The following is a 56,103-nucleotide window of genomic DNA, read 5'->3' as shown; positions in this document are numbered from 1 at the left end:
ACAAGCGGCGACTCCAAATGAAGCTGTAACTCCGCCAGTTTCACAACCTGCCCCAATTGATGAGTCGCTTGTTAACTTAAAAGTTGAAGAGTTTAATGCAAAAGCCAATATCAACACGATTCAGACTGCTGATGAAGTGCTCGGCACATTAATAGATATTAAAGTTTAAAAACTTATGAATATCGTCACTCCGTTTCCTTCGATTAATATCAACACGGCGAACGTGCACACCGAAAGTGCTCGCCGTGATAATCAGTTACGTGAAGTGATCCCGCCACCTGCCGCTACCAAGCCGAGTAACGCAGAAAATAAAACCCTGAATGATGGCGACAAAACTAAGCAGCCGGGTTCTGAGGCGGGTACGTATGATGCAAAAGGGCGTCTGGCTGAAGACAAGGTGATTGAAGAACGTAAGCAAGGTGGTGAGCAAGAAGAGCCTGAACAATCAGAGCAAGAACAACAAGAAGCTAAACAAGAGCAGCAAAAAGAGCAAAAGGTTGCCCAGCAAGAGCAGCAAGATGCTGAGCAAATTAAAGAGCTAAAAGCCCGCGATACCGAAGTACGTATTCATGAGCAAGCTCATGCATCAGTGGGGGGGCAATATGCGGGCTCACCAAGCTATGAATATCAACGCGGTCCTGATGGTACGAACTATGCTGTGGGCGGCGAGGTGCAAATTGATGTTGCTGTAATTGAAGGCGACCCAAAAGCCACAATTGAAAAAATGCAGACGGTGCGTGCTGCAGCACTTGCACCACAAGAGCCTTCGAGTGCTGATCGTTCAATTGCCGCAGATGCCACGCAAAAGCTGATGGCAGCGCAAGCTGAGCTCGCCAGTCAATCAGCCGATGGCGATGTTGATTCAGGTAAATCGACCTTCAAAATAAACAGTGAGTATGGTGAAGATAGCGCTACTCAAACTAGCGAAACCAAAACAGCAAAGCGTGACGTTGAAGTAGATGAGCGCGCTGCACGTATTGCTAATTTTTATCAAGCAGCGACCTCGCCAACTAATCAAAATCAGTTCTCTGCTTTTATTTAAGTTTCTAAAATAAAAAACCGCGTAAGTTTACACTTACGCGGTTTTTTTCGACTTATGCCTACAGCCTATTATTTTTTCACTTTTGCATTGGCAAATGCATCAGCAAAGGCATTACCCATGGCAACATTGCCAAATTCGCGTTTTTGTTTAGGTGCACTTTTCGCTTTCGCAGCTGGCTTAGGTTTGCTAGCTGATGCGGCTTTATTGCTGGTATCAACATCATCGTCTAAACGCATGGTAAAGCTAATACGTTTACGGGCAGCATCTACTTCAACTACTTTTACTTTTACAATATCGCCCGCTTTAACCACTTCACGTGGATCAGAGATAAACTTGTTAGTAATCGCAGAAATATGCACTAAACCGTCTTGGTGTACACCCACATCAACAAAGGCACCAAAGTTAGCAACGTTAGACACTACACCTTCTAAAATCATACCCGGTTTTAGGTCATTAATGGTTTCAACACCGGCTTTAAATTCAGCTGTTTTAAACTCAGGGCGCGGGTCGCGGCCCGGTTTATCAAGTTCTTTGATAATGTCGGTAACCGTTGGTAAACCAAACTTTTCGTCTGTGTAGTCGTTCGCAACGAGCTTGTTTAGGATGTCAGAGTTACCAATTAGGCTGTTAACATCTAAGCTGTTCTTCTCGCAGATACGCTTAACAACTGGGTAGGCTTCAGGGTGAACTGACGAGTTATCAAGAGGATCTGAGCCTGTGCTGATACGTAAGAAACCGGCAGCTTGTTCAAAGGCTTTAGGCCCTAAACGTTCAACTTTTTTAAGTTCAGAACGTTTGCTAAATGAGCCATTCGCATCACGGTAGCTAACGATATTTTGTGCTAACGTTTTGTTTAAGCCAGATACGCGAGTAAGTAATGGCACCGACGCCATATTTAAGTCTACACCCACTGAGTTTACACAGTCTTCAACCACAGATGTTAGCGTTTGACCAAGTTGGCTTTGCGATACATCGTGCTGATATTGACCTACACCGATTGATTTAGGTTCAATTTTTACCAGCTCAGCAAGTGGGTCTTGTAAGCGGCGCGCGATAGACACAGCACCACGTAGTGAAACATCAAGGTTAGGGAATTCATTGGCGGCAAACTCAGACGCTGAATAAACAGAAGCGCCTGCTTCACTGACCATAATTTTATTTAGCTTAAGCTCACTGTTCGCTTTAATCAGCTCTGCAACTAACTTGTCAGATTCACGTGAAGCCGTACCATTACCAATAGCGATTAGCTCAACTTTATGTTGGCGGCATAATTGCTCAAGAGTACGAAGTGATTTATCCCAATGATTTTGTGGTGCGTGCGGGAAAATCGTTTGTGTTGTTAACAGCTTGCCTGTGCTATCGACAACGGCAATTTTACAACCAGTACGCAGGCCAGGATCGAGACCTAACGTAGTACGTGGACCTGCAGGAGCGGCCATTAATAAATCTTTTAAGTTTTTAGCAAAAACGTCAATTGCGCCGGTTTCTGCTTTTTCGCGCATTGCACCTAAAAATTCATTCTCAAGGTGAAGGCTTAACTTAATTTTCCATGCCCATTGCACTACGCCCATTAACCAACTACTTGCAGCAGAATTGCTAACATCTAAGCGATAATGATCGGCAATCATTTGTGCACACACTTGCGCCGGATTTTCTGCGCCAGGCTCTGGGTTGATACTAAGTTGTAAGACGCCTTCATTACGCGCACGCAGCATAGCAAGTGCACGGTGTGATGGTACTTTTTTAAGTGGTTCTTGATGCTCAAAGTAGTCGCGGTACTTTACGCCTTCATTTTCTTGACCAGCGATTACAGTACTTTCAATCTGACCATGTTGTGCGATATGACTACGGAATTTAGCAAGTAGTTTGGCGTCTTCTGCAAAACGCTCCATTAAGATAAATTTAGCGCCATCTAACACCGCTTTATTATCTGCAAAGCCTGCATCGGCATTAATGTAGTCACTTGCTTGTTGTTCAGGGTCGAGGCTAGGGTTGTTAAATAGCGCATCGGCAAGCGGCTCAATACCCGCTTCAATGGCAATTTGTCCTTTTGTACGGCGCTTAGGTTTGAAAGGCAGATATAAATCTTCAAGCTCAGTTTTACTGTCAGCGTTATTAATATCAGCACTTAGCTCAGCAGTTAACTTGCCTTGCTCTTCGATAGTATTAAGGATAAAGCTGCGGCGCTCTTCTAATTCACGTAAATACGATAAACGCTGCTCAAGTAAACGTAATTGCGTGTCATCTAAGCCACCAGTTACTTCTTTACGATAACGGGCGATAAAAGGAACTGTGGCACCTTCATCAAGTAATTTGATTGCAGCAACAACTTGTGGTTGCTGGGCACTTAGCTCAGTTGCTAAGCGTGCAGAGATATTGCTCATGCATAACCCTTTTTAAAAATAGAAAATCAGTAAAACTGAAGATTAATTGCCTGAATAATATCACAATAAGAAGGCCTTAAAAGCACTGCTTTTAAGGCCTGCAAAAATAGTCTTACACAACGCGGGTTTTAACGCTTAGTGCGGGTGATCAACCTGCTGTAATACTTCGCTGAAGCCATTAGCAATTGGGTTGATATTAACAGGAATATGTAATTTTTTAGCAATTTCACGGGCTGAAATCAAACCACAAATTTCATGTTCAGCACTGGTTACTAAAAGGAACATCATACCTTGGTGTTCCATAGTTTGCAGTGCATCGCCAATGCATGCATAGCTAATACTTTGTAAGCTTACACCAGCTAAGCTGCTAAGTGGTGTCATTACATGCTGCAAAGTAACTTCATTGCGATGTAAATTGAGGCGCTGAGCAAGAATCATGATTTTAGAGCTTTGTAAGTCAGCACTTGAAGTAATACCAATAAGCTTTTCGTCATTATCTACGACTAAAATAAAGTCAGAACAACGACTGCTGGTTTGTTTAAGTGCATCGACAATACTCAAATCATGATGTGCTCGCACAGGGTCTTTGCTTGTAAAGCTATTTAATACTTTTAGCGCAGGAGAAGTTAAGTCGAGGGTTGGTTCAACTTCGTTTACAGTATTAGATAAAGCACCATTAGAAATGTCTTGAAGACGTAATTCTTTGAATTTATTCATTTTGATCACCATACATTTTAATAAAACTGAAATAGAAAATTTGAGTTAATTAAAAAGCAGGTGGTCCTCGCTGGTGCGCGCTATAAACAGACACCTTATTACAAGGGGGAACATACGAAACAACAGGTGCATCTTGCAGTGGTTGGGCTACATTAGTGATGAACGCAGGAGTATGTTTATCGAGGTCGGTATCTAAGTTAGCAGGGTCCGCACTATCACACGCAATAAAATGAGCAGTTGGCGTAACACTGTCTGAGTGGCTTTCTATATCACTGCCGTAAGATATCAAACTCACACTAATTAATAGTGCGAATACAATGGCATTACTCATTATGCGTTGTATTGCGTTTGACATACTTACTACCTTCTAAAACTCAAGTAATGATTTATCTTGAGTACCTTTAGTTATAGATCACATTTTTAGACTAAACAATCACTAATTAACGCTTTCTGAATTTTCAGGGAAAATTAGTTTGCATCAGGATAAGTTATCTCGTTGATATACCATTCTTTTGCGCCTTCAGGCGTGATCACCGAAAAATCATCATCTACCTGTTTGCCAAGGAGCGCTCGAGCCATAGGTGCATCAATCGAAATGTAATCTTTGCGCTCGTAAATTTCGTCGGGGCCGACAATGCGAAAACGCTTTGTATCGCCTTGTTCATTCTCAATTTCGACCCAAGCACCAAAAAACACTTTACCTGCTTGTTGCGGGTTGTAGTCAACAATTTTAAGATCTGGCATGCGTTTACGAAGATAGCGCACACGTCGATCTATCTGTCGTAAAACACGCTTATTAAACTGATAATCTGCGTTTTCAGAACGGTCGCCCAAGCTTGCTGCCCAAGTCACAATTTTGGTAATTTCAGGGCGCTTTTCATGCCATAAGTAGTCATGTTCTTGTTGTAATTGCTGATACCCTTCTCGGGTTATTAAATTTGTCTTTGCCATTTTATTCAGCCTAAAAAGAAAACCAGCCGCAAAGTATACCCTTTGTCGAGTCGGATTTTGAAATGTTCAGTAACAATCTAAGCGCGTAATTCGTTTTTTATTCTTAACTTTTTCATTTATATTAATAAGTAACATATTACAAAAAGAATGAAAGTTATGGGACACGAAACGACAAAAGTATTGGTTGTTGATGACGATATGCGCTTACGAAGTTTGCTAGAGCGTTACCTTGTAGAACAAGGCTTTATTGTTCGCTCAGCAGCAAATTCAGAGCAGATGGATCGCTTATTAGAGCGCGAAAACTTCCATTTGATAGTATTAGATTTAATGTTGCCAGGTGAAGATGGGTTATTAATTTGCCGTCGTTTACGTCAAAAAGAAAATGACATTCCAATTGTAATGCTTACAGCCAAAGGCGATGAAGTTGACCGTATAATCGGTTTAGAGCTTGGTGCTGATGATTACATTCCTAAACCATTCAACCCACGTGAACTGTTGGCGCGTATTAAAGCAATTTTACGTCGTCGTGCGAAAGAAGTGCCGGGTGCGCCTGCTGCCGAAGAAAACGAAATTAGCTTTGGTGACTTCACACTAAACCTTGCGACCCGCGAAATGAGCCATGGTGATAAAACAATGTCGTTAACCAGTGGTGAGTTTGCGGTATTAAAAGCGTTAGTGACTCATCCTCGTGAACCGCTTAGTCGCGATAAACTGATGAACTTAGCGCGCGGCCGAGATTACAGTGCGCTTGAGCGCAGTATCGATGTGCAGGTTTCACGCTTACGCCGGATGATCGAAGTGGATGCCGCGAATCCACGTTATATACAAACAGTATGGGGCTTAGGCTACGTATTTGTGCCAGACGGTGAAAAATAACAGTAATGGGCATGTTTCCACGTAGTGCGTTTGGACAAACGGTATTTTTGGTTGCAGCCCTGCTGTTAATCAATCAAATTGTCTCTTATATTACGGTCAGTTTTTATGTTGTTAAACCAACTATAGAACAAGTAAACCTGATCCTATCTAAACAGGTGAAAACCGTGTTTATTGAATGGGAAGAAGGGGTTGAGGTTAGCAAGGAAGCTTCTGATAAGTTTTTTGAGATCACCGGCATCGAGGTCATGACCCAGCGCCAAGCAATGAGTCAGGGTTTGGCTGAAACTCGTGAGTACTCAATGCTATCGCGAAGCATGTCGAAAGAGCTCAATGGTTCTGCTCGGGTACGTATTAGCCAAACCGACCCACTTGTTTATTGGGTTGAAGCTCCACAAGCACCGGGTTATTGGGTACGCGTGCCGCTCACCGGCCTGCAAGAAAACAACCTAAAATTCTTAACCTTTTATTTATCGAGTATTGGCTTTTTAAGTGTACTCGGTGGGTGGTTGTTTGCCCGCCATCTAAATAGACCTTTAAAGGCACTGCAACAAGCCGCTGTTAAAGTAGGGGTGGGTGACTTTTCTACCAAGCTAGAAGAGCAAGGCTCTACAGAAGTTATTGAAGTAACCCGTGCGTTTAACCAAATGTCGCGTGGTATTGCTGCCCTTGAGAATGACCGTCGGTTATTAATGGCAGGTGTTTCTCATGACTTGCGTACGCCGCTTACACGTATTCGCCTTGCCACCGAAATGATGTCGGACGATGAAGATTACCTGCGTGAAGGGATCATTCATGATATTGAAGACATGAATGCCATTATCGACCAATTCATTGAATATTTACGCCACCACAAACGTGAAGAACTTGAGCTAGAAGATTTAAACGCGATTGTTTCAGAAGTTGTCGAAGCTGAACAAAAACATCACCGCACTATTACCTTTAAAGAGAATCCGAGCTTAAGTGAAGTGCCAGTGAGTATGGTGGCAATAAAGCGTGTTGTTACTAATATGATTGAAAACGCAATTCGCTATTCAGATGGTGATATAGAGGTTGAAACCCGCGTGAGCAGTAATAAAAAGTTTGCTATGGTCGTGGTTAACGATCACGGCCCGGGGATCCCTGAAAGCGAACTTGAAACTGTATTTGAACCGTTTAAACAAGGTGATGCCGCTCGCGGTAGCGAAGGCAGTGGCTTAGGGCTTGCGATAATTAAACGTATTGTCGATATGCATGGCGGCCGAGTACAACTACTTAATCGCCCAGAAGGTGGCCTCAGCGCGCAAATCTATTTGCCGTTTTAAAAGTATTTAGCTGTAAGCCTTAAGCTATAAGTTTCAAGCAGCCCGAGTGGGCTGCTTTTTTATGGGTGGAGATTTACAGAGCAGTTAGTTACTTATAATTTAAGTTGCCACAGTTATGAGTTATCAATAAAACTAGTTTTAAAGTGCTTTCTTGCTTTAAAGGGGGCTGAAGCAATAATGAAATTTAAAGAAAATAACAAGATAACTATTAAGATAGTTAGCCAGTTTAAAGCCATCTGAATGAGAGTCGGTGGTTCATAAAAGCCAAAATGCATGAACTCGGCAATTAAAATTTTATTTTTATAAATTAAGCTGTTACAAAAATTGCCAAGTGCAAAAAAAGATACACTAACAAGAAATAGCATAGCAGTTATAGTTGCCACTTTGAGCTTTAAAATATTTACCTTTATATATTTCGTTAAAAAATATAGAAATACTAAAAACGCAATACTGCTTACAAAGAGCGTGGCACCCAGCCCCAGAGTTAGTAGATTTGAAACCACCCATACTGGCTTTACAGTTATTGGCAAATCATTCGGATTTATGTCGTCAGTCACTAAAAAGATGTAAATAGACATATAACTTAAAATACTGATTACAGTGATCGGAATATGCCAAAGTAATTCACGCTTTTCTTTTTTACGAGCTGTTTTATGTGCGGTATTTCTCTGTGCAAGTCTTTCTAAAGGATCCATTCTTTACTTACTTGAGTAATCATTCAAAAAATTTACCTTTGAGGAAGGTGATTTGCAAGTAACCATAGCCATTACTAGTGCTCCTATTTCTAAATACAATAAAAAGCGCGACATCAAATGCCGCGCTCTTTTTTACTTGAAGCTTAAAACTTTCAGCTTTTAGCTTAGATTGCTTTAAAACGAATCGCTGTGCCGCCGCTGGTGGCAAGCTTTAACGTTAGCTTATCATCAGCAGTCACTATGCGTTTTTCTACTTTTAAGTCGTAAGGGTTATTTACCCATTCAGCTTTGTCACCGTCGCGGTAGATTTGCGCTTCAAACTTTTTACCTTTATCTAAGAAGTCTAACTTCACTTCTAAAGTGCGGGCTTTTTCGTCTGTAACAGCACCTAGATACCAGTCGTTACCTGAGTATTGATCACGCTTGCGTTCTTTACGTGCAAATACAACGAAATCGCCAACTTCACCTTGTAGTGCAATACTTTGTTGCCAATCAGTTGGTACATCCTGAATAAACTGGAATGCATCTGGCTTCGCTAAATAATTACGTGGTAAATCTGCCGCCATTTGAATTGGGCTGTACATTACAACGTATAGCGCTAATTGCTTCGCTAGGGTTGTTTGTGGGCGGTTGGTATCAGCACCTAAACCGTTAAAGCCCATATCAAAAATACCTGGCGTAAAGTCCATTGGGCCTGCAAGCATACGCGTGAAAGCTAGCATTGGAATATGCTCTGGTGGATTCGGCGGTGTACCCCATGCGTTAAACTCTTGACCACGGGCACCTTCACGAGCAATCCAGTTCGGGTATGTACGACGTAGGCCGGTATCTTTCACAGGCTCATGCGTGTTGATACTAATTTTATGTTTTGCAGCAAGTTTTACGTTGTGTAGGTATTCATTAACCATGAACTGACCATCGTGCCACTCTTTGCGTACAATACCATTTTCATCGATACGCTTGATGTTACCACCGTCGGCGACATAACCTGTTTTAACTTGGCTTACATTTGATTTTTCGTATAACGCAAATGCATCTTCCATTTGGTTACGGTAGTTAGTCACGTTACCCGACGTTTCGTGGTGACCGATTAATTGTACGCCTTTTTCTTTGCCGTAACGTGTCAGCTCTTCAATATCAAAGTCGTCATAAGGTTGTGTAAAGCTAAAAACGTCACCGTTATAGAACCAGTCGCCATCCCAGCCAATATTCCAGCCTTCGACTAGCACGCCATCGAAGCCATATTTAGCAGCGAAGTCCATGTAATATTTCGTGTTTGCAGTGGTTGCACCATGAATTTTACCGCTACCCCAAGTATTTTCATTGATGTGCATACCCCACCAAATACCTACGTATTTACCCGGTTTAACCCAAGATACATCACCCAGCTTATTTGGCTCATTTAGGTTTAAGATGATATCTGAGTTGATTAAATCAACGGCTTCATCACCAATTTGAATTGTACGCCAAGGAGTATTAAATGCGCCGTGCTTTTTAACCGCTACACCGTCTGACCAAGGTGTTAAATCGGCTTGGAAGGTACCATCACGACGTTGATTTAACACCATGCCTGCATAATCAACAAGGGCAGCTTCGTGAATACTAATATGCACACCCTCTTTATTTTTTATAGTAAATGGTGTGTGCACAAGTGCTGCTTTATGAAGTGGAGTGGTGTTATAAACATACTCATAACGGTTCCAACCACGAGCTGGTATCCACCATGCAGTTGCATCTGATGAGTCTGTAATAGCAAACTCTGTAAGTTCTTTAGTGATTTCTACATCATCATAGCCAGCTTGTTTTGGTAATTCGTATCGAAAACCTACACCATCATTAAAAGCGCGAAAACGTACCGTAAACGTGCCACCTTGTGGTTGTGGTTTTTTAAAAGTAACAGCGACTTCGTTATGGTTATCAACTACTGTTTGGCGCTCACCCCAAGGTTGCTCCCAGCTGCTTTTTACCGAATCAGTGGTTTGGCTGCTAATTTTGTAACCTTCGCTCATTGCTGGTTGTTGTTTAAAAACAAGGCCTAACGAAGAGTTAGCAATGACTTGTTTACCTGCAAAGCTGATTTCGTAGCTAGGTGTGTGTTGCTCATCTGAGATAGTTACTTTGATCTGCCCATCAGGTGAACTGACGGTTGTGGTTTGTGCTAGGCAAGTACCTGAAAAGGCTGCTAACATTAAGGCAGTTAATCGCATTATTGTTCCTTGGCGGCTTATGGTTATGGATTGTTGTCACGTATTCTCATACATCCTTAAAGCATAAAGTGACTTGCCGGTTAATACGAGAGATCTGCATACGTATTCAACAAAGTGAACGCTGCGATATCAGCCCTGCACCTAAAAAGGTTAAGCAAAATGATAAGAATAACCCTGTTGCTACTATTGTTTAGTCAAAGTTTATTGGCACAGCAAATACAGATAGTTGATAAGCAGAATCAGCCAGTCAAGAATGCCGTGGTTTGGCTCAAAGGTTCAAAACAGCTTGCTGTTGCTGATAGTCACTATACCATGAGCCAAAAAGAACGTGCCTTTGTGCCTCATGTGCTGGCAGTGCCACAAGGGGCAAATGTTGAATTTCCTAACCTTGATTCAATCATGCACCACGTTTATTCATTTTCTAAAACAAAGCAATTTGAGTTAAAGCTTTACCACGATAAACCCGAAAAACCGATTAACTTTGCACAATCGGGGGTTGTTGAGCTTGGCTGTAACATTCATGACTGGATGCTGGGTTACATTGTGGTCGTCGATGGTGGGATTTATGGGCAAACAGATGATCAAGGTATGGTTGAATTAAGCTTACCTGAAAGTAAGTTTACTTTGGCTGTTTGGCATGACCGCTTTAATGATATCAGTACACCAGAAACTATCGAGATAACGAACAATGCAAAGTCGGTGAGCTATCAGTTAAAGCAAAACTTATTACCAAAATTAGAACTAAGCAGTGACGAGTTTGATGATTATGAATAAATGGCAAGCCTTGCTATTGGCGAGTGTTTTTGGGTTGCCTGCAGTGGTATATGCTGAGCATGATGGTCTGGTAACTGTTTCGGCTGTGCGTGGTGACCAACTAGCTAGCTATCAGCGTAAAGGAATTGGCTTATACCGTTATGACCAAGAGCATGATGGTGTTGTGATATCCCAAGCTATGCTGAGTAGTCGTTTTGAGTTAAATAGCGATTGGTCTGCGCACACAGTACTTAACGCTCACCCTGATCCAGAACTAACAGTTGGTTTAACTCAGGCTTATTTGCAATATCAGCCTCTTACAGCTAGTCGTTATAAATGGACAGTGAAAGGAGGTGGCTTTTATCCCAAAATGTCGCTTGAGAACCCGCAAAATGGCTGGATGTCACCTTATAACTACACTAATTCTGCGATTAATACTTGGATTGGCGAAGAAGTGCGGGCCTTTGGTTTAGAGGCAAACATCAAGCGCCCAGGTAGGCAATTTAGAAGTAATCATAGTTTTGAAGGCTTTGCTGCGGTTTTTAAAGGCAACGATCCTGCTGGGACGTTGCTGTCATGGCGTGGCTTTGCTATGCATGACAGGCAGACTACGTTCAATGAACAAATTGATTTTGCTGTTCCACGTTCATTTGAATGGTCGCAGCTAGATAAGCAAGCCGAGCACGTGGAGCCTTTCGAAGAAGTCGATGGGCGCTTTGGCTATTACGTTGGCGCTCATTGGGATTATCAAAAAAAATCACAATTACGTGTCTATTATTATGACAACAATGGCGATCCAGGTGCTTTGAATACCCGTACTGGTCAATATGCGTGGGATACACGTTTTTTAAGCGCGGCATGGTTGTATAAGTTTAATAAGCAAACACGCATTATTGTACAGCTCCTTGATGGTAAAACTGCGATGGGTACAAATCGTGGGGTAGACAATGATTTTTATAGCCATTTTGTTTTATTAAGCCACAAGTTAGACCAGCATCGTCTCACAATTAGGTATGATTATTTCAAGGTTAGCGATCATGATGATTGGCAATTTGATCCTAACCAAAGTCGTGGAGAAGCTTTAACCGCAAGTTGGCGTTATCAACTGTCAACCAAGTGGCAAGTAGGTGCTGAATATTCAGTGCTGAGCAGTGACGCTCAAAACAGACCCGGTATGGGATTTAATGAGCATAACTCGCAGCAGCAATTTCAGCTTTCAGCGAGTTGGCACTTTTAATTTCATACAGTTTTATATTTTTCAGCTAAGATTCAATAAGCATGCTGGTTTCGATTTTTAATTAGGAAAATGTATGAATTTACAAAGCATTCGCGTTAAAAGTTCCCTACCGATTATTTTGTTAGGCATTGCCATTCTTATTCTAATTGCAGGCTACACTTATCTTATCAGTTTGCAAAAACAAGCTGTTGACGCGCAATCAGAACGATTTTTGAATGCGATTTCGGTCGTTGTTAATGCTGATAGAGATATTTACCAAGCAAAGGTTGCCGAGCTTACTCTTGTTACAAGCAGTAACACAGATAAAACTTATCTAAATGAACATCAAGAAAATGCCGAGCAAGTTAAAGAGCGCTTTGGGCAATACTTGTCTTACATGTCACCTTACACCGAGGTAGTCGACCGGTTTAGTCATTTTGATAGCGCATTTGATTCATGGTATTCGGCATCAAAAAACTTTATCAATGACCCACAAAACAGTGAAAAAAAGCAGATTGCTGAACAAACATTTTCAGCACTGAGGGATATTTTAGATAAAGCAGGCGAAGCAGCAGATAAAACATCAAAATCTGAAACTGAGAAGTTAATGGATGGTGTTATCAGCTTTAAAGTTAAACTAATGATAATGATCGCTATCGTTTTACTTGTCGCTGGTTGGTTTAGCTATTATGTACCTCGACAACTCACGAAGCAGATTAACTTTGTGACAGAGCGAATTAATGAGATTGCGTCGGGAGATGGTGATTTAACAGGCCGTATCAATGTAAAAACACAAGACGAGTTTGCAGAACTTGCGACGGCTTTTAACGGGTTTTTAGATAACCTACAACAACTTATCAAAGACATACTTGGACAGGCTAAAGAGCTGCATAATTTAGGTCGTGACCTTGATAATTTTGCTAATCAGAACCATCAAATAAATCAAAAGCTTAGCCAAGCATCTGAATCAATAGTTAGTGCAGTACATGAAATGAGCGTTGCAAGTCGTGAGGTTGCAGGTGTGGCACAAAACTCATCCCATGAAGCTGACAACTCACAGCAACTGGCTAAACAAGGCTTGGCTGCGGTTGATAACTCGAGTCGAAAAATTGTTGCCTTGTCAGATAATATGGAACATGCCAGCCAACGTTCCACTGAACTGCAACAAAGCTCAGACAACATTGCTAAAGTGCTTGAAGTTATTCGCGCTATAGCTGAGCAAACTAACTTACTTGCACTCAATGCTGCAATTGAAGCTGCGCGAGCTGGTGAGCAAGGGCGAGGTTTTGCGGTGGTTGCAGATGAGGTTCGTACCCTAGCAACTCGGACCCAAGAAAGCACTAATGATATTCAAACTATGGTTGAGCAATTTGCAGCCAGTGTTGAGCAATCCTTACAGGCGATTAATAGTGGTAAGCGTTTTGCTGATGAAGCAGTAGAATCGTTTACCCAAACTAACGATATACTTAACTCGATGCAAGAATCATCGGTCAAAGTAAATGATATGGCGATGCAAACAGCACAAGCAACTGAAGAGCAAACTGCTGTGGCAGATGAAATTAGTCAAAACCTGTCTGATCTAAACGATCAAACCCAACATGGAGGCGGGTTAGCGAGTTCAACACAAGAGGTCGCTAACCGTATGAATCAGCTTACTGACGAACTGAATCAGTTAGTTAATAGATTTAAGGTTTAATACAACAAAAAAGGGCTCAATGAGCCCTTTTTTCATTTAGTCAAAACGCTTACTTTTTCTCGAAAGCACGTTTCATATAATTAGGTGTGGCTAATGCACCGTGGTGAATACCTGCATTATAGTATTCAGTGCTTTGCGCAAGTTTATTGGCATCATCTTCACGAAAACCAGCGAACGCTTCTGACTTACGAGCAAGCGTTACAGACCATAAACCACTTGGATAAATTGGTTGTGGGAAAGGCAGCGTTTGTAAGTCAACAAAGCCCACTTCAGTCATTGCATCACGCATTTCAACTAAAAGTGGCATGTGCATAAGTGGCGATTCACTTTGCTGAATTAAGATGCCACCCGGGCGAAGTGCAGTTAAACAGCTGGTATAGAAAGCGTGGTTAAATAAACCTTCGCCTGGGCCAACTGGATCTGTACCATCAACAATTACTACATCGATTGATTCTGGCGCTGCTTCGCGCATGTACTTGATGCCGTCATCAAACATCACTGTAGCACGCGGATCTTGATTTGATTCACACAGCTCAGGGAAGTATTTAAGTGACATTTGTGTCACGACTTCGTCGATATCAATTTGCGTTACGTTTTCAACACTTGGGTGTTTTAATACTTCGCGTAAAGTACCGCAGTCACCACCACCAATGATCACAACATTTTTTGGATTTGGGTGTGCAAGCAATGCCGGATGGCTGATCATCTCGTGGTAAAAAAAGTTTTCACGGCTACTTACCATAGTACAACCGTCAATAATCATCAGATTACCGAAGTCAGTTGTTTCGTACATTTCTACTTTTTGAAATGGCGATTGCTGTTCATCAAGCTTCTTAGTAATGCGTAATGAAAAGGCACTACCATCACGGTCACTAATTTCAGTGAACCAGTTATTTTGATCTAAATTAGCCATCTTGCTTATACACTTTTGGTTAATGGTAAAAAAGGGGTGCAATTCTGCCAGTGCTTGGCTAATTGCTCAATCAAATTTTAATCAGTATAGCGAATATTTTTTATCACTTTGGCATACAGCGCAATTTTTGTTAGCGTGGTCAGCCCTAGCGTATTAAAATGTGCGTTTATATTTAATGAATTTACAGAAGACATTGCCATGACTTGGGGTTTAGATAAAGCACGCGAAACATACAATGTTGCTCACTGGAGTGACGGTTACTTTGACATTAACGCACAAGGTGAGCTGGTGGCTTACCCAGATGGCGATCAAACTAAAGCCGCGGTGTCTTTATCTGAACTGACTGAGCAATTTAAAAAGCAAGGTCTTACCCTACCTGTTTTAGTGCGTTTTACCGATATCTTACAAAATCGCGTTGAAACGCTGACTAGCGCATTTACCAAAGCACGAAATGCCCGTGAATACCAAGGTAGTTATACCTGTGTTTATCCAATTAAAGTTAATCAACAGCGTTCTGTGGTCAGTAAACTACTTGCTCACCCAAGTGGTTTAGTGGGCCTTGAAGCCGGCTCAAAACCTGAGCTGATGGCTATTTTAGGTGTAGCACAAGAGCCAATTACCATCGTTTGTAATGGTTATAAAGACAGTGAGTTTTTACGCTTAGCCTGTATTGGCCAAGGTATGGGTCATAAGGTTCATATTGTTGTAGAAAAACTTTCTGAGCTAACTACTCTATTGGCAGAAATTGATGATCTAGGCATCGAGCCATCAATTGGGATTCGTATTCGCTTAAACTCGGTTGGTAAGGGGAAATGGCAGAATACCGGTGGCGAAAAAGGTAAGTTTGGTTTAACAGCAGGGCAAGTGCTATCTGCGGTTGAGCTGCTTAAATCGCGCAATAAACTTCATTTAATGCAACTAGTGCATTTCCACATCGGCTCGCAAATTGCCAATATCCGCGATATTCATCGCGCACTGCGTGAATGTGCTCGTCACTTTGCAGAGTTAACACAGTTAGGCGTACCACTTAATACCGTGGATGTCGGTGGCGGTTTAGGTGTTGATTACGAAGGCTCTGGGTCACGTAGTTCGTGTTCAATGAACTACAGTGTTGAAGAATATGCGCGTAATGTAGTTAATGCGTTTGCTGAAGTGTGTCAGCAACATGACCTTAAACACCCTGCCATTATTACCGAGTCAGGCCGAGCGTTAACAGCGCACCACGCGGTATTAATTACAGATGTTATTGATGTTGAGCGTGCGCCAAACCATGCAAATCCAACGGCGCCAGAGGCAGGCAGTGTATTGGTACTAGATGAAATGTGGCAGTGTTTACAGCGTTTAACACCGCGTATGGCGTTGGAAATTTATCATGATGCAATGCATCTATTCAGTGAAGCCCATGACCAATATGTGCATGGCCTACTCACTATGCTTGAGTGGGCGAAGCTCGAGCAGTTGTATTTCACAATTTTACATCGTGTTCGTGCATCACTTAGTGAGAATGCCCGTTCACATCGAGAAGTGTTAGACGATTTAAACGAGAAACTTGCCGATAAGCTCTTCGTTAACTTCTCATTATTTCAGTCACTCCCCGATGTCTGGGGGATTGGGCAGTTATTCCCTGTCATGCCAGTTGAAAACTTGCATCAGCCATTAACACAGCGCGCCATTATTCAAGACATTACCTGTGACTCAGATGGGCAAATTCGTGATTATGTCGAAGGCACAGGCATAGAGAGCAGCTTACCTATTCCTGAGTACAAGCAAGGTCAGCAATACCATATTGCAATGTTTTTAGTGGGTGCGTATCAAGAGATTTTAGGTGATTTACATAACCTGTTCGGCGATACAGATTCAGTGCATGTTGAGCTTACAGAAGCAGGCTATCAACTGACTAATGCCATTAAAGGTGACAGTGTTAAGGACGTATTAAAGTTTGTTGATTATGATAGCGAGATTCTTGCTGAAAACTTTGCAAAACGGGTCAACTCACTGGCAATTGATGAGCAATCTAAGGCACAATATTTATCAGAACTAAATGCAGGCCTTGCTGGCTATACGTATTTTGAAGATTAAGCGTTAAAGGAATAAGTAGTAATGTCGATGATCCGTTGTGTGTTCAGTTTTTTATTTTACACCCTCAATACCCTTTTTTGGTTTGTGCCTATTTTTATTTGTGGCCTCATAAAGCTTATTCCAATCAAGCCATTGCAAAAATTAATGAGTTGGATTGCTAAGCAATGCGCCACTATGTGGGTGAGTTGCAACAGCATCAACCAAAACATATTTGCTTCATATAATCTGAACGTGACAGGTCTTGAGCAGTTAAAAGCGAAAGACTGGTACTTGGTGATCGCGAATCATCAAAGCTGGGTCGATATCGTTGTTATGCAACGTCTGTTTAATCGCCGTATTCCGTTTTTAAACTTTTTCTTGAAAAAAGAGCTGATATACGTTCCTTTCTTGGGTCTTGCATGGTGGGCGTTGGATTTCCCATTCATGACTCGTACGAGTAAAGCCCAGTTAAAGAAAAACCCTAAATTGCGTGGCAAAGACTTAGAAACCACGCGCAAAGCCTGTGAAAAGTTTAAAGAAATGCCAGTGAGTATTGTTAACTTTGTTGAAGGTACGCGTTTTACTGAGCAAAAGCATTTTCGCCAAAATAGTCCTTTTGAGCACCTATTAAAGCCGAAAGCGGGCGGGGTTGCGTTTGTTATGCAAGCAATGGGTGAACAAATTTCCAAAGTAGTGAATGTAACCATTCATTACCCTGGTGGTATTCCTAGCTTTGTGGACTTTGCTAGTGGTCGAGTAAAGCAAGTCGATGTGCGAGTAGAAGTGATGGAAGTGAGTCCAAATTTGATTGGGGATTATACGGGCGATGCAGAGTTTAGAGTTAACTTTCAAGCTGAGCTAAATCGAATTTGGGAAGAAAAAAATCAACAGTTAGCCGAATTAGAAGCTAAAACGCAGTAGTATTGCTAACGCAGTCGAGAGCACACATATGTTAAAGAAATTTTTACCAAATTGGTTAACAGGCGTTCTAGTTAGTATTGTCTTGTTTGCTAATGTGATTATTTGGGGCACGCTGGTGCTGCTGCTTGGTGTGCTTAAGTTACTACTGCCATTTAAGGTGGTTAGCGATATTCTTCATTTAGCTTATCGCGGTTGGTGTAAAGGTAACCGCTTTGCCTTGTGGTTAGGTTGCCCAGTAATTGAAATTGATATTAAAGGTAAAGTTACTACAGATGGTTGGTACTTACTTATCTCTAATCATATGAGCTGGCTAGACATTGTTGTTCTGAGTGCAATCGATGTTTTACCCGCGCCAAAGTTTTTCTTAAAAGATGAGCTGAAGTATGTGCCATTCATTGGCACTGGCGCATGGGCTATGGGTATGCCTTTTATGAAGCGGGTGAGCAAAGCGCAACTGGCAAAAAATCCTAAGCTGAAAGGGCTTGATGTTGAGCGCACCAAACGTAGCTGTCGTGATTTTCGTAATCACCCAACAACAATCATTAACTTTGTTGAAGGCACGCGCTTTACAAGTCAAAAGCACAGTAAGCAAAATAGTCCGTTTACTTACCTTTTAAAGCCCAAAGCAGGCGGTATAGCATTTGCTCTTGAGGTGTTAGGTGAGCAATTTGATGCATTATTAAATACCTCGATTATTTATCAGGGGGAGGGCGACCATATTTGCCGTAACCTTATGCGTGGCCGTTTAAACGTGATTAAAGTTGAAGTGCAAGTGCAAGCAATTAGCGCAGAGATGATTGGTGATTATCAGCATGACCGTGCATTTAGAACGGCTTTCCAACAACATATTAATGAGTTGTGGTTACAAAAAGATGCTCAGCTACTAACTTATCACCAAGCTCAGCAAGCTGAGTACCTTGCTACCATCAATAAGGAGATTGAAGCGCCATGAAGCAAACTCACCTACAAGAGTTGGTGATGCCTTGGTTTGAATCAATGCCAGACGCGGCGCTAATAAGTGCATTAACCGCTACAGCTATCGGTGTTGGCTCATTACTAATAATTTACATGTTTACCCGTCGCTTATTATTGCCGGGTATTCAAAAGGTTGTTACACGCCTGTCTCCTGAGCGTATTGGTGCGCTCACACCTATGCTCAATAAGTTAAACCGTCGTTTTGCAGGGATATTGTGCTGTGTACTTTATTTAGCGACCTTCGATTATGTTTATCCAGTTCATGATGTCGCTGCATTAGTACTTAAAACGGTGGGTCAAATTGCACTGATCATTTACGGTGGCTTCATTTTAAGTAGTGTGGTGAGCATTGCTGGTGGTATTTATAACCAGCTTGATTTTGCGCGCGATATTCCGATTCAGGGCTTGATCCAAGTTGTAAAACTTATCACCTTTATGGTTTGCGCCATTCTCATTGTGAGCATTTTGCTAGAGAAGTCGCCAACTTATATTTTGTCTGGCTTTGGTGCGATAGCGGCGGTGACCTTACTCGTATTTAAAGATACCATTTTGGGTTTTGTCGCCAGTATTCAAATTGCGGCAAATCGACTAGTAACTTACGGTGATTGGATCCAAGTGGATAGCTATGGCGCAGACGGTGAAGTTATCGACCTTGGTTTAAATACAGTAAAAGTGCGTAACTGGGATAACACGATTACAACCATTCCAACTTACATGTTAGTTGCAGGGTCATTTAAAAACTGGCGTGGTATGCAAGAGTCAGGTGGTCGTCGTATCAAGCGTTCTTTAAACATTGATATGAATAGTATTCGTTTGGTGGATGATGCTTTTCGAGAGCAAATTGATGATGCAATTCCTTTGCATGACTACATACGAGTAGCAAATTTACCTAACCCAGTAACAAATCTTGGCTTATTTAGACGTTATGCTGAAGGTTACTTAAAGCAACATGAAAAAATTAATCGTGATTTAACTTTAATGGTGCGAGAGCTGCAACCAATAAATCATGGTTTACCTATTGAGTTTTATTGCTTTAGTGAGGATAAGCGCTGGATTTCATACGAGCACTTGCAAGCAGAGATCATGGATCATCTACTTGCTGTACTGCCTATTTTTGGGCTTAGACCTTATCAAAGTGTTACGGGTCAGTTGAGCACAAGCGAAGCCCAAACTGGCTTAAAGCCTAGTATCAAGGTAGCTAATCCTCCACGTGAGAAAGCTTAAAGCTGACCAATCAATAAGCTAATCGTAATAAAGCCTAACAAAAGCCACCAAATAGGTGGCTTTGCCATTCTTAGCCATGTAAATGCTGCAATGACTAAAGCTACTTGCCATAGATTTTGCACTGCCGATTGCCAAATCGGTGAATAAAGAGCAGCGGCTAAAAACCCCACTACAGCGGCATTTAGCGCTGCGATACTGCCTGCAAAGCGTGGCTTATCTGCTAACTGTAACCAGCTTTTCATAAAGGCTAACATCAACAAAAAACCCGGTAAGAAAATCAGGATGGTCGCGACAATAGCACCTACAAGTGGAATGCTTGGTGTAACTTGTGCTCCCAAATAAGTAGCGATAGTAAACATCGGTCCAGGTATGGCTTGGGCACTGGCATAAGCCGATAAAAACTGCTCAGTTTCAAGGCTCGGTACACCAGCTTGTAAAATAGGTAACACAACGTGACCGCCACCAAAGACCATAGCGCCAGTTTGATAAAATGGGGCAAACAAAGAAAGCCATTCACCGAAAGGTAAAAAACTAATTAATAACAAGATGGCAAATAAGCCAAGTGGTAACCAAGCAATTTTCACTGATTTTTGCTCTTGGCTTTCAGGTAATTTAAGTTGTGGATAGCACCAACCTATAGCCGCTGCTGCAATAAGTACTAAAATTTGGCTCGATAATTGTGAGAAAATAATCAATACAACAGTACTTAGCACTGCTATAAGTTTATGTAAGTGGTTTTTGCAAAAGCTCATTGCCATGCTATAGGTTGCATCGGCAACAATCACTACTGCAAAGAGTTTTAGCCCAGCAATTACTGCAAAGTATATATCACCAAATTGATGAGCGCTTAGAGCCAGAAAAAACATGATTAAAAATGAGGGTAGGGTAAACCCAATAAAAGCGCACAGGCCACCCAATACCCCTCCTTTTTCAACCCCCATCGCAAAGCTAACTTGACTCGAACCTGGGCCCGGTAATGCTTGGCTAAGACTAATCAGTTGGGCATAGCGTTCAGCAGAAAGCCATTTTAAATTATCAACAAAGTGGCGTTTGAAGTAACCAAGGTGTGCTGCAGGGCCACCAAAGCTCATACAGCCTAATAAAAAGAATTGCTTAAATATGATGAATAACATTGATTTGCCATCAGTAATTTTTTTCAATTATGACAAAATTGTATGACATTTTTGTGGTTTTTATGACACAAGGCCGTCTACAATATACAGAACCAGTGAACGTAGTCATGAGTATCACTATGAAACACTACATTGCAAGTTTGTTGTTATTTTTTTTCAGTGGCTTAGTATCTGCGAACTCTTATGAGAAAGTGTTGGTGGCTGTTGATCATGCGCCCCCTTATGGCATGATTTCTGATGATGGTAAAGTGAGTGGCGCAATTGTTGATATTATGCGTGAAATGCAACCTAGCTTACCAATTAAGTTTGAGTATGTTGCTTGCCCATTTTCTCGTTGTTTAAAGATGCTTGAGCAAAATGAGCTGGATGTGATGGGCGGCCTTATTCGCACAGAAGCGCGCGAACAAAAAATGCAGTTTCTTACCCCGCCGTATATGATGCTGTCGTCTTCTTTCGTGTTTTATGCAAAAGCTGATAGCGAGCTTAAAATAAACAATTATCAAGACCTAGTAGGTAAGCGCATTGCGGTAATGCGAGGTGCTGCGCATTTTCCCCGCTTCGACGCTGATAAAACTCTCACTAAAATCGAGGCTTTAAGCGAACATAATGCTTTTGAGATGTTATTAAAAAATCGTGTTGATTTAGTGATTGCTGTTGAAGAGACTGCAGATCATGCCTCCGTTTTTTTGCAGCGACCTTCACAAGAAATTGTAAAAATGCCTTATCGCTATAAAGATGTTATTTATGGTCACATTGCCCTAAGTAAACAGTTTGCAAGCTCGAGTTTAGCCGAAAAAATTCAAGAGCGCCTCAATACCTTAGTCCTCAATGGCCGTTTAACAGAATTGATCAAAAGTTATAACTTACCTCCGGTTACTGCTGTAGCAATCGATAAGTAACCCATTCTTCATAGTTTGTTCATAGACGTTCATTCATAATTGTTAACAATTCAATTTGAATAATTGCCATGGAGAGACACATGACTTTTACAAAATCAGTTTTAACAGTGGGCGTATTAGCCGTTTTATTGACAGGTTGTGAGACAACAAATACAGGTAAAGGCGCTGCGATTGGTGCTGCTACAGGTGCCGTTCTAGGTAAAGCAACTGGCGACCACGATGATAAACGTATCTTCATTGGTGCGGCTATTGGTGCATTAGCAGGTGCAGCCGTTGGCGATTATATGGATAAGCAAGAAGAAGCATTTCGCGATGAGCTAGCAGGCTCAGGTGTTGAAGTGGTTCGTGAAGGCGACAATATTCGTCTAGTGATGCCATCAAATATTACTTTTGCAACTGACCAATCTTATATTTCGTCGGGCTTTCATAGCACCTTAGATGCGATTGCTAAGGTGATGAATAAATACGAAAAAACCTACTTAAGCGTAGAAGGTCATACCGACAGCACAGGTAAAGATAGCTACAATATGACGTTATCTCAACAACGTGCGCAAAGCGTAAAAGATTACTTAGTGAATCATCAGATTATGTCTGCGCGTATCAGCACACGAGGCTATGGTGAAACACGCCCTGTGGCAAGCAATGACTCAGCAAATGGCCGAGCTTTAAACCGCCGCGTAGAAATTCAGATCGTACCGAATACACAAGGTTAGATTTTATATCTAGATTTGTGGTCAGGTTTGATATGCCCTTTCAAACCTGACATTTCCCTTCTTAATCTCGATTAAACTGTAATTCGCACAATTGTTTATACAATGGGTTAGTCTCAAACAATTGCTGATGCGTACCCGTTGCAATAATTTCTCCTTTATCCATCACGACAATCACATCGGCGTGTTTAACCGTTGCCAAACGATGGGCAATGATCAGTGTTGTTCTGTCTTTCATTAGATGCTCAAGGGCAGCTTGTACATGAAACTCACTTTGTGCGTCGAGTGCACTGGTTGCTTCATCAAGCAATAAAATTGCAGGGTCTTTTAATATTGCGCGGGCCAGAACTATGCGTTGTTTTTGCCCACCTGAAAGCCTAACACCTTGCTCCCCTAAAAAGCTGTGGTAACCATCTGGTAGTTGACTAATAAACTCATCGGCATGGGCATATTTGGCCGCCGCATATACTTGCTCGTCGCTGGCGCTTGGGTTGCCATAACGTATGTTATGCATTACGTCTGAGCTAAATAAAATTGGGTTTTGTGCCACCATCCCCATTTGCTGGCGTAAGCAATCAAGAGAGAGTGCTTTTATGTTTATTCCTGCCAGCGAAATACTCCCTGAACTTGGGTCGTAAAAGCGCTGCAGTAACTCAAACAACGTTGTTTTACCAGCCCCCGATGGGCCAACGATAGCAAGAGTTTGACCTTGTTTTACTTGTAAATTCAGCGTATTTAAAGCGGCTTTATCTGGCCTTGAAGGGTAATGAAAAGATACCTCATTAAACTCGATAGCAGGGTGATTAAGTTTGTTTGCTTCAAGTTGTGCATCATGATTTGTATCCGGACTTTTGATCATGCTTTCAACGGCAAGTAGCTCTAATAGCCGTGCTGCTGCACCTGCGGCTCTTTGCAGCTCACCATACACTTCGGCAACGGTTGCTACAGACATCGCCACCATAATCGCATAGAACACGAAAGCACCTAGCTCACCACCTGTCATAGTGCCAGCTAATACGTCACTGCCACCAACCCAAAGCATCACGCTAATAGCACTAAAGGTCAGAAATATCACCGCTGCAATCAAAAACGAGCGCTGTTTGATTCGGCTCTTCGCTACTTGAAACGCCTTGTTGGTCTCTTCGCTAAATGCTGCTTTTTCACGTTCTTCATGGCTATAACTTTGCACTACTTTAATATTTTGAATGATCTCACCAGCATAGGTGCTGATATCGGCAATGGCATCTTGGCTTGAGCTTGCTAGTTTTCTTACTTTTCGGCCAAAAATCATCATCGGCACTAATACTACTGGTACGCAGGCAACAACGACAAGGGTCAGCTTTAAGTTAGTAATTAGTAACATAGCCAAGCCACCAATCAGCATTAAACTACTACGTAGTGCCATTGAAAAAGAGGAACCAATGATAGATTGCAATAAGGTGGTGTCGGTGGTCAGGCGCGACATCAGCTCGCCACTACGGTTTTCTTCAAAGTAGCTCGGGTGTAATGTAACGATGCGATCAAACACGGCTTTACGGATATCGTTACTGACTCGCTCACCAATCCACGACATTAAATAAAAGCGACAAAAAGTACCTACAGCTAATAAGCTTATTAAACCAATCAACACCATTACTGCTTGTTGAAGCTGAGCTTGTGAGCCTGCAATAAAGCCATGGTCGATAACAAATTTAACGCCTTGTCCGAGTGATAAGTTAACAGCGGCCGTAAGCAGCAAGGCGCCAAGGGCCGTAAACACCATCCATTTATAGGGTTTTATAAAAGCTAAAATCGGTAACAGGCTGCTAAATGCGGCCTTTTCTTTATTGGTAGACATGCTAGATTCTTGTTGATGAATAGGGTATAGATATGGTTATCAATGCTCTAAAAATCAACAGTTATTAAGGGATTAGTATGGAATCTACAACGATCAGTGGTCAATTCACCGTAAAGTTAAACCCAATTGGCGGCTATGCCACAGGGCAAGATGGCGTAAATTTGGGACGCATGTCGATTGATAAACAGTTTTCAGGTCCATTAGAAGCAACAAGCCAAGGCGAAATGCTCAGTGCCATGACTGCAACTCAGGGCAGTGCAGGTTATGTAGCGATAGAGCAAGTTGTTGGTAGCTTAGAAGGTAAGCAAGGCAGTTTTGTGCTACAACATTTTGGCACCATGGATAAAGGGGCTGACCGATTGATTTTAGAAGTGGTACCAGACTCAGGCGTAGGTGAACTTGAAGGTATTTCTGGTAAAATGGCAATTCGAATTGAATCGGGTATTCATCATTATGACTTTGAATACCAACTGACGGACTAACATGCAAAAAGTTGTAGAGTTTAAAAAGAAACGCTTTTTTGGCGGCATCGATATTGATGCATTAAATCAACGAGTGTTCGAATTAGGACAAGCAGGTTGGCAAGTGAAAACCATCACTACAGCAACAGGGGTTTATGGTCAGATAACATCCGTTTTATTACTAATTGAGAATAACGAATAATGACACTAACTGAGTGGTTGAGTTTAGTTTTAATTTGCGTGATGGGGGCAATGTCGCCGGGGCCGAGTTTAGCTGTGGTTTTAAAACACAGCTTACATGGCGGTATGAAGAACGGCATGTTAGCGGCGTTGAGCCACGGTATTGGGGTTGGCTTTTATGCATGTGCCTCGTTACTAGGTTTAGGTGCGCTGATGACTCAGTTACCAACGCTTTATCAAGTGCTGGTCTATGGTGGTGCAGCCTATCTCGCATATTTGGGTATTCGTATTTTGTTAGCTAAACCTAGCTCGCAAACATTGAATGTTGAGCAGACTAAGCCGAGTCCTCGTAGCGCATTGCAAGATGGCTTTGCTATTGCCTTTTTAAACCCAAAACTTGCGGTGTTCTTTTTAGCACTGTTTTCGCAATTTATTGATCCTGAAAAGCTGACTTTGCAAGTTGGTTTAATCATGTGTTTAACGGTATTTGTGCTTGATACGGGCTGGTATCTAGTTGTTGCACTGTTAACCGACATATCAAAAAAGCGTTTTGGTTTCACCAAGACAAATCCATGGCTCGAAAAATTGTTAGGGGTTATCTTTATTGCCTTAGCTGTTCGCGTTGTAGTCAGTTTATAGGGAGCCTATGATGACAGAAACCAGTTTATTGAGTGCCAGCTTTGATCCAAAAGTAAAACAGTATTGGTTATTACTGGGTATTTTTACCTGTGTGATTAGTATGGTAGGGATCCCTTTCATTCCCATTGTTGCGTTAATAATCTGGCTGGTGGCAGGGCGTATTTTAGCGGCGATGTCAGCCACGTTGTTAACACGTAAGTTAGTGGTAAAACGCGGTGTCTTCTTTAAAGAAGAAAAATCGATCCCACTTGAAAAAATAACCGATGTAGCACTAAGCCAAGGTCCTTTAATGCGTCAATTTGGTCTTTATCGACTGAGTTTTGAAACGGCAGGTCAATCAGGGCAAGGTGCATTAGTATCATTGCTCGGAGTGGTTGATGCAGAGACGTTTCGCGAGGCAATCTTAAAACAAAAAGATGAGATGACTCAAAGCAGCAGTACTAAAGCTGAGCATCAACCTGAAGATAGTCAGTTAGAGCTGCTGCGTTCACTTACTTATAGCGTAAAAAACATTGAGCAAATGTTAGTTACGCTATTAGATGAAAAGCGTTAAACCATTTGTAAAGTAGGGTTACCAGCTTGTACGCTGAGCGCTTTTTGACGCTCGCTAAGCAGTGTGTAATCGGCTGTTTTAACGCTACTTACATAATGCCACTGGGCAAGCGTTTGTTGTTGAGTAAAGGTGACGGTTAAGTAGCCGCGTTCAACTAAGTTATTGTAAGCTAAGTCGTTAACCAATAATGCAATGACTTGCTCAATTTGTGCGACAGCTTCGCTCGATTGCGTATTTAACGCTAAGTAGTTCTCAAGACCTGGTGATGAAACCGAAGATGTTGCAAATTCAACACCAGCTGCGGCTTTAGCAGAAACAGGATTGCTTGCATCAGTGACTAAGTGTCCTGCCCAACTGTTATGCGTATCACCTGCCAAAACGACTAAATTCTTTCGTGCTGCAATTGCAGTTCCTAGTATTTGCTCGCGCTCATAAGCATAGCCATCCCATGCATCAAGATTATAAGGTGCTGTTGTTTCTACGCGTGCTCGCTGTTCACTAGTAACCGTTGGATCGCCAGCTAATATACGTCCTTTAATTTGCGCAAGCTCACTAAATAATGTGTTTGCTTGAGCAAGTAATGCCGAGGGATCAGCACCGTTTGCTTGAGTCACTTGGATATTCATTAGTAACTGTAAAATCTCGAGTGGCAAATGCATTTTGGTCATCAGCACCTGTTGCCCAAGTACTTGCCATTGTGTTGTTGCTGTCGTTAAACCATCAGTCAGCCATGTAAGTTGCTCGTTACCTAATAGAGCACGAGTAGGTGAGCTAATTGCTGCAACAAAGTCAGTTTGTCCTTGGCTGCTGGTTAAGTCGAAATCTGCATAATTAACTTGCTCGTCGCGAGCTAAAACACGGGTATCGAGCATGTGCAATGACACTAAATTACCAAACTCGAAGCGTCGATAAATACGCTCTTTATCGGCAACATTACGGATAGGCATCCATTCAAAGTAGGCTTGTAGCGCATGCATTTTGCGCTCGCTAAATTCACCTTCGCCGTCGTTGTGATTTTCAGCGCCACTATGCCATGTATCATTAGTTATTTCATGGTCGTCCCAAACAGTAATAAATGCACAATGACTATGGGCAGCTTGCAGGTTTTCGTCTTTACGATAATGGGCGTAACGTTTGCGATAATCCGCTAAAGAAATGATTTCATCGTTATTGTCATCAGGTAATAAACGGCCAAGTTCGGCGGCATCTTCAGTGGCATAACCTGTATTACCGTATTCATAGATGTAGTCACCTAAGTGCAGTACTGCATCTAAATCGGTTTGTTTTGCGATTTCACCATACACATGGAAGTAGCCTGCAGGATAGTTAGCGCAAGAGACAACGGCAAATTTTACTTGTTCTATGTTGTCGGTTGGAAGTGTTTTACCTGCTCCAGTGGGTGAGGTTTTACCATTACTTATGAAGCGGTAGTAATAGGTGGTGTTGGCATCGAGACCTTGCAGATCAACTTTTAAGGTGAAGTCAGTTGCATCGCTTACCTGTGTTTCGCCATCATGGCTAATGGTTGTAAAGTTAGCATCTGTTGAGGCTTGCCAAACTACGTTAACACTCGTGACGTTTTCAAGAGGTGTTATGCGAGTCCAAATAATTAGACTGTCAGCGAGCGGGTCGCCACTGGCAACACCGTGATCAAAGCTGACAGGGATTTGCTTTGTAGTTTCGTCATCATCGTCATTAAGACTACAGCCCGTTAAACCAAAAGATAAAACGGCGGCTCCAAAACCAGCCGCCGATGCTTTTAAAAAGCGTCTGCGCGTAAAAGTCATTGCTCTGTACCTATAAGTAGAAAAGCACGAGCTTATCCGACCAGTGTTACTGTTCTATGAAGTTAAAAAACCTGACAAATTTGTTCAGCATTACAGGTGATTACAGTGACATTTTCGTAGCCAACACGAGTCAGTGCTTCGGCACTCAGTGTGGCGCGGGCACTACTTGCACAGTGTAAGTAAATGGGCCTTGCAGGATCTTTTTCAATTTCCATTAATTTCATTTCAAGTACACCACGTGGGATATTAATTGCACCTGTCGCTGCTTTAGTTGCGTGCTCAGCAGGCTCACGTACGTCAATTAATAAACCATGGTTTTCGCTTAGCTCTTGTTTTGCTTGGTCAGCGCTAATGCGGCGCTGGTTTGGGGCAACAATTTTCATTAAGTCAGGAATTGGTGTCAGCATACTAATCCTCCATGCCAAGTTTTCGTAAAAGGGTGATGTATTTAATATATTAGATAACGCTATATTAGTAAATTCTAATATTAGACTTTTCTAATATATCAATCTATACTTTAGCGGCATTTTAAGAATATAGAGTAGTGTGAATATGAACATCGATTTTGCGGCTATGGCCGACAATGTGGAGCAAGCAGAGCAAATGCTAAAGATATTGGCGAATAAAAATCGCTTGATGATCTTATGTTCGCTGCAAGATGGTGAAATGAGCGTGAGCGAATTAAACGAAGCTGTGCCGTTGGCGCAGTCTGCATTATCGCAACACTTAGCGGCGCTGAGAAAAGCTCAGATAGTTGCTACTCGACGCGAAAGCCAAACTATCTATTATCGCGTGGTTGATGAAAATGTAGTATCGATCCTAGCAACTCTATATGGCTTATTTTGCAAAGGTAATTAAGCAGTGAGTGCTATCGATAATGCTGTTAAAAACAGCTTGAGCGGCCGCCTTCCTGTTATTATTTTTATTATGTCGGTGTTGCTTGGCTTAATGGCATTAAAGCAAACCCCGCGTGAAGAGGAACCGCAAATTGTGGTTCCTATGCTTGATATATATGTAGCAGCACCAAACGTTGAAGCGCCAGAAGTAGCTAGGCTGGTAACTGAACCATTGGAGAAGTTATTGGCGCAGTTAACGGGTGTTGAGCATATTTACTCAACTACACAAAGTAATGCTGCTGTTGTCACTCTTCGCTTTGAAGTCGGTCACGACCGTGAGCAAGCTATTCTCGATACTTACGCTAAACTCTATAGCTATCAACACACTATGGCGTCAGTGATCAGCTCATGGCAAATCCGTCCGGTTGAAGTGAACGATGTGCCCATTGTGATACTGGGCTTGTTTAGTAAAGATCCAAAACTTTACGATGACTATCAACTAACCCGCTTTGCTAACGAAATCGCTAATAGTTTACAGCGCATCGAAAACACCAGCGAAGTGAAAGTGATTGCTGGTAGAACCCGTCAATTAACAATTAACCTTGATGCAAGCGCTCTTGCTGCCCATCAAACAACCCTAACTGATGTATATTATGCGCTTAGCGTATCTAACCAATTAGTGAATGTGGGCAGTGTTGTTGAGGGTAAGCAGCAAATTGCCTTACAAGTGGGTGATGTTTTACGCTCTCAATCTGCGATTGAACGTCTTGTTGTCAACGTGGTAAACGGTAAGAGTGTTTACCTAAGTGATGTCGCCGAGGTGAGTGATGGGCCAAGCGAAGCACAAAGTTATCAATGGTTGGCTCATTCAGATAATCAGCAACAACTTCCTTTAGTCACCATTAGTGTCGCTAAGCAAGCAGGTACCAATGCGGTAGCTGTAGCCAACGAAGTGCACAGCATGATGGACAGTTTATCGGCTAATCTATTGCCAGATGAAGTGGGCTACACCGTACTGCGTGATTATGGCCAAACCGCGAACGAGAAAGTAAATAACCTTACCTCAAGCTTAGTGTTTGCGGTATTTACCGTGGTTATTTTTGTTGGCGTATTTTTAGGTTGGCGACCAGCGATTGTGGTTGGTTTGGCAGTGCCTATTTGCTACGGCATCACCCTGACACTTGATTTTGCCTTTGGCTATACAATTAACCGAGTCACACTGTTTGCACTAATCCTTTCTTTAGGTTTGTTGGTTGATGATCCAATTACTGGGATAGACAACATAAGTCGTTTTTTAACCCACAAAGGCGATAAAAAACAACGCATAGTTGATGCCATGAGCGAAATTCGTGTGGCGCTGTTTATGTCTACATTAACCATTATGGTGGCGTTTATCCCACTTGCGTTTATTACTGGCATGATGGGGCCGTACATGGCACCGATGGCATTCAATGTGCCAATTAGTGTAATGGTTTCGACCATAGTGGCATTTTTTGTCACGCCATGGTTAGCCATGAAATTACTTAAAGCGCCAGTCGATGACAGCATGCAACTAGAAGCTAATCCCCATAGCTTATACGAGCGCATATTGTCACCATTACTTGAGTCTAAAGGCCGCGCCAAACTCGTTCTATGGACCACATTAGCTTTGTTTGTCGCTAGTGCCATGCTCCCCGTAATGCGTGCAGTACCTCTAAAGCTATTACCGTTTGATAATAAAAACGAGTTGCAAGTTTTAATTGATATGCCAGAAGGCACAAGCCTTGAGCAAACCGCCGCTTTCACTCGACAAGTACAAACCATCACTTGGCAATTAAATGAAGTAAGCGAGGCGGCAGCCTACGTTGGTCAGCCATCAAGCATGGACTTTAATGGCATGGTGCGTGGCTATTATCGACGTGAAGCTGCTAATTTAGCTGAGCTCAGAGTATTACTGCTCGATAAAACTGCGCGTGATCATCAATCTCATGGCGTGGTAATGCGCTTGCGAGCGGCATTAGCGCCACTGGCAACCGATGGCATTGTGATTAAAGTGGTTGAAGTGCCACCAGGTCCGCCGGTTTTAAGTACCTTAGTGGCCGAAGTTTACAGTGAGCCATTTGTTGATACAGACACGCACTATCAAGCAGCCCTTGCCGTTGCAGCAAGGTTAAAACAAGAGCCGCATGTGGTTGAAGTTGATACCAGTATTGCTGCCAATGCGCCGTTACAGCGTTTTGTAACCGATAAAAGTAAAGCGTCATTGTCGGCGGTGTCTACACAAGATATTGCCCAGACCTTAGCCATTGCTTCGCATGGGCAAAATGTTGGGGTGTTATATGTTAGCGGCGAAACAGACCCTGTCGATATAAAGTTACAACTGCCATATCAAGATCGTAACCAATTTGCTCAATTGCTGGCATTACAAGTTCGTGGTGATAGGGAGCTTGCAAAAACTAGTGACGAATTTGGGCTGCAAAGTGCACCGCGTCCGCTGGTGGCGCTCTCTGAGTTAGGTGAATTTCAGCATCAAGATGTTGCCAAGCCAATTATGCGTAAAGATCAGCATAATGTTGTGTATGTAATGGCTGAGTTAAATGGGCGTACACCCGCTGAAATTATTGCTGACGTCAATGCTGACTTAGGCATTAGCGCTGACGAATTTAGCCAAACTGATTGGCAAAGTAGGCACTTTTTCAATAATGGCGGTAGCCAAGCTTGGCAATTACCTGCTGGCACTGACGTGACTTTTAGTGGTGAAGGTGAATGGCGAATTACTATTGATGTATTCAGAGATATGGGGATTGCCTTTGCGTTTGCGCTCACTGCCATTTTCATTATCTTACGCATTCAAACAAACTCTGCCAGTTTGTCACTGATCATCATGTCGGCTATTCCATTAACCGTAATAGGGATCATGCCGGGCTTTTGGCTATTAAATCAATTTGGAGAGCGCAGCATTGCTGGTGCTCCAGAGCCGGTGCTATTCACCGCAACAGCCATGATAGGCATGATTGCACTTGCCGGTATTGTGGTTCGTAACTCACTTATTTTAGTTGAGTTTATTAATCAAGCTCGCGGCCAAGGTATGGCAATTAAACAGGCTTTGATTGCCGCAGGTACGGTGCGTATGCGCCCTGTGTTACTGACTGCGGGAACCACCTTATTAGGTAACTTGGTGATCACCCTAGATCCGGTATTTAGCGGTCTAGCGATTGCAATTATTTTTGGTATTGTGGCATCAACATTGTTCTCATTATTTGTTGTGCCACTGGTTTATTATTTAGTGTTTGCAAAGGATGCAGGTAAAGAGGAACAAGCTCATGCAGGGTAAATCAAAACTTACTGGCTCGATCATCGCGTTATCTGTGATCATTGTGGCGGTACTTTACATGGCGGGCAGTTTCTCTGATAAGCAAGCTGCAGGCATGAAAAACCCATCAGCAAATGATTACACTGGTCAGTTAGTGACAGTGACACTGGCAGATATTGCGCGTGATGAAGTTGTACCGGGCACCGTGATTGCAAAACAAAATACGCAAATCTCTTCTCGTGTAATGGCACAAGTTGAGCGTTTAAATGTACGCGCTGGCGATACTGTAAAACAAGGTGACGTGCTAATTACCTTGCAGCAAGATGACTTTAAAGCAGGGCTGGCTCAAAGCGAAGCACAAATAAATGCGATTAATGCCTCGCTGACTCAAGCAGAGAAACAACTAAAGCGTATTAACGATTTATACAAGCAAGGTTTGGTATCTGTTAGCGAATACGACGATGCAAAAGCAAGGTTCGATAATTTAACGGCGAACTTAGCGATTGCTAAACAGCAGCAAACACAAGCGCAAGTTGCACTGAGTTTTACGCAAATTAAAGCGCCGATTTCAGGTGTTGTGGTTGAGCGTTTTGCAGAGCCTGGCGATACCGCAACTCCTGGCACGCCATTACTCGCACTGTATAACCCACAACAATTGCAATTAGCATTTGATGTCAGAGAACAACAAGCAATTAAGTTGAATGTTGGTCAAACTCTAACGGTTAAACTACCTGCTTTATCTACGTCAATGCCTGCCACAGTGACAGAAATTGTGCCGGTTGCTGATAGTGCTGCGCGTAGTATGGAGATCCGTTTAGAAACAGATGCGCAAACTGGATTAATGCCAGGGCTTTTTGCGCAATTACAATTACCGCTCGCCACTGAAAAAGGGGTGTTGATTGACTCAAGCTGGGTGTACCAATATGGCCAATTGAGTATGGTCTATTTACTTGAAAATAATCAGATAGTGCGTCGCTATGTGCGCCTTGGCGAAATGCTCGATGGCAAGCAGCACATCGTTTCAGGTTTAAACCCGGGTGATGTGCTGGCTGTTGAATTTAAAGCTAAATAAAGGTCGCTATTTCGTCTAGCGACTTTTTCACTAAGGCATGCTCAGGGATGGTTGCATCTGTGCCTGGGTAGCCTGCAATTAGCAGCATGTAAGGGCGCTCATTATCTTTATCGCGGCCACAAATTTCGGTTAAAAAGCTCATTGGCTTTGGTGTATGCGTAAGGGTTGCAAGGCCAGCTCTGTGTAGTGCTTGAATTAAAAAGCCGGTTGCTAGGCCAACAGATTCATGAACATAGTAATTGGTATTTTTGTCATCGGCAGAAATACCGCCTTTCTTTTGACTAAACACGGCAATGAGCCAAGGTGCATGCTCAAGATAGGGCTTACTGGCATCGGTGCCAAGTGGTTTTAAGGCATCTAACCATTCTTCACCCGCGCGACCTTCATAAAATGAGCGCTCTAATTTTTCAGCTGCTTCTCGAATTTGTTTTTTCACATCGCTGCTGTGTATTGCTACAAAGTGCCAAGGTTGATGATTGGCGCCGCTCGGTGCAGTGCCAGCCGCTTTAATACAAGTTTCGATTATTTCTCTTGGCACTGGGCGGTCGCTAAAGCTACGAATACTGTGGCGACGCTGACTCACGGCTAAAAACTCTTCGGCGCGTTTTAGCATCTCGTCATGGGGGTACTCAATAAAGTCATTAAGTGGCTGATTCTTGTGTTCTTGCATGGCTTTTCGCTTCTTGTGTGTTGATGATTTTAATTATGAATATGTTGGTTTCGACGGTACTCTTTTAATTCATTGCTTAACCAATCTTTTGCATTGATTAAGTTACCATTGCTGAGTTTAACTTTATAGGGCTTACCGCTCCATGAGCTTTTGCTCGCCAGATTTTCGATAAACTTTTCGGCAGTTTTTGCATAGCGGGTTGCTTTTCGATACTTCATAGCTAGGTGTTCGGCAGCATCTTGGCTTGAGTGCTCGGTGCCGTTGCGAATAAATACGGCATCGCTTTTAGCGACAAAATCAATGAGGTGATTTATCTCTTGTTCTGGGGTGGCTGCATCACAGAATTGGCTAATGCTCAATAATATTAATGCGATAAACCAATATCTTCTCATACATAATCTCATAGCGTTTGATGCTCTATCGTCAAGGTTGCAATTATTGGGTTATGATCTGAGCTTGCAAGCTCAGGTACTATGGTTGTCTTTATTTTGACACCGCGCACCCATACTTGGTCAAGTGCTAACCCAAATGCTTTGGTACGTTTATCATCTAAATAAATCGCTTCGTGCAAACCTAGCTGAGTCAATGTTTGCTGTAATAAGGCTTGGCGCTCATCACTCCAAGTATTGAGATCACCGGCAAATACGATTGGGCCCTTATGCGTTTGCATAATAGCGGCGGCATCGTCTAGCTGTTGTTTAAAGTCACTAACGCCAAAAGCAAAGTTAATGGCATGCAGGTTAATACTCAGTAATAACTGTTGATCTGGCAGCGCATATTCCACAATATTGGTGGCTTTTGGGCTACGTAGCCAAGGCTCTTTGTGGGTGAGTGTGCAATGCACAGTAGCTGGCCAGCGGCTGAGTGTCATAACCCCAGATTGCACGCCACCACTCTTATACCCTTTAGCAAAGCGCCAATAAGGTTTGAGCTTTGTAAGCGCAGGTTCTTCGATAGCTTCTTGCAGTAACACAATATCAGCATCGGCATTTAGGTTTTGCAAATCTGTGAGCAAGCCATCTATTTGTGCTTTGTAGATATTCCAACTTAACAACTTGAATTGATAGGGCAAAATATAATGTTCAGCGTAAGTTTGCATGCGGCTTTGCGCTAATTGCTGTTGGCAATTAGCAAGGTTCACAGCGGTTTTGGTTATACCTTGTTGCTCATCAGAGCTAGGATCGCTTGAAAAGCTATACCAAGACAGCACACTCAAACACACAAGTAATAAAAATATTCGCAGATATGCCGTCATAATGACCTTTAGTTACTTTCCTTGAGAGTTAGTCGTCGATAGCCTCAGTTTAGTTCAAAGGGTAAATGTTAGAAACTGTAGTATTTTCTACAATTTCTATACGCTTTCTTACCCAAAATGAGTACTCATATTCTTATACTTACTGAGCTTAACAACTCAGACAAAGGAACTACTCATGAAACAAATGGCCTGTATGCTGCTTGCCTTATCGGTGACAGCGTGTTCATCAGTCACCATAGTGCCAGAAAAAACAACCAATAAATTAGCCACTAAAGCTGATTACCAAGATAGCCGCCCATTCTTTTTGTGGGGCCTCGTTGGTGAAGAGCGCGTTGATGTAAAGGCTATTTGCCAAGATAAAAAAGTTGCCCAAATGCAATCGCAACAAACATTCGCTGATGGAGCATTAGGACTCGTTACACTCGGAATTTATGCTCCTCACACAGTAAAAGTATGGTGTGAGCAACAAGCACAGGAGCAACAATTATGAAAAGCCTACTAGCAACAACTGTTTTAGTGGCAACCTTAAGTGGTTGCACAAATATCTACTTTGATAATGGCAGTGCTGCACAAGCCAATAAAGCGCCTGCAACAGAGCAATGGCATCATAACTTTGCCGCGGCGCTTTACGAAGGTTCAGAGCCTGTAGACTTATCAGAGGAGTGCCCTGATTCCGAATGGCAAACTGTTCACACTTATAAGTCGTTCACCAATGGTTTAGCTGAAGCTGCAGTAAACCAAGTTGGGCCTATTTGGTACCCGAAAACAGTTGAAATAAGCTGCGCTCAAGTACCTTATAAGCCAGACTAGTTATTCATAACGCAGTGCATCAATTGGGTTTAAGCGTGCAGCTTTAATAGCGGGCGCTAAGCCAAACACAATACCAATCAATGAAGTAAAGCCAAATGACAGCATAATCGCCCAACCCGGTATGTAGGCATCTGGCATGCTCGGCACTAAAACTGAAATTAGTGCCGCAGCACCGTAGCCTATCGCTAAACCAATTAAACCACCAAACAGTGATAGCACCACCGCTTCAACTAAAAATTGCAGCATAATAAAACCAGGTGTTGCCCCTAATGCTTTTAAAGTGCCGATCACACGCGTACGTTCTGTTACCGAAACCAGCATGATATTCATCACTCCGATACCACCAACTACCAGGCTGATACCTACGATCCCCGCGGTAATTGCGGTTGCACTTCCGGTAAATTTATCGATATTAGCACGGGCTTTTTCGGCGGTTTCAAATTCAAAGTCGTCATCTTCACCGTCTTTCAGTTTATGTAATTGACGTAAGATGCGGCGAATTTTAGCCAGTACTTGCGCTTCGTTAGCATCGTCTTTCAAACGAAACATCATTTGTACATTGGTATCAACACTGCCGCCCTCTAGCGCACTCATGGTACTTATCGGAATATTAATGTAATCGTCTTGGTCAAAACCTAATAAACTACCTTGTTTTTCAGCAACACCAATAATGCGAAACCACTCACCACCGAGTTTGATATATTCACCTACAGGGTTTTCAGGCAGGTTAAGCTTTTCGATAATTGAAGGGCCAATAAACGCCACTCTACGGCGTTTTGCATCATCTTCTGCGCGAATAAATCGGCCGAGTTCTGGGTAGGTGCGGTAAGCTTTTTGGTAGTCTTGCTCTGTGCCCATTACCCGTGAAGCATGGCTTTTATTGCCATACTCTGCTGCACCCGAAAAGCGCCAAGTAAACATAAGCGCAGTAAAGGTTTCAGCTTCTTTCACGCGTGCTTTTAGAGTTAGAAAGTCGCTGTAGGTTAACTTTGCTTGTTGCCCTACCATTTCTTTTTCTACGCTAGTGTAAGGCTTTATATTGGTGACATCTGGAGACATATCAGCAAGCTGATCATTAATTTGCTTGGTAAACCCTTGCATTACTGCTACCACGGTCACAACTGCAGCAACACCAATAATAATGCCCAAGCAGGTAAGGGCACTACGCATTGCATTGGCTTTAATTGCCATCAGTGCTGCTTTTGTGCCTTCCATTACAGCGATAGCAGATTTAAACATGTTGTCTTGCTCCTTCGCCTTTGCGGGTATCACTAACAACTTTGCCATCAACTAAACGAATAACACGTTGGCAGTGATCAGCAATATCTTGTTCGTGAGTAACCAAAATAATGGTGTGTCCTTCGTTATGAAGCTCATCAAACAGCGCCATGATTTCAGTGGTGGTTTTACTATCTAGGTTACCGGTAGGCTCATCACCAAGTAGAATATGGGGCTTAGTAACTAGTGCGCGAGCTATAGCGACACGTTGACGTTGACCACCAGAAAGTTGGCTTGAAAGGTGATTCACCTTATCGCCAAGACCAACCCGTTGTAATGATTCGAGCGCTTGTTGCTTTCGCTCTTTGGCTGAGATAAATCGATACACTAAGGGCTGCATAACATTTTCAAGGGCGGATGCTCTTGGTAATAAATTGAAACTTTGAAAAATAAAGCCAACACTTTCATTACGCTGATGAGCAAGCTCCGTTTCGGTCATGCGCTTTACGAGCTTATCTTTTAAATAGTAGTCACCACTGGTGGGAGTATCTAAGCAGCCAAGCAAGTTCATCAGGGTTGATTTACCTGAGCCGGAAGGGCCAATAATGGCAACATACTCATTTTGAGCAATTTCAATATTAATATCATCAAGGGCTTTGAAAACTTGTTCGCCCATTTTGTATTGTTTATTGATATTACTGAGTTTGATCACCACAGACATTAGCTAGCACCTTTTTCAGGGCTGTTTTTAACGGCTACCGTATCACCCTCTTTTAGTGAGCTAAGTGGTCTAGCTGGGCCGATAACAATACGATCTCCTTTTGCAACACCGCTGGTTAGTGCTTGTTCGATATCTGAAGAAATACCTACCGTAACAGCTGTTTTAGTTACTGTGTTATCTGCGTTAAGCTTCCAGACAAAGTAGCTATCATCCTCTTTTTGAATAGCTTCAATAGGCAGTTTTAAGCCGTTTTCGGCAATGCTTGTGGCGATTTCTGCGCGGCAGCTCATTCCGGCATAAAGCTGGCGGTCAGTGGCATCAAGCAGTACCTTGACTTTAAATGATAAGCCTTGTGAACCAGCTTGATTTTTTGCTGATGTGCCAATGTTTATGACTTTACCAGTAAAAGGTTGATTTGGGTAAGCGGCAGCATAGATATCTGCATGTTGGTCTAGTTTGATACCGGCAATATCGGTTTCATCCACTCGAAGTTCGGCTAATATTGCGCTGGGGTCAGCTACTAGCATCAAGTCTGAGCCAATAATGTTGGTTGTTCCCGCAATAACGGTTTCACCTTCTTTAATATTTACCGAAGCAAGTAGGCCACTCATTGGAGCGCGAAACACGCTTTTATTTAAACGGTCTTCAGCAATCAATAGTGATGCTTGGGCTTGGTTGTAAGCTTCACGTTTTGCTTCAATATCTATTTTTGCTAAATCGCGGGCATTTTGTAGGTTTTCATACACTTCTTGGCCAGCAAGGCCCACTTCATAAAGCTCTTTTTGGCGGCTTAATTGGCGCTCAATATTTTTTAATCGGGTTTCGCTATGTTTAATATCGATTTCGGTCGCACGAAGCACGGCTTTATTGCGGGCAACTTCAGATTCAAACGCGGTCGTATCTAGGCGCATAAGAATATCGCCTTCAGTGACACTTTCACCTTCTTCTACAAATACTTTAGCTACACGGCCAGTCACTTCTGAGCGCAGTTGCACTTGGGTGTTAAAAACTAGGTTACCAGAGGCTAAAATTGAATCGGCAATATTGCCTTGTTCAACTTCTGCAATATGCATTTCTGGTGCATCTTTATTGCCTGTGACTTGTTTTGAGATTAGTAAAGCGACAAATGCCGTAACAGCGAGGCCAATTATAATGGCTTTTTTCATCTTTCTTCCTTGGAAGTTAAGAGCGGCATATTGCCGCTCAAAGCAGAATTAAACGAGAGCGATTACAGTCCAAATACCGTAAATAACAATACTTGGTAAGGCTGCAAACAGTAGCGCCTTATTGAAAGTGAAATTAGTCCAGCTCTTTAAACCGATAGCTGCGATGAAAATACCCCAAATAGAAAAGATATTGAGACTTTCAAGTAAGGTGTAGAATGGGTGGCCAATTTCTAAACCAATTAAAAGTTGGTTAATCGAAGCATAGTTAAATAACGTCTGTGAGATTTGGTCGGTACTCGCAGTTAATACTAAGATGAGTAAACCTAGGCTTGAAATAATCATTGGCATCATAGTCCACACACCAAAGCCATACCACGCACCATAGCCATAATTAGCTTCTGGGTCTTGCTTAGATACAAATAGGTAGTAGCCTGCCATTAGAGCATTAATAACAGCCAAACCAATAATGCCACCAAACATAGCAAACCATACTTGCATATCTATGGTTTGCTCCATGCTTTGGCGAATCATTTTTTGTTCTGCAATGGTGGCATCAACACTGGCCGCTGCCACTTGTTGATCTATTAAAAACTGCGGGTCAGCCTTATTGTAAAAAGCAAACATGCTGGCAGCGAGAATGCCGGCAAGTAAAATAAAGGCAACAAAAGACCAACCTTTTGCCTCTTTTAAACCATTAAAGGCTTTGCTTGGGCTGATAAAAATATCAACCAAAGCAGTCATAACATTTGACGATTTCATTTTTTATTCCTTGTTTTATAACATTTGTTTTTAGGTACTAAAATATCCTGTTTAGTAACAAATTAGCAATCTATTTTGTAACTGTATGTTAACAGCTGTGATTGGTAAATCTGTGATATGGTTAAAGAGTTAATTTGAGTCGAATTTATTAGGAAAAGTAGGTCGTTATGGTGAATAGCAATGATCGTTGTATTGATGAGTTGGTATTAGGGTTCTGGCGTTTGCTAGATTGGCAGATAACGCCCCAGCAATGCTTAAGTTTTTTAGAAAATGCAATTGAAATGGGGGTGTCACATACCGATCACGCTGACATTTACGGTGAATACGGTTGTGAAGCTGAATTTGGTAAAGCACTTAAACTAAAACCAAGTATTCGTGATGAAATCAAAATAATCACTAAATGCGGTATTAAGCCTGCGTTTGCAAGCCTAGGGCTACAAGGCAAAGCAAATCATTATGATTCAAGTGCCGCGCATATTATTGCCTCGGCACAGCAGTCACTTAAAAACTTCAGCACTGATCGTTTAGATGTATTACTTATTCATCGCCCTGATTACTTGATGAACGCCGATGAAATGGCACAAGCATTTAATACCCTAAAAGCAAATGGTGATGTGCTTGACTTTGGTGTATCTAATTTTACCCCATCGCAACTTAGCTTGTTGCAGTCGCGTTTAGACTTTGAGCTTGTGACTAATCAAATTGAGTTTTCACCTTACGAGATGAAAGCCCTTGATGATGGCAGCTTAGACCAATGCCAATTACTTGATATCAAACCTATGCTTTGGTCTCCATTAGCTGGGGGTCGCTTATTCTCAAGTGAAGATGAAAAAGCGGTGCGTTTACGTGCAGTGTTGGAGCAGGTTGGGGCTGAAATTGGCGCCACAGCCATTGATCAGGTTGTTTATGCTTGGCTGTTAATGCACCCAAGTGCACCGTCTGTGGTACTTGGTACGGGTAATATTGAGCGTGTTAAATCAGCTGTTGACGCTAAGCAGCTTACTATGAACCGTGAACAATGGTATCGCATTTGGCAAGGCTCAACTGGTCATAGTGTACCATAAGTGTATTGATATAAATGAGAAAAGGGCCTTAACGGCCCTTCGTGTTGCAGCAAGTAACACATTCTTTATAAAGTGAAGTCAACCGCGTAAGCGACGTACACTTTTACATCTGAACCATCAATGTCGTTGTCTGAAAGACCGAAAGTAAAGCCGTCTTTCGACACTGAAACACCGTAGTCGATGATGTCATCATCACCAATGAAATCCCCTGAGTAATGACCTAGGTGAAGGGCCATTTCTGCACCGGTACTGCCAACTGGGAAGCTGTAGTCAGCATTTAAATATAGAGAGTCACCAAAATCTGTACCGTCACCGCTTGCTGCTGATGTTGCTAGGACTGCTGCACCAAAGGTGAAACTACCCATGCTAATGCTACCGTAGATTTCTGAGAAGTCTGCATCTGTGTAAGACGCTGCATCTGGGTATGCATAATAAATGTAGCCAACATCGTAGCTAAAGGTTTCATTGATTTCACCGCCAAAACCAGCATAAAGGTCTAGCTCGTAAGTCATGTCGTCAGCCCAGCTAGCATTCGATACCCAAGTACCCGCATAAAAGCCAGATTCACTTGCGTAGTCGATACCACCTTGGATTGCAGCATCACCACCGCCTTGCTCTTGACCACGCCATAAGTAGTTTGAAGTTGCCGCAGCGTTTGCTGTGACTTCTGCATAGCTATATGTTGAGCTCAAAGTTAATAGCGCAAGGGCGCTTGCTGCGACCGTTTTTTTTAGTTTTAGCATGTTTCTGTATCCTGTTGTTATGTTGATTTTGTCCCATTTTCAGATTGCAGTCTGGTTATTATTTGAGGACATTTTCTATGTGTTGTCTGGATACGATATTGCACTGGTTGTGCCAAGTTAATTTCTAACGGGATATTTTATGCTTAAAGGCTTTAAAAACAGGCTTTTAAACTTGTTTAATTGTGAAAAGGATGGTTATTTGAATTGTTCATGCGCACATGTGTGGTGCAAAAAATAACCCGGTTGCACAATTGCGAAGCAACCGGGTTTTGCTTATTTGAGAGTAACTTAGCCGAAAATTGCACGCATTAGACTAATGGTTTCTTCAACACTGCGGCCTTTTTCAACTTCACTGATGATTGAATCGCGCTTAGCTTTGATATGTTCAGGGATATCATCACTTGCTAGTGCGCGGTCTACCAGTATCTCAGCTGATTCTTTGCCACGGCGTACGGTCTTTTTACCTGCTGAGCTCGTGGTACTCTTAGGTTTGTTTAACAACTTAATATAGTTTGAGTTATCAGCGGTACTTTTATCTGCATAATAAAAGAAGCTAGGCAATAGGGCTTTGATTTCAACCAGAGATTGTTCAAGCTCATTTGCTGCACTGGCCATTTTGAACCAAGGCATGTTATGTATTGCTTCGATAACATCTTGCCAGTAGCGCTCAAAATCACGGTTATTAAGCTTAGTAATACCTAATGCCGCACAAAGGGCATCAAGTTTACTATTTACGATTGGTGTAAACACGTCAGGTCGGCGCATCGCAAGCAAGCGAGTAGCAGGAGCAAGCGTTGGCTTTTCATCGCTGCCATTAAATGCCATGAAGTAAGCAACCATAAAATGCTGATAATGTTCTTGCGTTACTTCACCCTCAAGTGGAATGTGTGCAAGCGCCTCATCGAACGCACCTGGTAAATCACTCAACATTTGGTGGAAACCTTTCGCGTTCTTAGTAGAAGCAAACCATTCAACGTCGAAGTTATAGCTACTTGGATCAAGCGAGGCACTGTGTTTACCTGAAAACGCTAAACGGTCTTCTGGGATCATCTCTTTTAGGGATTGCGATTTAATTGCAGCAATGTACTTAGCTAAGCGTAGTTGCTCATCAAGGGCTACAAGCTCTTTATGCTGCTCGATGAAGCCTGCAATAACAGGCCATGGCGCAACCCTTAATGTTTTTAGCTGCAAAAAGCTGATTGCAGAAATTAATAAGTCATGAAGTTTTTTAAGAGTGGGTAATTGCTTATCTTCTAACAGATCGTAGTTAATGCGATCGCGGCTTGCACTTAATAGCTCATAGCACCAACCTAAAAAGTCTTGAGGGTGGTTTTCTACTTTGACTGCCATTAGGTTTAAGCTGATATCAGAGGCTTGCTTGAGGATATTTTGATAAATTTGACTTTCTTGCTCGCCAAGCGCCATTTTTGACGGTGAAATAAGCAGTTTCTTCATGCTTAATCGATACTCCAGTTTTGACCAAATTGGGTTGTTTAATTTTAGTACACAGGGTGCAAAAACAACAGGGTCGTGCATCATACCGAAGTAATGAAATGATGCAATCTTACTGATAATTTATAAGTAAGATTGCGACTGACGTGGTTTATTAATCATTGTCATCGAGTGTAAATAATTGCTCAACACTGAGTTCAAAGTGAGCAGCAATTTTTAACGCGATAATCACCGAGGGTATAAAGCGGCCTGTTTCAACTGTGCTAATGGTTTTACGTGATACTGCAATGGCATCAGCAAGTTCTTGCTGCGATAATCCCATTTCTTTGCGGAATTTAGCGATATTATTTTGCACTTTTATACCTAGTCTCTACTTTGCCAAAGAATTGATACGCCATATATCAAACACATCAAGGCAAGGTAAAATGTGGCCATCATGCTATGAGATACATTTAAAGCAAGTTCATCAGACAATAAAAAAATAGCCCCCATGCTAAAAAGCAATCCAAGCACAACATGTTTATAAGCGATGGTATCAATCGTATTTAAAAATTCATCCTTATAAGTAAGGCGATAACCAAGTTTCCATGTAAATCCCCCTCTAATCACAAACATAAAGAAAGATCCTAAAAATGCGGCAACACCAATAAACAGTAAAAATACTGATGTTTGCTTGAGCATTGGGTAAACACTAATAATTAATAACGTGACTCCCATGAATATTGAAAACCATGCGTTATGACTCATAAACTTTTCTTCCGTTTTGATATCTTGCTTAGACATAATCGTTTCCTTTTATTTTAAACTCAAATGTAACCTACAGGTATCAATGTAACCCTAGGGTATCATACGGTCAAGATCTTTTTGTAACCTACAGGTATCAAAAAGTTTCAGCGCTGATTCATATTCTTGTACCTAAGCTTGTTTACAAACCTTTTTGTGTGTTGGGCAATGCATTTGCGCCTAACTCCCGCTATGATATGAACATTGTTTGCCCATTTTTAAGGATGATTATGAAAACCTTACTGAAAATTGTTGGTGTCATCTTCGTATTACTGATTGCATTGGTAGTCGCAGCACCATTCCTCATTCCTACAGACGCGATATTTAATAAAGTATCGGAGCAAGTAGAACAAACCACAGGTCGTAGTCTGACTATTAATGGCGATAAAAAGCTGTCGGTATTTCCATCATTAAAACTCGAATTGAATGATGTGCACTTTGCCAATATGCAAACTGGCTCGCAAAAAGATATGGCAAGCATGCAGCAACTTGCTATCCGTATCCCGTGGATGTCGTTATTTGGCGGTGAGTTTAAGCTCGATAAATTCGTTATTAACGAACCAACAATTTTGTTAGAAACCGATAAAAATGGTAAAGCAAACTGGCAATTATTTGATGCGGTTGCTGAGCAACCACAGACAGAGCAGCAAAAGAGTTCTGGCGCTGTTAACTTACCAGATAACTTTGATATCGAACTTGGTGAAGTAGCAATCTACGGTGGTACTTTCACTTATCTAGATGGTAAAACCGGGGCAAAGCAACAGATAAGCGATTTAGAATTAGCAATCTTATTACCTTCTCTTCGTAAGACCTTAGAATTAAAAGGCGGTATTACCTATATGGGTGAGCGCTTTGATTTAGATGTCACGCTAGATACACCTGTTAAAGCGATTGAAGGCGAAACGTTTAATGTAAGCACTGAGGTTGATTCGCGCTTAGTCGATTTAAATTTTAAAGGTGCAATTGCAGAAATGGGTAATGATGTGCAAGGGCTTCTTTCTGTCAGTGGTGACTCTGTTAAAAATATTGCGAGTTGGCAAGGTGTTGAGCTTAATGCAAAAGAAAATGCGTTTAATGCCTTTAATGTAAAGGGTTCAATGCACCTAAAAGGACAGCAGTTTAAGCTTACTGAGCTACTTGCCACCCTCGATGAGCTGCAAATTAAAGGTAAAAGCGATATTAAGCTTGGTGAACGTTTAGCTGTGAATGCCGATATTGATTTGGGCATGCTTGATTTAAACCCTTACCTACCAGAGGGCGTAGCTAAAGAAGAGCAAGCAGAACCTGCCGCAGATGCACAAGCACAACCAATTGTTTGGGATGATACTGCAATTGATATGAGCGGCTTAAATGCACTTGATGCAAATGTAGTCGTGCGTTCAAGCGGCTTACAAGCAAATGATATTACCCTTGGTGAAAACCAGTTAACGGTGAACCTAAAAAATGCCGTGGCAAAAATCAGTCTAGATAAGTTTGTTGCTTATGAAGGCAATGGTAAAGGTGTCATCACCGTTAACGCCAAGCAAACACCTTATAAAATTAGTACTAACTTTTCTTTAGATAAAATCGATGCACAGCCATTACTAACTGATGCGGCTGGTTTCGATAAGTTAATGGGTAAAGGGTCTCTAAACTGGGATCTAACGACCACAGGTCAAAGCCAAAAGAGCTTTATCAATGCTTTAAATGGTAAGTTAGGCTTTGAGTTTGCTGATGGTGCGGTAAAAGGGGCCAACATTGCAGAGATGGTTCGTAAAGCAAAAGAGCTTATCAAAGGTAACTTGAGTGCAGTATCAGAAGGTTTAGATACAGGCTTTGATAACTCACAGCAAACAGACTTCTCGGCATTGCAGGGCAGTTTTGTATTCACTAACGGTGTTGGTGAAAATAAAGACCTATCCCTACTTAGCCCGCTAATTCGCATTACAGGCTCAGGTAAAGTTGATTTACCTATGACGAATGTAGACTATCGCTTGGTAACGGGGATTGTTGATTCAATCGAAGGGCAAGGCACGACCGATGACAGTACCGGCTTTAAAATTCCACTGCGTATCAAAGGTCCATTCCATGATGTTGGTTATAGCCTAGATGTCAGTGATGCGGCTAAAGAAGAAGTCAAAGAAAAAGCTAAAGATAAAATCAAAGACAAATTAAAAGGTCTATTTGGTAATTAATAAAAATTTAATTAAAGTCAAAAACAGGGCGCATTTGCGTCCTGTTTGTTTTATAATCAATAACAAACCAGCAAGCTGCTGTAATTCCTCAATGCAAGCATTGCGATTAATTCCAAATTAATTAAAAAATAACCTACCACTTCCTTGCCATTGCTGCTACAATTGCCCGCCCTTAAGAGACAACTTGCTTGTTTTTTGAGTGGAATTTAACCGAAATGTCTTGATTTTAAACAAAATTAAGGCGCGTTGTAATTTCTACACCGGAGGTCATTAACATGATCCAAATGCAAACTCAGCTGGACGTTGCTGATAACAGCGGCGCTCGCAAAGTGCAGTGTATTAAAGTCCTTGGCGGTTCGCACCGTCGCTATGCAGCGGTTGGCGATATCATCAAAGTTTCTGTAAAAGAAGCTATTCCTCGCGGTAAAGTGAAGAAAGGTGATGTTAAAAACGCGGTAGTTGTGCGTACTAAAAAAGGCGTTCGTCGTCCGGACGGTTCTTTGATCCGTTTCGATAGCAATGCGGCTGTTATCTTAAACGATAACTTACAGCCAATTGGTACTCGTATCTTCGGCCCTGTGACTCGTGAACTTCGTACTGAAAAGTTCATGAAAATCGTTTCACTAGCACCAGAAGTACTATAAGGAGTCTATCATGGCAGCAAAAATCCGTCGTGATGACGAAGTAATCGTACTAGCAGGCAAAGACAAAGGTAAGCGCGGTAAAGTGCTTTCAGTTGTTGCTGAATCTGGTCGAGTATTTGTCGAAGGCATCAACTTAATCAAGAAGCACCAAAAGCCTGTTCCTCAGTTGAACCAAGCTGGCGGTATTGTTGAGAAAGAAGCGTCTATCGACGTATCAAACGTTGCGATCTACAACTCGGAAACGGGTAAAGCAGATCGTGTAGGTTTCAAGATTGAAGATGGTAAGAAATTACGTATCTTTAAATCTACTGGTAAAACTATCTAATAGTTGGAGTAGAATGATGGCGAAACTGCATGAAGTATATAAAGACAAAGTAGTTGCTGAGCTTCAAGAGAAGTTTGGTTTCAGCTCTGTCATGCAAGTCCCTCAGATCGAAAAGATCACATTAAACATGGGTGTGGGCGAAGCTCTAGCTGACAAGAAGATCCTAGATAACGCTGTTGCGGATCTAGAAGCAATCTCTGGTCAGAAACCTCTAATCACTAAAGCACGCAAATCAGTTGCTGGCTTCAAAGTGCGTGAAGGTTACCCAATTGGTTGTAAAGTAACCCTACGTGGCGAGCGTATGTGGGACTTTTTTGAGCGTTTGGTTTCAATCGCTATCCCACGTATCCGTGACTTCCGTGGTGTAAGTGCTAAGTCTTTTGATGGACGTGGTAACTACAGCATGGGCGTACGTGAGCAAATCATCTTCCCAGAAATCGATTATGATAAAGTAGACCGTGTTCGCGGTTTAGATATCACAATCACTACTTCTGCGAAAACAGATGATGAAGGCCGTGCGTTGTTAGAAGCGTTTAACTTCCCATTCAAGAAATAAGGGTAGGGTTATGGCAAAGAATTCTATGAAAGCGCGCGAAGCAAAGCGTGCGAAATTAGTTGCTCAGTTCGCTGAAAAGCGTGCGGCACTAAAAGCTATCATCAGTGATGTTAATACATCTGACGATGATCGTTGGGACGCGGTATTAAAGCTACAAGCTTTACCACGTGATTCTAGCTCTTCACGTCAACGTAATCGTTGTAACGTTACGGGCCGCCCACATGGTTACCTTCGCAAATTCGGCATGAGCCGTATTAAAGTTCGCGAAGCAGCTATGCGCGGTGAAATTCCTGGCCTTAAAAAGGCTAGCTGGTAATAGTATCACGGGAGTAAGACTATGAGCTTGCAAGATCCTATTGCGGATTTGTTTACACGTATCCGTAACGGTCAGTCAGCGAAGAAAGTATCAGTAACGATGCCAACTTCAAAACTGAAAGTAGCAGTAGCTAAAGTATTAAAAGATGAAGGTTATATCGCAGATTACGCTGTAAGCGGTGAAGCGAAGCCTGAGCTTTCTATCGATTTAAAATATTTCGAAGGCAAAGCTGTTATTGAAAACATCCAGCGTGTTAGCCGCCCTGGTCTACGTATCTATAAGAAACGTGACGAATTACCAAAGGTAATGGGTGGTCTTGGTATCGCTATCGTATCAACTTCTAAAGGCCTAATGACAGACCGCGCAGCACGTAGTGCCGGCGTTGGTGGTGAGATCATTGGCTTTGTAGCTTAATCGGAGGGGAACTATGTCTCGCATAGCAAAGGCACCAATCAATGTTCCTGCCGGTGTAGAAGTTACATTAAAAGGCCAGGACATCACAGTTAAAGGCAAAAACGGTGAATTAACTCGTACTATCAACGACGCTGTTGAAGTACAAGTTAACGACAACGTTATTACAACTTTACCTCGTGAAGGCGTAGCTAATGCATGGGCACAAGCAGGTACTGCTCGCGCTCTAATCAACAACATGGTTGTTGGTACGCATGAAGGTTACGAGAAGAAACTTCAGTTAGTAGGTGTTGGTTATCGTGCAGCAGCTAAGGGCAAAGTATTAGACTTAACTCTTGGTTTCTCACACCCAGTGAATTTCGAAGTACCAGAAGGTATTACGATTGAAACACCAAGCCAAACAGAAGTTCTAGTTAAGGGCGTAGACAAGCAGTTAGTTGGTCAAACAGCTGCTAACATCCGTGCATACCGTAAACCTGAGCCTTATAAAGGTAAAGGTGTTCGTTACGCGGACGAGAATGTACGCCGCAAAGAGGCTAAGAAGAAGTAAGGTAAGACGATGGATAAAAAAACAGCTCGTCTACGTCGTGCTAAGCGCACTCGTAGAAATTACATTGAACAAGGCACAACGCGTCTTGTTATCCACCGCACGCCACGTCACATTTACGCTCAAGTAGTTACTGCTGAGGGTACTGTACTGGCTGCTGCTTCTACTGTTGAAAAAGCAATTAGCGAAACAGTTAAAGGCACAGGTAACGTTGCAGCTGCTCAAGCAGTTGGTAAAGCGGTTGCTGAACGTGCAGCTGACAAAGGCATCGAAAAGATTGCTTTTGATCGCAGTGGCTTTAAATATCACGGCCGTGTGAAGGCGCTTGCTGATGCAGCGCGTGAAGCCGGTCTGCAATTCTAGGAGTAGACAATGGCTAACGTAGAAGCAAAGCAACAACAGCCTGATTTGGCTGAAAAGCTAATCGCGGTAAACCGTGTGTCTAAAGTGGTTAAAGGTGGTCGTATCTTTAGCTTCACTGCACTAACAGTAGTTGGTGACGGCGCAGGTAAAGTAGGTTTTGGTTATGGTAAAGCACGTGAAGTTCCAGCTGCTATTCAAAAAGCAATGGAAAAAGCACGTCGCAACATGATCAGTGTAGACCTTAACGGTAACACGCTACAGCACCCAATCAAGGGTCGCCACGCGGGTTCTAAAGTATACATGCAGCCTGCTTCTGAAGGTACAGGTATCATCGCCGGTGGTGCGATGCGTGCAGTACTAGAAGTAACTGGTGTACAGAACGTATTGTCAAAAGCATACGGTTCAACTAACCCGATCAACATCGTTCGTGCAACGATTGCTGCTCTAGAGAACATGAACTCTCCAGAGTCAATCGCTGCTAAACGTGGTCTTAGCGTTGACGAAATCACGGGGTAAACCATGGCTAATAAAACTGTAAAAGTAACACAAGTAAAGAGCTCTATCGGTCGTTTACCGAAGCATAAAGCTACATTACGCGGTCTTGGTCTACGTCGTATCAATCACACTGTTGAGTTAGAAGACACAGCATGTGTGCGTGGTATGATTAACCAAGTTTCTTACATGGTAAAGGTTGAGGGTTAATTCGATGCATTTGAATACACTTTCACCTGCTGCTGGTGCAAAAACTGAAAAGAAACGTCTAGGTCGTGGTATTGGTTCTGGTCTTGGTAAGACTGGTGGCCGTGGTCATAAAGGCCAAAAATCACGTTCTGGCGGTAAAGTACGCGTTGGTTTCGAAGGCGGTCAAATGCCTATGCAACGTCGTCTACCTAAATTTGGTTTCACTTCACGTAAATCATTAGTATCTACTGAAGTTAACCTTTTTGAAATCGCTAAAGTTGAAGGCGATGTAGTAGACGTAAACGCGTTACAAGCAGCTGGTCTAGTTAAAAAGAACATCCAGTTCGTTAAAGTAGTTAAATCTGGCGAAGTTTCACGCGCAGTTACCGTTAAAGGTCTTAAAGTGACTAAAGGTGCTCGCGAAGCTATCGAAGCTGCCGGAGGCAAGGTAGAAGACTAAGGAAGTACTAATGGCTAAACCAGGTCAAGATATGAAAAGTGCACAAAGTGGGCTTTCGGAATTGAAGCGTCGATTACTATTTGTATTAGGTGCTATCATTATTTACCGTCTAGGTTCATTCGTGCCGATCCCTGGGATTGACGCCGCTGTACTTGCCGATTTCTTCGAGCAACAAAAGGGCACCATTGTTGAAATGTTTAACATGTTCAGCGGTGGTGCGCTTGAGCGCGCTTCAGTGTTAGCACTGGGTATTATGCCGTACATCTCGGCTTCGATTATTACGCAACTATTAACGCATATGTATCCGCCGTTTATAGAGCTTAAGAAAGAAGGTGAGCAAGGGCGTAAGAAAATTAGCCAGTACACACGCTACGGCACGCTTGTGCTTGCTACAATCCAATCAATCGGTATTGCTACCAGCTTACCGGGCATGATGGACGGGTTAGTTGTTAACCCAGGTATCGGTTTCTACTTCACTGCTGTAGTGAGTTTAGTAACTGGTACTATGTTCCTAATGTGGTTGGGCGAACAAATTACAGAGCGTGGTATCGGTAACGGTATCTCAGTTCTGATTTTTGTTGGTATTGTAGCTAACCTGCCGTCTGCTATTGGTTCGACAGCCGAAATGGCGCGCCAAGGTGATCTGAATGTACTTGTACTGTTATTGATTGCTGTAATCGTATTCGCTGTTACTTACCTAGTTGTATTCTTTGAACGTGGCCAACGTCGTATCGTCGTTAACTACGCAAAGCGTCAACAAGGTCGTCAGGTATTTGCTGCTCAAAGCACGCACTTACCACTGAAAGTAAACATGGCGGGTGTTATTCCACCAATCTTTGCTAGCAGTATAATTCTGTTCCCTGGTACAATTGCAAGCTGGTTCGGCCAGGGTGAAGGTCCGGTCGCTGATGTGCTACAAGCAATCGCTACAACGTTGACTCCAGGTCAACCTTTATATGCGATGGTTTTAGCTGCGGCTATTATCTTCTTCTGCTTTTTCTACACCGCGTTGGTATTTAACCCGCGTGAAACAGCAGATAACCTGAAAAAATCTGGCGCATTTATCCCAGGTATTCGTCCAGGTGAGCAGACATCTAAATACATTGATAAAGTGATGACACGCCTGACATTGGCAGGTGCTTTGTATATAACCTTTATCTGTCTGGTGCCCGAATTCATGACTATGGCATGGCAAACGCCATTCTATTTCGGCGGTACATCAATTTTGATTATCGTTGTTGTAATCATGGACTTTATGGCACAAGTACAGACGCATCTGATGTCACATCAGTATGATTCTGTGCTGAAAAAAGCAAACCTTAAAGGCTACGGTCGATAAGGTCATTTTACGGAGTTGAGCAATGAAAGTACGTGCTTCCGTTAAGAAAATATGCCGTAACTGTAAAGTTATTAAACGTGCTGGTGTAGTACGCGTAATTTGCAGTGAGCCTAAGCACAAGCAAAGGCAAGGCTAATTAAACAGTCGTGCAGGCTGAGTTATTTACTCGGCCTGTGTTTTTAGTTGTGATTTGGTCTTCGTTTGAGTATCCTTACGGGCTTTTCAAACAGATGATTACCAAATTCAAATATAGGAGATGTGTTAGTGGCCCGTATCGCTGGCATTAACGTCCCTGATCATAAACACGCAGTTATCGGTTTAACTGCTATTTATGGCATAGGTAAGACTCGCTCTAAGGCTATCTTAGCAGCGACTGGTATCGCCGAGACCACAAAAATCGGTGAACTTTCAGACGAAACACTTGACGTATTGCGTGAAGCAGTTGGCAAGTACACTGTAGAAGGTGACCTTCGTCGTGAAGTTACATTAAATATCAAGCGCCTTATGGACCTTGGTTGTTTCCGTGGCCTACGTCACCGTCGTTCGTTACCACTACGTGGTCAACGTACTAAGACTAACGCGCGTACTCGTAAGGGTCCTCGCAAGCCTATCAAGAAATAAGGTGGGGTAGATTATGGCTAAAGCACCAATTCGTCGTAAGAAGGTTAAAAAGCAAGTTGCTGATGGTATGGCTCACGTTCATGCTTCTTTCAACAACACTATTGTAACAATTACCGACCGTCAAGGTAATGCACTATCTTGGGCAACAGCAGGTGGTTCAGGTTTCCGTGGTTCACGTAAATCTACTCCATTCGCGGCTCAGGTTGCTGCAGAGCGTGCAGGTACTGCTGCTCAAGAATACGGTTTAAAAAATCTAGAAGTTTTCATCAAAGGTCCAGGTCCAGGTCGTGAATCTGCTGTACGTGCTTTGAATGCTGCTGGTTACCGTATCACCAACATCACTGACGTGACGCCAATCCCTCATAATGGTTGTCGTCCACCGAAGAAACGTCGCGTTTAACAATAGGTTAGGAGAAATAACATGGCAAGATATTTGGGCCCTAAGCTCAAGCTGAGTCGTCGTGAAGGTACTGACCTGTTCCTTAAGAGCGGCGTAAGAGCTATCGACTCTAAGTGTAAACTTGAGACTGCACCTGGTCAGCACGGCGCTCGTAAAGGTCGCTTATCTGATTACGGTTTACAGCTACGTGAAAAGCAAAAAGTACGTCGTATCTACGGTGTATTAGAAAAGCAATTCCGTAACTACTACAAAGAAGCTGCTCGCCTTAAAGGTAATACAGGTGAAAACTTGTTACAGCTTTTAGAGCAACGTTTAGACAATGTTGTATATCGCATGGGTTTTGCTAGCACACGCGCTGAAGCACGTCAGTTAGTAAGCCACAAAGCGATTTTAGTTAATGGTCGTGTTGTGAACATTCCTTCATACGTAATTACTCCAGAAGATACTGTTGTAATTCGTGAGAAGTCAAAAACACAAGCACGTATCATCGCTGCTCTAGAGTTGGCTGAGCAACGTGAAAAGCCGACTTGGGTTGAAGTTGACGGTAAGAAAATGGAAGGTAGCTTCAAGCGCCTACCTGAGCGTTCAGATCTGTCTGCGGACATTAACGAACAACTAATCGTCGAACTTTACTCTAAGTAAAGTTAAGAGTTAAGAGAGGATAAAATGCAGGGTTCTGTTACCGAATTCCTAAAACCAAGGTTAGTCGATATCGACGCTATCAACCCAACGCGTTCTAAAGTAGTTTTAGAACCATTAGAGCGTGGCTTTGGTCACACTTTGGGTAATGCCTTACGCCGTATACTGTTATCATCTATGCCTGGATGTGCAGTAACTGAAGTAGAAATCGACGGTGTATTGCATGAGTACAGCGCGAAAGAGGGCGTACAAGAAGACATCATTGAAATTCTGTTAAACCTTAAAGGTCTAGCAGTAACTTTAGAAGGCAAAGATGAAGTTTTTCTGACCCTGACTAAATCTGGTGTAGGCCCTGTGACTGCGGCTGATATTCAGCACGATGGTGATGTAACTATCGCCAACCCAGATCACGTTATCTGTCACCTTACGACAGATAGCAGCGAGATCAGCATGCGTATTCGTGTTGAGCGCGGTCGCGGTTATGTGCCGGCATCTAGTCGTTTATCCTCTGATGACGATGAGCGTCCAATTGGTCGTCTGCTGCTTGATGCATCATTCAGCCCAGTTGAACGTATTGCGTACTCGGTTGAATCAGCCCGTGTTGAGCAACGTACAGACTTAGACAAGTTAATCATTGATATGGAAACAAACGGCACTCTAGATCCTGAAGAAGCGATCCGCCGTGCGTCTACTATCTTAGCTGAGCAATTAGATGCATTCGTAGATTTACGTGATGTAACTGAGCCAGAAGAGAAAGAAGAGAAGCCAGAATTCGATCCTATTCTGCTTCGTCCAGTTGATGATCTTGAGCTAACAGTACGTTCAGCAAACTGTTTGAAAGCCGAGCAAATTCAATATATCGGTGATTTAGTTCAGCGCACTGAAGTTGAGCTTCTTAAAACGCCTAACTTAGGTAAGAAGTCTCTAACTGAAATTAAAGACGTGCTAGCTTCACGTGGTCTTTCTCTAGGTATGCGCCTAGAAAATTGGCCGCCTGCAAGCCTAGCTGAATAATCTAAATCACTATATTAGTTTAGTTAGAAGGATAGGGTCATGCGCCATCGTAAGAGTGGTCGTCAATTAAACCGTAACAGCAGCCATCGCAAAGCGATGTTCAGCAACATGGCTGGTTCTTTGGTGAAACATGAAATCATCAAAACAACTTTGCCTAAAGCTAAAGAGTTGCGCCGTGTAATTGAACCTTTAATCACACTGGCTAAGACTGACAGTGTAGCAAACCGCCGTTTAGCGTTTGCTCGCACGCGTGATAATGAAGTAGTTGGTAAATTATTCAGCGAAATCGGTCCACGTAATACAGACCGTCCTGGTGGTTACACTCGTATTCTTAAGTGTGGCTTCCGTGCTGGTGATAATGCACCAATGGCTTATATTGAACTAGTTGGTCGCCCAGCGACAAACGAAGAAGTTCAAGAAGACGCGCAGTCTGCAGAGTAAGTCGTAAAGACACCAAAAAGCCGAGCTTATGCTCGGCTTTTTACTTTCTAAAATTCACTACTAAAAATTCACTATCAATAAAACAGCTCTATCAACCCCAAACATTACCATGCAATCTTGAAGCACCTAACACCTAGCATCTAGCACCTAGCACCCAGCAATTAAGATCACATATAAAGATCAATTCGCGTTCTTTTATAGTTAAATCACCTTCTATACAACTTAAATACAAGCTCATTTATAAAAAACACTGCCTAAATAGCCATAATACGAGTAATTTAGTGCTATTTTCACTCGTTTCGTTCGTATTTTGCGCGAACAGTCATTTTTTTCATAAAAACTTCAAAAAACAGTTGATCTCAATTCGGATCTCCCTATAATGCGCATCCACCGACACGGCGGACTGCTTACAAAAAAGCAAAACGACGAGTTGGTTGAGTCAAGTAAAACTGAGTTTTGAAAAAATAAACTTTTCTCAAAATTAAGTGTTGACAAAAATAACGGCTTGCGTAGAATGCACAGCCCTTGAGACGCAAAAGTATCTCAAACGTTCTTTAACAATATAAAGCAATCATCTGTGTGGGCACTCGTACAGGTTGAGTTCTAACAGCGAAGCTTAGTTTATTAAGTGGAGCAAACAAATTTAGAGTCTCAATTTCTTATGAGTGACTATATAGTCAATTTATACAGAATTCATTGAGCATGGTTTGAAGTTTACTTCAAACAAAAAACTTTTAATTGAAGAGTTTGATCATGGCTCAGATTGAACGCTGGCGGCAGGCCTAACACATGCAAGTCGAGCGGTAACAGAGAGTAGCTTGCTACTCTGCTGACGAGCGGCGGACGGGTGAGTAATGCTTGGGAATATGCCTTATGGTGGGGGACAACAGTTGGAAACGACTGCTAATACCGCATGATGTCTACGGACCAAAGTGGGGGACCTTCGGGCCTCACGCCATAAGATTAGCCCAAGTGGGATTAGCTAGTTGGTGAGGTAATGGCTCACCAAGGCGACGATCCCTAGCTGGTTTGAGAGGATGATCAGCCACACTGGGACTGAGACACGGCCCAGACTCCTACGGGAGGCAGCAGTGGGGAATATTGCACAATGGGCGCAAGCCTGATGCAGCCATGCCGCGTGTGTGAAGAAGGCCTTCGGGTTGTAAAGCACTTTCAGTAAGGAGGAAAGGTTAAGTGTTAATA

Annotated in this window: 63 protein-coding genes and 1 rRNA gene (1 of these 64 only partly in view); 42 read left to right on the top strand and 22 right to left on the bottom strand. The window is 42.5% G+C overall.

Going from position 1 to position 56,103, the window contains the following annotated elements; genetic code table 11:
- Together L1272_RS09440 and L1272_RS09435 are read left to right on the top strand one after the other, a co-directional pair.
- A protein-coding gene (locus L1272_RS09440) for a hypothetical protein (protein WP_054554434.1) crosses the window boundary here: on the top strand, positions 1-169 show its 3' portion. The gene continues 140 nt to the left of window position 1, outside the view; only the last 169 of its 309 coding nucleotides appear in the window; the start codon falls outside the window, past its left edge; its stop codon occupies positions 167-169.
- A gap of 6 nt (positions 170-175) precedes the next feature.
- Positions 176-1,042, top strand: a complete 867-nt coding sequence (locus tag L1272_RS09435; protein WP_138601025.1) for a putative metalloprotease CJM1_0395 family protein — start codon at positions 176-178, stop codon at positions 1,040-1,042.
- 68 nt (positions 1,043-1,110) lie between these two features.
- Here the strand turns inward: L1272_RS09435 and L1272_RS09430 are convergent, their stop codons facing one another.
- The 4 genes from L1272_RS09430 to greB all read right to left on the bottom strand — a co-directional run bounded on the left by L1272_RS09430 (position 1,111) and on the right by greB (position 5,094).
- Positions 1,111-3,426 carry a Tex family protein gene (locus tag L1272_RS09430; RefSeq protein WP_054554432.1) on the bottom strand — a complete coding sequence of 772 codons (2,316 nt, stop codon included), beginning with the start codon at positions 3,424-3,426 and terminating at the stop codon, positions 1,111-1,113.
- A gap of 135 nt (positions 3,427-3,561) precedes the next feature.
- The gene (locus L1272_RS09425; protein ID WP_054554431.1) at positions 3,562-4,143 is read right to left on the bottom strand and encodes a CBS domain-containing protein; all 582 of its coding nucleotides are present in this window, start codon (positions 4,141-4,143) and stop codon (positions 3,562-3,564) included.
- Positions 4,144-4,192: 49 nt separating this feature from the next.
- Complete coding sequence (locus L1272_RS09420; protein ID WP_235373253.1) at positions 4,193-4,498, bottom strand: hypothetical protein; 306 nt, start codon at positions 4,496-4,498, stop codon at positions 4,193-4,195.
- A gap of 113 nt (positions 4,499-4,611) precedes the next feature.
- A complete protein-coding gene (greB, locus tag L1272_RS09415) occupies positions 4,612-5,094 on the bottom strand; it encodes a transcription elongation factor GreB (protein WP_054554429.1) in 483 nt (160 codons plus the stop codon).
- A 156-nt stretch (positions 5,095-5,250) separates the two neighbouring features.
- Between greB and ompR the strand changes: the two genes are divergently transcribed.
- Positions 5,251-5,970: an osmolarity response regulator transcription factor OmpR gene (gene ompR, locus L1272_RS09410; protein WP_235373252.1), complete on the top strand. Its 720-nt coding sequence runs from the start codon at positions 5,251-5,253 to the stop codon at positions 5,968-5,970.
- A gap of 5 nt (positions 5,971-5,975) precedes the next feature.
- The gene (gene envZ / locus L1272_RS09405; protein ID WP_138618428.1) at positions 5,976-7,271 is read left to right on the top strand and encodes a two-component system sensor histidine kinase EnvZ; all 1,296 of its coding nucleotides are present in this window, start codon (positions 5,976-5,978) and stop codon (positions 7,269-7,271) included.
- Positions 7,272-7,384: 113 nt separating this feature from the next.
- On the opposite strand, the gene L1272_RS09400 is transcribed toward envZ, so the two are convergent.
- Together L1272_RS09400 and L1272_RS09395 are read right to left on the bottom strand one after the other, a co-directional pair.
- The gene (locus L1272_RS09400; RefSeq protein ID WP_166341119.1) at positions 7,385-7,966 is read right to left on the bottom strand and encodes a hypothetical protein; all 582 of its coding nucleotides are present in this window, start codon (positions 7,964-7,966) and stop codon (positions 7,385-7,387) included.
- A 164-nt stretch (positions 7,967-8,130) separates the two neighbouring features.
- On the bottom strand, positions 8,131-10,173 hold the full coding sequence (locus L1272_RS09395) for a glycoside hydrolase family 97 protein (protein ID WP_054554426.1): 2,043 nt from the start codon (positions 10,171-10,173) through the stop codon (positions 8,131-8,133).
- 159 nt (positions 10,174-10,332) lie between these two features.
- Here L1272_RS09395 and L1272_RS09390 point away from each other — a divergent pair, with 159 nt between their 5' ends.
- The 3 genes from L1272_RS09390 (at position 10,333) to L1272_RS09380 (ending at position 13,838) form a co-directional block, all read left to right on the top strand.
- The gene (locus L1272_RS09390) at positions 10,333-10,947 is read left to right on the top strand and encodes a methylamine utilization protein (protein ID WP_138618424.1); all 615 of its coding nucleotides are present in this window, start codon (positions 10,333-10,335) and stop codon (positions 10,945-10,947) included.
- Complete coding sequence (locus L1272_RS09385; RefSeq protein ID WP_138618422.1) at positions 10,934-12,163, top strand: hypothetical protein; 1,230 nt, start codon at positions 10,934-10,936, stop codon at positions 12,161-12,163. The genes L1272_RS09390 and L1272_RS09385 overlap by 14 nt, the downstream gene beginning before the upstream one ends.
- A 73-nt stretch (positions 12,164-12,236) precedes the next feature.
- Entirely contained in the window at positions 12,237-13,838 is a 1,602-nt protein-coding gene (locus tag L1272_RS09380) for a methyl-accepting chemotaxis protein (protein ID WP_138618420.1), read from the top strand.
- A 49-nt stretch (positions 13,839-13,887) separates the two neighbouring features.
- Here L1272_RS09380 and speE read toward each other — a convergent pair whose 3' ends face one another.
- Positions 13,888-14,751 (bottom strand): polyamine aminopropyltransferase, encoded by an 864-nt coding sequence (gene speE, locus L1272_RS09375; protein WP_054554422.1) that lies wholly within the window; start codon positions 14,749-14,751, stop codon positions 13,888-13,890.
- Positions 14,752-14,949: 198 nt separating this feature from the next.
- Between speE and speA the strand changes: the two genes are divergently transcribed.
- The 4 genes from speA to L1272_RS09355 are packed head-to-tail and all read left to right on the top strand — an operon-like array spanning position 14,950 to position 19,929.
- Entirely contained in the window at positions 14,950-16,830 is a 1,881-nt protein-coding gene (speA, locus tag L1272_RS09370) for a biosynthetic arginine decarboxylase (protein ID WP_054554514.1), read from the top strand.
- 21 nt (positions 16,831-16,851) lie between these two features.
- Positions 16,852-17,730, top strand: coding sequence for an acyltransferase (locus L1272_RS09365; protein WP_235373250.1), 879 nt, complete (start codon positions 16,852-16,854; stop codon positions 17,728-17,730).
- Positions 17,731-17,758: 28 nt separating this feature from the next.
- Positions 17,759-18,682, top strand: a complete 924-nt coding sequence (locus tag L1272_RS09360; RefSeq protein WP_138618418.1) for an acetyltransferase — start codon at positions 17,759-17,761, stop codon at positions 18,680-18,682.
- The gene (locus tag L1272_RS09355; RefSeq protein ID WP_054554419.1) at positions 18,679-19,929 is read left to right on the top strand and encodes a mechanosensitive ion channel family protein; all 1,251 of its coding nucleotides are present in this window, start codon (positions 18,679-18,681) and stop codon (positions 19,927-19,929) included. Before L1272_RS09360 ends, L1272_RS09355 begins: the two co-directional genes overlap by 4 nt.
- Here the strand turns inward: L1272_RS09355 and chrA are convergent.
- Complete coding sequence (gene chrA, locus L1272_RS09350; protein WP_138618416.1) at positions 19,926-21,062, bottom strand: chromate efflux transporter; 1,137 nt, start codon at positions 21,060-21,062, stop codon at positions 19,926-19,928. The two genes, L1272_RS09355 and chrA, sit on opposite strands and share 4 nt — an antisense overlap.
- 119 nt (positions 21,063-21,181) lie before the next feature.
- On the opposite strand from chrA, the gene L1272_RS09345 reads away from it, so the two are divergent.
- Entirely contained in the window at positions 21,182-21,961 is a 780-nt protein-coding gene (locus L1272_RS09345; RefSeq protein WP_235373249.1) for a substrate-binding periplasmic protein, read from the top strand.
- An 80-nt stretch (positions 21,962-22,041) separates the two neighbouring features.
- Positions 22,042-22,674 carry an OmpA family protein gene (locus L1272_RS09340; RefSeq protein WP_054562840.1) on the top strand — a complete coding sequence of 211 codons (633 nt, stop codon included), beginning with the start codon at positions 22,042-22,044 and terminating at the stop codon, positions 22,672-22,674.
- 61 nt (positions 22,675-22,735) lie between these two features.
- Here L1272_RS09340 and L1272_RS09335 read toward each other — a convergent pair whose 3' ends face one another.
- The gene (locus tag L1272_RS09335) at positions 22,736-24,508 is read right to left on the bottom strand and encodes an ABC transporter transmembrane domain-containing protein (RefSeq protein ID WP_235373248.1); all 1,773 of its coding nucleotides are present in this window, start codon (positions 24,506-24,508) and stop codon (positions 22,736-22,738) included.
- Between the two features lie 77 nt (positions 24,509-24,585).
- Between L1272_RS09335 and L1272_RS09330 the strand changes: the two genes are divergently transcribed.
- From L1272_RS09330 to L1272_RS09315, 4 genes are read left to right on the top strand one after another with little or no spacing between them, the layout of a single operon-like run.
- Complete coding sequence (locus L1272_RS09330; RefSeq protein ID WP_235373247.1) at positions 24,586-24,990, top strand: DUF3224 domain-containing protein; 405 nt, start codon at positions 24,586-24,588, stop codon at positions 24,988-24,990.
- Between the two features lies 1 nt (position 24,991).
- Positions 24,992-25,171, top strand: a complete 180-nt coding sequence (locus L1272_RS09325; protein ID WP_054554414.1) for a DUF4177 domain-containing protein — start codon at positions 24,992-24,994, stop codon at positions 25,169-25,171.
- On the top strand, positions 25,171-25,788 hold the full coding sequence (locus tag L1272_RS09320; RefSeq protein ID WP_199528402.1) for a LysE family translocator: 618 nt from the start codon (positions 25,171-25,173) through the stop codon (positions 25,786-25,788). Before L1272_RS09325 ends, L1272_RS09320 begins: the two co-directional genes overlap by 1 nt.
- A 10-nt stretch (positions 25,789-25,798) precedes the next feature.
- Positions 25,799-26,341 (top strand): PH domain-containing protein, encoded by a 543-nt coding sequence (locus L1272_RS09315; RefSeq protein WP_054554410.1) that lies wholly within the window; start codon positions 25,799-25,801, stop codon positions 26,339-26,341.
- Here L1272_RS09315 and L1272_RS09310 read toward each other — a convergent pair.
- Both L1272_RS09310 and L1272_RS09305 read right to left on the bottom strand, forming a co-directional pair.
- Positions 26,338-28,128: an alkaline phosphatase D family protein gene (locus L1272_RS09310; RefSeq protein ID WP_235373246.1), complete on the bottom strand. Its 1,791-nt coding sequence runs from the start codon at positions 28,126-28,128 to the stop codon at positions 26,338-26,340. The two genes, L1272_RS09315 and L1272_RS09310, sit on opposite strands and share 4 nt — an antisense overlap.
- 62 nt (positions 28,129-28,190) lie before the next feature.
- A complete protein-coding gene (locus tag L1272_RS09305) occupies positions 28,191-28,535 on the bottom strand; it encodes a rhodanese-like domain-containing protein (RefSeq protein ID WP_063702368.1) in 345 nt (114 codons plus the stop codon).
- A gap of 145 nt (positions 28,536-28,680) precedes the next feature.
- On the opposite strand from L1272_RS09305, the gene L1272_RS09300 reads away from it, so the two are divergent.
- The 3 genes from L1272_RS09300 to L1272_RS09290 are packed head-to-tail and all read left to right on the top strand — an operon-like array spanning position 28,681 to position 33,328.
- Entirely contained in the window at positions 28,681-28,986 is a 306-nt protein-coding gene (locus L1272_RS09300; protein ID WP_054554407.1) for an ArsR/SmtB family transcription factor, read from the top strand.
- Positions 28,987-28,989: 3 nt separating this feature from the next.
- Entirely contained in the window at positions 28,990-32,277 is a 3,288-nt protein-coding gene (locus tag L1272_RS09295; RefSeq protein ID WP_235373245.1) for an efflux RND transporter permease subunit, read from the top strand.
- On the top strand, positions 32,267-33,328 hold the full coding sequence (locus L1272_RS09290) for an efflux RND transporter periplasmic adaptor subunit (RefSeq protein ID WP_235373244.1): 1,062 nt from the start codon (positions 32,267-32,269) through the stop codon (positions 33,326-33,328). The genes L1272_RS09295 and L1272_RS09290 overlap by 11 nt, the downstream gene beginning before the upstream one ends.
- Here L1272_RS09290 and L1272_RS09285 read toward each other — a convergent pair.
- The 3 genes from L1272_RS09285 to L1272_RS09275 are packed head-to-tail and all read right to left on the bottom strand — an operon-like array spanning position 33,321 to position 35,253.
- Positions 33,321-33,998 (bottom strand): nitroreductase family protein, encoded by a 678-nt coding sequence (locus L1272_RS09285; protein ID WP_187490164.1) that lies wholly within the window; start codon positions 33,996-33,998, stop codon positions 33,321-33,323. The two genes, L1272_RS09290 and L1272_RS09285, sit on opposite strands and share 8 nt — an antisense overlap.
- Positions 33,999-34,027: 29 nt before the next feature.
- Complete coding sequence (locus L1272_RS09280) at positions 34,028-34,390, bottom strand: DUF5329 domain-containing protein (protein ID WP_235373243.1); 363 nt, start codon at positions 34,388-34,390, stop codon at positions 34,028-34,030.
- An 8-nt stretch (positions 34,391-34,398) separates the two neighbouring features.
- Positions 34,399-35,253 (bottom strand): endonuclease/exonuclease/phosphatase family protein, encoded by an 855-nt coding sequence (locus tag L1272_RS09275; RefSeq protein ID WP_235373242.1) that lies wholly within the window; start codon positions 35,251-35,253, stop codon positions 34,399-34,401.
- Between the two features lie 175 nt (positions 35,254-35,428).
- Between L1272_RS09275 and L1272_RS09270 the strand changes: the two genes are divergently transcribed.
- Complete coding sequence (locus L1272_RS09270; protein ID WP_054554401.1) at positions 35,429-35,743, top strand: Bor family protein; 315 nt, start codon at positions 35,429-35,431, stop codon at positions 35,741-35,743.
- Entirely contained in the window at positions 35,740-36,063 is a 324-nt protein-coding gene (locus L1272_RS09265) for a Bor/Iss family lipoprotein (RefSeq protein WP_054554400.1), read from the top strand. The genes L1272_RS09270 and L1272_RS09265 overlap by 4 nt, the downstream gene beginning before the upstream one ends.
- Here L1272_RS09265 and L1272_RS09260 read toward each other — a convergent pair whose 3' ends face one another.
- From L1272_RS09260 to L1272_RS09245, 4 genes are read right to left on the bottom strand one after another with little or no spacing between them, the layout of a single operon-like run.
- Positions 36,064-37,302 (bottom strand): ABC transporter permease, encoded by a 1,239-nt coding sequence (locus tag L1272_RS09260; protein WP_138601053.1) that lies wholly within the window; start codon positions 37,300-37,302, stop codon positions 36,064-36,066.
- Entirely contained in the window at positions 37,295-38,002 is a 708-nt protein-coding gene (locus L1272_RS09255) for an ABC transporter ATP-binding protein (protein ID WP_138618388.1), read from the bottom strand. Before L1272_RS09255 ends, L1272_RS09260 begins: the two co-directional genes overlap by 8 nt.
- On the bottom strand, positions 38,002-39,168 hold the full coding sequence (locus tag L1272_RS09250; protein ID WP_054554397.1) for an efflux RND transporter periplasmic adaptor subunit: 1,167 nt from the start codon (positions 39,166-39,168) through the stop codon (positions 38,002-38,004). The genes L1272_RS09255 and L1272_RS09250 overlap by 1 nt, the downstream gene beginning before the upstream one ends.
- 48 nt (positions 39,169-39,216) lie before the next feature.
- A complete protein-coding gene (locus L1272_RS09245) occupies positions 39,217-39,927 on the bottom strand; it encodes a YIP1 family protein (protein WP_054554396.1) in 711 nt (236 codons plus the stop codon).
- A gap of 170 nt (positions 39,928-40,097) precedes the next feature.
- Here L1272_RS09245 and L1272_RS09240 point away from each other — a divergent pair, with 170 nt between their 5' ends.
- Entirely contained in the window at positions 40,098-40,991 is an 894-nt protein-coding gene (locus L1272_RS09240) for an aldo/keto reductase (protein ID WP_054554512.1), read from the top strand.
- A 65-nt stretch (positions 40,992-41,056) separates the two neighbouring features.
- On the opposite strand, the gene L1272_RS09235 is transcribed toward L1272_RS09240, so the two are convergent.
- The 4 genes from L1272_RS09235 to L1272_RS09220 all read right to left on the bottom strand — a co-directional run bounded on the left by L1272_RS09235 (position 41,057) and on the right by L1272_RS09220 (position 43,969).
- Positions 41,057-41,734: a TorF family putative porin gene (locus L1272_RS09235; protein ID WP_054554395.1), complete on the bottom strand. Its 678-nt coding sequence runs from the start codon at positions 41,732-41,734 to the stop codon at positions 41,057-41,059.
- Positions 41,735-42,022: 288 nt separating this feature from the next.
- The gene (locus L1272_RS09230) at positions 42,023-43,189 is read right to left on the bottom strand and encodes a hypothetical protein (RefSeq protein ID WP_187490165.1); all 1,167 of its coding nucleotides are present in this window, start codon (positions 43,187-43,189) and stop codon (positions 42,023-42,025) included.
- 151 nt (positions 43,190-43,340) lie between these two features.
- Complete coding sequence (locus L1272_RS09225) at positions 43,341-43,541, bottom strand: helix-turn-helix transcriptional regulator (RefSeq protein WP_235373241.1); 201 nt, start codon at positions 43,539-43,541, stop codon at positions 43,341-43,343.
- Between the two features lie 8 nt (positions 43,542-43,549).
- Positions 43,550-43,969, bottom strand: coding sequence for a hypothetical protein (locus L1272_RS09220; protein WP_054554393.1), 420 nt, complete (start codon positions 43,967-43,969; stop codon positions 43,550-43,552).
- A 230-nt stretch (positions 43,970-44,199) separates the two neighbouring features.
- Between L1272_RS09220 and L1272_RS09215 the strand changes: the two genes are divergently transcribed.
- The 19 genes from L1272_RS09215 to L1272_RS09125 form a co-directional block, all read left to right on the top strand.
- Positions 44,200-46,143 (top strand): AsmA family protein, encoded by a 1,944-nt coding sequence (locus L1272_RS09215; RefSeq protein ID WP_235373240.1) that lies wholly within the window; start codon positions 44,200-44,202, stop codon positions 46,141-46,143.
- A gap of 275 nt (positions 46,144-46,418) precedes the next feature.
- Complete coding sequence (gene rplN, locus L1272_RS09210; RefSeq protein ID WP_010378257.1) at positions 46,419-46,787, top strand: 50S ribosomal protein L14; 369 nt, start codon at positions 46,419-46,421, stop codon at positions 46,785-46,787.
- A gap of 10 nt (positions 46,788-46,797) precedes the next feature.
- Positions 46,798-47,112, top strand: coding sequence for a 50S ribosomal protein L24 (gene rplX, locus L1272_RS09205; RefSeq protein ID WP_054554391.1), 315 nt, complete (start codon positions 46,798-46,800; stop codon positions 47,110-47,112).
- 16 nt (positions 47,113-47,128) lie between these two features.
- A complete protein-coding gene (gene rplE, locus L1272_RS09200; RefSeq protein WP_058586187.1) occupies positions 47,129-47,668 on the top strand; it encodes a 50S ribosomal protein L5 in 540 nt (179 codons plus the stop codon).
- 10 nt (positions 47,669-47,678) lie between these two features.
- Complete coding sequence (gene rpsN / locus L1272_RS09195) at positions 47,679-47,984, top strand: 30S ribosomal protein S14 (protein ID WP_054554389.1); 306 nt, start codon at positions 47,679-47,681, stop codon at positions 47,982-47,984.
- A gap of 21 nt (positions 47,985-48,005) precedes the next feature.
- Positions 48,006-48,398: a 30S ribosomal protein S8 gene (gene rpsH / locus L1272_RS09190; protein WP_054554388.1), complete on the top strand. Its 393-nt coding sequence runs from the start codon at positions 48,006-48,008 to the stop codon at positions 48,396-48,398.
- 13 nt (positions 48,399-48,411) lie between these two features.
- Positions 48,412-48,945, top strand: coding sequence for a 50S ribosomal protein L6 (gene rplF, locus L1272_RS09185; RefSeq protein WP_054554387.1), 534 nt, complete (start codon positions 48,412-48,414; stop codon positions 48,943-48,945).
- A gap of 9 nt (positions 48,946-48,954) precedes the next feature.
- Positions 48,955-49,305: a 50S ribosomal protein L18 gene (gene rplR / locus L1272_RS09180; protein ID WP_036974021.1), complete on the top strand. Its 351-nt coding sequence runs from the start codon at positions 48,955-48,957 to the stop codon at positions 49,303-49,305.
- Positions 49,306-49,314: 9 nt separating this feature from the next.
- A complete protein-coding gene (gene rpsE, locus L1272_RS09175) occupies positions 49,315-49,821 on the top strand; it encodes a 30S ribosomal protein S5 (protein WP_036974018.1) in 507 nt (168 codons plus the stop codon).
- A gap of 3 nt (positions 49,822-49,824) precedes the next feature.
- Positions 49,825-50,007, top strand: coding sequence for a 50S ribosomal protein L30 (gene rpmD / locus L1272_RS09170; RefSeq protein WP_016710201.1), 183 nt, complete (start codon positions 49,825-49,827; stop codon positions 50,005-50,007).
- A gap of 4 nt (positions 50,008-50,011) precedes the next feature.
- The gene (rplO, locus tag L1272_RS09165; protein WP_054554386.1) at positions 50,012-50,446 is read left to right on the top strand and encodes a 50S ribosomal protein L15; all 435 of its coding nucleotides are present in this window, start codon (positions 50,012-50,014) and stop codon (positions 50,444-50,446) included.
- 10 nt (positions 50,447-50,456) lie between these two features.
- Positions 50,457-51,785, top strand: a complete 1,329-nt coding sequence (gene secY / locus L1272_RS09160; RefSeq protein ID WP_036974013.1) for a preprotein translocase subunit SecY — start codon at positions 50,457-50,459, stop codon at positions 51,783-51,785.
- 22 nt (positions 51,786-51,807) lie between these two features.
- A complete protein-coding gene (gene rpmJ / locus L1272_RS09155; protein ID WP_002959476.1) occupies positions 51,808-51,921 on the top strand; it encodes a 50S ribosomal protein L36 in 114 nt (37 codons plus the stop codon).
- 128 nt (positions 51,922-52,049) lie between these two features.
- Complete coding sequence (gene rpsM, locus L1272_RS09150) at positions 52,050-52,406, top strand: 30S ribosomal protein S13 (RefSeq protein ID WP_036974011.1); 357 nt, start codon at positions 52,050-52,052, stop codon at positions 52,404-52,406.
- A gap of 13 nt (positions 52,407-52,419) precedes the next feature.
- Complete coding sequence (gene rpsK, locus L1272_RS09145) at positions 52,420-52,806, top strand: 30S ribosomal protein S11 (RefSeq protein ID WP_036974009.1); 387 nt, start codon at positions 52,420-52,422, stop codon at positions 52,804-52,806.
- Positions 52,807-52,827: 21 nt separating this feature from the next.
- Complete coding sequence (gene rpsD, locus L1272_RS09140; protein WP_036974007.1) at positions 52,828-53,448, top strand: 30S ribosomal protein S4; 621 nt, start codon at positions 52,828-52,830, stop codon at positions 53,446-53,448.
- Between the two features lie 24 nt (positions 53,449-53,472).
- On the top strand, positions 53,473-54,459 hold the full coding sequence (locus L1272_RS09135; RefSeq protein ID WP_004589198.1) for a DNA-directed RNA polymerase subunit alpha: 987 nt from the start codon (positions 53,473-53,475) through the stop codon (positions 54,457-54,459).
- A gap of 39 nt (positions 54,460-54,498) precedes the next feature.
- Positions 54,499-54,900, top strand: a complete 402-nt coding sequence (gene rplQ, locus L1272_RS09130; protein ID WP_004589197.1) for a 50S ribosomal protein L17 — start codon at positions 54,499-54,501, stop codon at positions 54,898-54,900.
- A 735-nt stretch (positions 54,901-55,635) separates the two neighbouring features.
- A 16S ribosomal RNA gene (locus L1272_RS09125) occupies positions 55,636-56,103 on the top strand; the annotation flags it as partial.

It is taken from the genome of Pseudoalteromonas sp. PAST1 (assembly GCF_021532515.1).
Taxonomy (GTDB): Bacteria; Pseudomonadota; Gammaproteobacteria; order Enterobacterales; family Alteromonadaceae; genus Pseudoalteromonas; species Pseudoalteromonas simplex.
Note: the sequence above shows the minus strand (reverse complement) of the source record. Positions and strands in the feature narration are given on the sequence as shown.

Coding starts and splice junctions, on each gene's coding strand:
- L1272_RS09330 (WP_235373247.1), top strand. CDS start 24,586: ATGGAATCTACAACGATCAGTGGTCAATTCACCGTAAAGTTAAACCCA.
- L1272_RS09265 (WP_054554400.1), top strand. CDS start 35,740: ATGAAAAGCCTACTAGCAACAACTGTTTTAGTGGCAACCTTAAGTGGT.
- rplF (WP_054554387.1), top strand. CDS start 48,412: ATGTCTCGCATAGCAAAGGCACCAATCAATGTTCCTGCCGGTGTAGAA.
- L1272_RS09380 (WP_138618420.1), top strand. CDS start 12,237: ATGAATTTACAAAGCATTCGCGTTAAAAGTTCCCTACCGATTATTTTG.
- rplX (WP_054554391.1), top strand. CDS start 46,798: ATGGCAGCAAAAATCCGTCGTGATGACGAAGTAATCGTACTAGCAGGC.
- rpsK (WP_036974009.1), top strand. CDS start 52,420: ATGGCTAAAGCACCAATTCGTCGTAAGAAGGTTAAAAAGCAAGTTGCT.
- L1272_RS09320 (WP_199528402.1), top strand. CDS start 25,171: ATGACACTAACTGAGTGGTTGAGTTTAGTTTTAATTTGCGTGATGGGG.
- L1272_RS09385 (WP_138618422.1), top strand. CDS start 10,934: ATGATTATGAATAAATGGCAAGCCTTGCTATTGGCGAGTGTTTTTGGG.
- rpmD (WP_016710201.1), top strand. CDS start 49,825: ATGGCTAATAAAACTGTAAAAGTAACACAAGTAAAGAGCTCTATCGGT.
- L1272_RS09255 (WP_138618388.1), bottom strand. CDS start 38,002: ATGTCTGTGGTGATCAAACTCAGTAATATCAATAAACAATACAAAATG.
- L1272_RS09430 (WP_054554432.1), bottom strand. CDS start 3,426: ATGAGCAATATCTCTGCACGCTTAGCAACTGAGCTAAGTGCCCAGCAA.
- L1272_RS09285 (WP_187490164.1), bottom strand. CDS start 33,998: ATGCAAGAACACAAGAATCAGCCACTTAATGACTTTATTGAGTACCCC.
- L1272_RS09300 (WP_054554407.1), top strand. CDS start 28,681: ATGAACATCGATTTTGCGGCTATGGCCGACAATGTGGAGCAAGCAGAG.
- L1272_RS09420 (WP_235373253.1), bottom strand. CDS start 4,498: ATGTCAAACGCAATACAACGCATAATGAGTAATGCCATTGTATTCGCA.
- rplE (WP_058586187.1), top strand. CDS start 47,129: ATGGCGAAACTGCATGAAGTATATAAAGACAAAGTAGTTGCTGAGCTT.
- L1272_RS09260 (WP_138601053.1), bottom strand. CDS start 37,302: ATGTTTAAATCTGCTATCGCTGTAATGGAAGGCACAAAAGCAGCACTG.
- rpsH (WP_054554388.1), top strand. CDS start 48,006: ATGAGCTTGCAAGATCCTATTGCGGATTTGTTTACACGTATCCGTAAC.
- L1272_RS09425 (WP_054554431.1), bottom strand. CDS start 4,143: ATGAATAAATTCAAAGAATTACGTCTTCAAGACATTTCTAATGGTGCT.
- chrA (WP_138618416.1), bottom strand. CDS start 21,062: ATGTTATTCATCATATTTAAGCAATTCTTTTTATTAGGCTGTATGAGC.
- rpsD (WP_036974007.1), top strand. CDS start 52,828: ATGGCAAGATATTTGGGCCCTAAGCTCAAGCTGAGTCGTCGTGAAGGT.
- rpmJ (WP_002959476.1), top strand. CDS start 51,808: ATGAAAGTACGTGCTTCCGTTAAGAAAATATGCCGTAACTGTAAAGTT.
- L1272_RS09245 (WP_054554396.1), bottom strand. CDS start 39,927: ATGAAATCGTCAAATGTTATGACTGCTTTGGTTGATATTTTTATCAGC.
- speE (WP_054554422.1), bottom strand. CDS start 14,751: ATGGCTAATTTAGATCAAAATAACTGGTTCACTGAAATTAGTGACCGT.
- L1272_RS09435 (WP_138601025.1), top strand. CDS start 176: ATGAATATCGTCACTCCGTTTCCTTCGATTAATATCAACACGGCGAAC.
- L1272_RS09355 (WP_054554419.1), top strand. CDS start 18,679: ATGAAGCAAACTCACCTACAAGAGTTGGTGATGCCTTGGTTTGAATCA.
- L1272_RS09290 (WP_235373244.1), top strand. CDS start 32,267: ATGCAGGGTAAATCAAAACTTACTGGCTCGATCATCGCGTTATCTGTG.
- L1272_RS09390 (WP_138618424.1), top strand. CDS start 10,333: ATGATAAGAATAACCCTGTTGCTACTATTGTTTAGTCAAAGTTTATTG.
- L1272_RS09250 (WP_054554397.1), bottom strand. CDS start 39,168: ATGAAAAAAGCCATTATAATTGGCCTCGCTGTTACGGCATTTGTCGCT.
- greB (WP_054554429.1), bottom strand. CDS start 5,094: ATGGCAAAGACAAATTTAATAACCCGAGAAGGGTATCAGCAATTACAA.
- rplO (WP_054554386.1), top strand. CDS start 50,012: ATGCATTTGAATACACTTTCACCTGCTGCTGGTGCAAAAACTGAAAAG.
- L1272_RS09340 (WP_054562840.1), top strand. CDS start 22,042: ATGACTTTTACAAAATCAGTTTTAACAGTGGGCGTATTAGCCGTTTTA.
- rplQ (WP_004589197.1), top strand. CDS start 54,499: ATGCGCCATCGTAAGAGTGGTCGTCAATTAAACCGTAACAGCAGCCAT.
- L1272_RS09220 (WP_054554393.1), bottom strand. CDS start 43,969: ATGTCTAAGCAAGATATCAAAACGGAAGAAAAGTTTATGAGTCATAAC.
- L1272_RS09310 (WP_235373246.1), bottom strand. CDS start 28,128: ATGACTTTTACGCGCAGACGCTTTTTAAAAGCATCGGCGGCTGGTTTT.
- rplN (WP_010378257.1), top strand. CDS start 46,419: ATGATCCAAATGCAAACTCAGCTGGACGTTGCTGATAACAGCGGCGCT.
- L1272_RS09365 (WP_235373250.1), top strand. CDS start 16,852: ATGTCGATGATCCGTTGTGTGTTCAGTTTTTTATTTTACACCCTCAAT.
- rpsE (WP_036974018.1), top strand. CDS start 49,315: ATGGCTAACGTAGAAGCAAAGCAACAACAGCCTGATTTGGCTGAAAAG.
- L1272_RS09235 (WP_054554395.1), bottom strand. CDS start 41,734: ATGCTAAAACTAAAAAAAACGGTCGCAGCAAGCGCCCTTGCGCTATTA.
- speA (WP_054554514.1), top strand. CDS start 14,950: ATGACTTGGGGTTTAGATAAAGCACGCGAAACATACAATGTTGCTCAC.
- L1272_RS09360 (WP_138618418.1), top strand. CDS start 17,759: ATGTTAAAGAAATTTTTACCAAATTGGTTAACAGGCGTTCTAGTTAGT.
- L1272_RS09230 (WP_187490165.1), bottom strand. CDS start 43,189: ATGAAGAAACTGCTTATTTCACCGTCAAAAATGGCGCTTGGCGAGCAA.
- L1272_RS09305 (WP_063702368.1), bottom strand. CDS start 28,535: ATGCTGACACCAATTCCTGACTTAATGAAAATTGTTGCCCCAAACCAG.
- L1272_RS09275 (WP_235373242.1), bottom strand. CDS start 35,253: ATGACGGCATATCTGCGAATATTTTTATTACTTGTGTGTTTGAGTGTG.
- ompR (WP_235373252.1), top strand. CDS start 5,251: ATGGGACACGAAACGACAAAAGTATTGGTTGTTGATGACGATATGCGC.
- L1272_RS09135 (WP_004589198.1), top strand. CDS start 53,473: ATGCAGGGTTCTGTTACCGAATTCCTAAAACCAAGGTTAGTCGATATC.
- L1272_RS09325 (WP_054554414.1), top strand. CDS start 24,992: ATGCAAAAAGTTGTAGAGTTTAAAAAGAAACGCTTTTTTGGCGGCATC.
- L1272_RS09270 (WP_054554401.1), top strand. CDS start 35,429: ATGAAACAAATGGCCTGTATGCTGCTTGCCTTATCGGTGACAGCGTGT.
- L1272_RS09215 (WP_235373240.1), top strand. CDS start 44,200: ATGAAAACCTTACTGAAAATTGTTGGTGTCATCTTCGTATTACTGATT.
- L1272_RS09395 (WP_054554426.1), bottom strand. CDS start 10,173: ATGCGATTAACTGCCTTAATGTTAGCAGCCTTTTCAGGTACTTGCCTA.
- L1272_RS09400 (WP_166341119.1), bottom strand. CDS start 7,966: ATGGATCCTTTAGAAAGACTTGCACAGAGAAATACCGCACATAAAACA.
- envZ (WP_138618428.1), top strand. CDS start 5,976: ATGGGCATGTTTCCACGTAGTGCGTTTGGACAAACGGTATTTTTGGTT.
- rplR (WP_036974021.1), top strand. CDS start 48,955: ATGGATAAAAAAACAGCTCGTCTACGTCGTGCTAAGCGCACTCGTAGA.
- secY (WP_036974013.1), top strand. CDS start 50,457: ATGGCTAAACCAGGTCAAGATATGAAAAGTGCACAAAGTGGGCTTTCG.
- L1272_RS09315 (WP_054554410.1), top strand. CDS start 25,799: ATGACAGAAACCAGTTTATTGAGTGCCAGCTTTGATCCAAAAGTAAAA.
- L1272_RS09280 (WP_235373243.1), bottom strand. CDS start 34,390: ATGAGAAGATATTGGTTTATCGCATTAATATTATTGAGCATTAGCCAA.
- L1272_RS09335 (WP_235373248.1), bottom strand. CDS start 24,508: ATGTCTACCAATAAAGAAAAGGCCGCATTTAGCAGCCTGTTACCGATT.
- rpsN (WP_054554389.1), top strand. CDS start 47,679: ATGGCAAAGAATTCTATGAAAGCGCGCGAAGCAAAGCGTGCGAAATTA.
- L1272_RS09345 (WP_235373249.1), top strand. CDS start 21,182: ATGAAACACTACATTGCAAGTTTGTTGTTATTTTTTTTCAGTGGCTTA.